Annotated in this window: 53 protein-coding genes, 1 tRNA gene and 1 pseudogene (2 of these 55 cut by a window edge); 33 read left to right on the top strand and 22 right to left on the bottom strand. The window is 59.7% G+C overall.

Annotated elements, in window-relative coordinates; all coding sequences use genetic code 11:
- The 4 genes in view from GV819_RS11405 to GV819_RS11390 are tightly spaced (each overlapping or abutting the next) and all read right to left on the bottom strand, a layout consistent with a single transcriptional unit that may run on beyond the window.
- Positions 1-756 carry the 5' portion of a DUF4350 domain-containing protein gene (locus tag GV819_RS11405; protein ID WP_161756172.1) on the bottom strand. It extends 408 nt beyond the left edge of the window, so 756 of the gene's 1,164 nt are visible here — the first part of the coding sequence; the start codon lies at positions 754-756; its stop codon lies beyond the left edge, outside the window.
- Complete coding sequence (locus GV819_RS11400) at positions 753-2,303, bottom strand: DUF4129 domain-containing protein (protein WP_161756171.1); 1,551 nt, start codon at positions 2,301-2,303, stop codon at positions 753-755. Before GV819_RS11400 ends, GV819_RS11405 begins: the two co-directional genes overlap by 4 nt.
- Complete coding sequence (locus tag GV819_RS11395; RefSeq protein WP_161756170.1) at positions 2,290-3,270, bottom strand: stage II sporulation protein M; 981 nt, start codon at positions 3,268-3,270, stop codon at positions 2,290-2,292. Before GV819_RS11395 ends, GV819_RS11400 begins: the two co-directional genes overlap by 14 nt.
- Positions 3,267-3,992: an RDD family protein gene (locus GV819_RS11390; RefSeq protein WP_161756169.1), complete on the bottom strand. Its 726-nt coding sequence runs from the start codon at positions 3,990-3,992 to the stop codon at positions 3,267-3,269. Before GV819_RS11390 ends, GV819_RS11395 begins: the two co-directional genes overlap by 4 nt.
- Positions 3,993-4,177: 185 nt before the next feature.
- Here GV819_RS11390 and sbcB point away from each other — a divergent pair, with 185 nt between their 5' ends.
- Positions 4,178-5,605 (top strand): exodeoxyribonuclease I, encoded by a 1,428-nt coding sequence (gene sbcB / locus GV819_RS11385; RefSeq protein WP_161756168.1) that lies wholly within the window; start codon positions 4,178-4,180, stop codon positions 5,603-5,605.
- Positions 5,606-5,710: 105 nt separating this feature from the next.
- On the opposite strand, the gene mvaT is transcribed toward sbcB, so the two are convergent.
- Positions 5,711-6,085 (bottom strand): histone-like nucleoid-structuring protein MvaT, encoded by a 375-nt coding sequence (gene mvaT / locus GV819_RS11380; RefSeq protein ID WP_161756167.1) that lies wholly within the window; start codon positions 6,083-6,085, stop codon positions 5,711-5,713.
- A 347-nt stretch (positions 6,086-6,432) separates the two neighbouring features.
- On the opposite strand from mvaT, the gene purU reads away from it, so the two are divergent.
- A complete protein-coding gene (gene purU, locus GV819_RS11375; protein WP_161756166.1) occupies positions 6,433-7,281 on the top strand; it encodes a formyltetrahydrofolate deformylase in 849 nt (282 codons plus the stop codon).
- Between the two features lie 68 nt (positions 7,282-7,349).
- A complete protein-coding gene (locus GV819_RS32940; RefSeq protein ID WP_178125973.1) occupies positions 7,350-7,514 on the top strand; it encodes a hypothetical protein in 165 nt (54 codons plus the stop codon).
- A 94-nt stretch (positions 7,515-7,608) separates the two neighbouring features.
- On the opposite strand, the gene GV819_RS33735 is transcribed toward GV819_RS32940, so the two are convergent.
- Both GV819_RS33735 and GV819_RS33730 read right to left on the bottom strand, forming a co-directional pair.
- Positions 7,609-8,373, bottom strand: coding sequence for a methyl-accepting chemotaxis protein (locus tag GV819_RS33735; protein ID WP_372242086.1), 765 nt, complete (start codon positions 8,371-8,373; stop codon positions 7,609-7,611).
- Positions 8,374-8,466: 93 nt separating this feature from the next.
- Positions 8,467-9,498, bottom strand: a pseudogene (locus GV819_RS33730) (HAMP domain-containing protein); the annotation flags it as partial.
- Positions 9,499-9,692: 194 nt separating this feature from the next.
- Between GV819_RS33730 and GV819_RS11365 the strand changes: the two are divergent.
- The gene (locus GV819_RS11365) at positions 9,693-11,180 is read left to right on the top strand and encodes a helicase HerA-like domain-containing protein (RefSeq protein WP_161756164.1); all 1,488 of its coding nucleotides are present in this window, start codon (positions 9,693-9,695) and stop codon (positions 11,178-11,180) included.
- Positions 11,181-11,195: 15 nt separating this feature from the next.
- Here GV819_RS11365 and GV819_RS11360 read toward each other — a convergent pair whose 3' ends face one another.
- Entirely contained in the window at positions 11,196-11,651 is a 456-nt protein-coding gene (locus GV819_RS11360) for a DUF721 domain-containing protein (RefSeq protein ID WP_161756163.1), read from the bottom strand.
- 322 nt (positions 11,652-11,973) lie between these two features.
- Here GV819_RS11360 and secA point away from each other — a divergent pair, with 322 nt between their 5' ends.
- The 3 genes from secA to GV819_RS11345 all read left to right on the top strand — a co-directional run bounded on the left by secA (position 11,974) and on the right by GV819_RS11345 (position 17,114).
- Positions 11,974-14,715, top strand: a complete 2,742-nt coding sequence (secA, locus tag GV819_RS11355; protein ID WP_161756162.1) for a preprotein translocase subunit SecA — start codon at positions 11,974-11,976, stop codon at positions 14,713-14,715.
- A 120-nt stretch (positions 14,716-14,835) separates the two neighbouring features.
- Positions 14,836-16,053, top strand: coding sequence for a bifunctional glutamate N-acetyltransferase/amino-acid acetyltransferase ArgJ (argJ, locus tag GV819_RS11350; protein ID WP_161756161.1), 1,218 nt, complete (start codon positions 14,836-14,838; stop codon positions 16,051-16,053).
- A gap of 116 nt (positions 16,054-16,169) precedes the next feature.
- Positions 16,170-17,114 (top strand): Nudix family hydrolase, encoded by a 945-nt coding sequence (locus tag GV819_RS11345; RefSeq protein ID WP_161756160.1) that lies wholly within the window; start codon positions 16,170-16,172, stop codon positions 17,112-17,114.
- 109 nt (positions 17,115-17,223) lie between these two features.
- Here the strand turns inward: GV819_RS11345 and GV819_RS11340 are convergent, their stop codons facing one another.
- Genes GV819_RS11340 through GV819_RS11330 form a run of 3 tightly spaced genes read right to left on the bottom strand, consistent with a single transcriptional unit; the run spans position 17,224 to position 20,801 of the window.
- Complete coding sequence (locus GV819_RS11340) at positions 17,224-17,799, bottom strand: cob(I)yrinic acid a,c-diamide adenosyltransferase (protein ID WP_161756159.1); 576 nt, start codon at positions 17,797-17,799, stop codon at positions 17,224-17,226.
- Positions 17,800-17,801: 2 nt separating this feature from the next.
- Positions 17,802-19,838 carry a sensor histidine kinase gene (locus tag GV819_RS11335; RefSeq protein ID WP_161756158.1) on the bottom strand — a complete coding sequence of 679 codons (2,037 nt, stop codon included), beginning with the start codon at positions 19,836-19,838 and terminating at the stop codon, positions 17,802-17,804.
- Between the two features lie 45 nt (positions 19,839-19,883).
- Positions 19,884-20,801 carry a putative 2-dehydropantoate 2-reductase gene (locus GV819_RS11330; RefSeq protein WP_161756157.1) on the bottom strand — a complete coding sequence of 306 codons (918 nt, stop codon included), beginning with the start codon at positions 20,799-20,801 and terminating at the stop codon, positions 19,884-19,886.
- 143 nt (positions 20,802-20,944) lie between these two features.
- Here GV819_RS11330 and GV819_RS11325 point away from each other — a divergent pair, with 143 nt between their 5' ends.
- A complete protein-coding gene (locus GV819_RS11325) occupies positions 20,945-21,430 on the top strand; it encodes a YajQ family cyclic di-GMP-binding protein (protein WP_161756156.1) in 486 nt (161 codons plus the stop codon).
- Positions 21,431-21,566: 136 nt separating this feature from the next.
- Entirely contained in the window at positions 21,567-22,409 is an 843-nt protein-coding gene (locus tag GV819_RS11320; protein WP_161756155.1) for a mechanosensitive ion channel family protein, read from the top strand.
- Between the two features lie 274 nt (positions 22,410-22,683).
- Here the strand turns inward: GV819_RS11320 and GV819_RS11315 are convergent, their stop codons facing one another.
- Entirely contained in the window at positions 22,684-23,997 is a 1,314-nt protein-coding gene (locus tag GV819_RS11315) for an OprD family porin (RefSeq protein WP_161756154.1), read from the bottom strand.
- A gap of 924 nt (positions 23,998-24,921) precedes the next feature.
- Between GV819_RS11315 and GV819_RS11310 the strand changes: the two genes are divergently transcribed.
- Together GV819_RS11310 and GV819_RS11305 are read left to right on the top strand one after the other, a co-directional pair.
- Positions 24,922-25,347, top strand: a complete 426-nt coding sequence (locus GV819_RS11310) for an HIT domain-containing protein (protein ID WP_161756153.1) — start codon at positions 24,922-24,924, stop codon at positions 25,345-25,347.
- A 3-nt stretch (positions 25,348-25,350) separates the two neighbouring features.
- Entirely contained in the window at positions 25,351-25,557 is a 207-nt protein-coding gene (locus GV819_RS11305) for a SlyX family protein (RefSeq protein WP_161756152.1), read from the top strand.
- A gap of 70 nt (positions 25,558-25,627) precedes the next feature.
- Here the strand turns inward: GV819_RS11305 and GV819_RS33465 are convergent, their stop codons facing one another.
- On the bottom strand, positions 25,628-26,233 hold the full coding sequence (locus tag GV819_RS33465) for a cold-shock protein (protein ID WP_161756151.1): 606 nt from the start codon (positions 26,231-26,233) through the stop codon (positions 25,628-25,630).
- 466 nt (positions 26,234-26,699) lie between these two features.
- On the opposite strand from GV819_RS33465, the gene GV819_RS11295 reads away from it, so the two are divergent.
- The 22 genes from GV819_RS11295 to nadA all read left to right on the top strand — a co-directional run bounded on the left by GV819_RS11295 (position 26,700) and on the right by nadA (position 45,234).
- Positions 26,700-27,173 (top strand): Dps family protein, encoded by a 474-nt coding sequence (locus GV819_RS11295; protein ID WP_161756150.1) that lies wholly within the window; start codon positions 26,700-26,702, stop codon positions 27,171-27,173.
- A 252-nt stretch (positions 27,174-27,425) separates the two neighbouring features.
- Entirely contained in the window at positions 27,426-27,647 is a 222-nt protein-coding gene (locus tag GV819_RS11290) for an FmdB family zinc ribbon protein (RefSeq protein ID WP_010457489.1), read from the top strand.
- A gap of 97 nt (positions 27,648-27,744) precedes the next feature.
- Positions 27,745-29,520 carry an aspartate--tRNA ligase gene (gene aspS / locus GV819_RS11285; protein ID WP_161756149.1) on the top strand — a complete coding sequence of 592 codons (1,776 nt, stop codon included), beginning with the start codon at positions 27,745-27,747 and terminating at the stop codon, positions 29,518-29,520.
- Between the two features lie 116 nt (positions 29,521-29,636).
- Positions 29,637-30,383 (top strand): YebC/PmpR family DNA-binding transcriptional regulator, encoded by a 747-nt coding sequence (locus tag GV819_RS11280; RefSeq protein ID WP_161756148.1) that lies wholly within the window; start codon positions 29,637-29,639, stop codon positions 30,381-30,383.
- Positions 30,384-30,512: 129 nt separating this feature from the next.
- On the top strand, positions 30,513-31,037 hold the full coding sequence (ruvC, locus tag GV819_RS11275) for a crossover junction endodeoxyribonuclease RuvC (RefSeq protein WP_161756147.1): 525 nt from the start codon (positions 30,513-30,515) through the stop codon (positions 31,035-31,037).
- Positions 31,038-31,152: 115 nt separating this feature from the next.
- Positions 31,153-31,761 carry a Holliday junction branch migration protein RuvA gene (gene ruvA / locus GV819_RS11270; RefSeq protein WP_161756146.1) on the top strand — a complete coding sequence of 203 codons (609 nt, stop codon included), beginning with the start codon at positions 31,153-31,155 and terminating at the stop codon, positions 31,759-31,761.
- On the top strand, positions 31,762-32,820 hold the full coding sequence (gene ruvB / locus GV819_RS11265) for a Holliday junction branch migration DNA helicase RuvB (protein ID WP_161756145.1): 1,059 nt from the start codon (positions 31,762-31,764) through the stop codon (positions 32,818-32,820).
- Positions 32,821-32,958: 138 nt separating this feature from the next.
- Entirely contained in the window at positions 32,959-33,426 is a 468-nt protein-coding gene (gene ybgC, locus GV819_RS11260; protein ID WP_161756144.1) for a tol-pal system-associated acyl-CoA thioesterase, read from the top strand.
- Positions 33,416-34,111 carry a protein TolQ gene (gene tolQ, locus GV819_RS11255; protein WP_161756143.1) on the top strand — a complete coding sequence of 232 codons (696 nt, stop codon included), beginning with the start codon at positions 33,416-33,418 and terminating at the stop codon, positions 34,109-34,111. The genes ybgC and tolQ overlap by 11 nt, the downstream gene beginning before the upstream one ends.
- A gap of 13 nt (positions 34,112-34,124) precedes the next feature.
- Complete coding sequence (tolR, locus tag GV819_RS11250; RefSeq protein ID WP_161756142.1) at positions 34,125-34,577, top strand: protein TolR; 453 nt, start codon at positions 34,125-34,127, stop codon at positions 34,575-34,577.
- A complete protein-coding gene (gene tolA / locus GV819_RS11245) occupies positions 34,577-35,638 on the top strand; it encodes a cell envelope integrity protein TolA (protein WP_161756141.1) in 1,062 nt (353 codons plus the stop codon). Before tolR ends, tolA begins: the two co-directional genes overlap by 1 nt.
- Before the next feature lie 17 nt (positions 35,639-35,655).
- A complete protein-coding gene (gene tolB, locus GV819_RS11240; protein ID WP_178124822.1) occupies positions 35,656-36,936 on the top strand; it encodes a Tol-Pal system beta propeller repeat protein TolB in 1,281 nt (426 codons plus the stop codon).
- Positions 36,937-36,989: 53 nt separating this feature from the next.
- Positions 36,990-37,487, top strand: a complete 498-nt coding sequence (pal, locus tag GV819_RS11235) for a peptidoglycan-associated lipoprotein Pal (RefSeq protein ID WP_003227510.1) — start codon at positions 36,990-36,992, stop codon at positions 37,485-37,487.
- Between the two features lie 6 nt (positions 37,488-37,493).
- Positions 37,494-38,318, top strand: coding sequence for a tol-pal system protein YbgF (gene ybgF / locus GV819_RS11230; protein ID WP_161756139.1), 825 nt, complete (start codon positions 37,494-37,496; stop codon positions 38,316-38,318).
- Positions 38,319-38,484: 166 nt separating this feature from the next.
- Positions 38,485-39,132: a 7-carboxy-7-deazaguanine synthase QueE gene (queE, locus tag GV819_RS11225; RefSeq protein ID WP_161756138.1), complete on the top strand. Its 648-nt coding sequence runs from the start codon at positions 38,485-38,487 to the stop codon at positions 39,130-39,132.
- Position 39,133: 1 nt separating this feature from the next.
- On the top strand, positions 39,134-39,835 hold the full coding sequence (queC, locus tag GV819_RS11220; protein ID WP_161756137.1) for a 7-cyano-7-deazaguanine synthase QueC: 702 nt from the start codon (positions 39,134-39,136) through the stop codon (positions 39,833-39,835).
- Positions 39,836-39,898: 63 nt separating this feature from the next.
- Positions 39,899-39,974: transfer RNA gene (locus GV819_RS11215), tRNA-Lys, on the top strand.
- A 661-nt stretch (positions 39,975-40,635) separates the two neighbouring features.
- Entirely contained in the window at positions 40,636-41,403 is a 768-nt protein-coding gene (locus tag GV819_RS11210; protein ID WP_161756136.1) for a COG4705 family protein, read from the top strand.
- A gap of 28 nt (positions 41,404-41,431) precedes the next feature.
- Positions 41,432-41,866: a hypothetical protein gene (locus GV819_RS11205; protein WP_161756135.1), complete on the top strand. Its 435-nt coding sequence runs from the start codon at positions 41,432-41,434 to the stop codon at positions 41,864-41,866.
- A gap of 126 nt (positions 41,867-41,992) precedes the next feature.
- Entirely contained in the window at positions 41,993-42,658 is a 666-nt protein-coding gene (locus GV819_RS11200) for a response regulator (protein ID WP_161756134.1), read from the top strand.
- Positions 42,634-44,004, top strand: a complete 1,371-nt coding sequence (locus GV819_RS11195) for an ATP-binding protein (RefSeq protein WP_161756133.1) — start codon at positions 42,634-42,636, stop codon at positions 44,002-44,004. Before GV819_RS11200 ends, GV819_RS11195 begins: the two co-directional genes overlap by 25 nt.
- 171 nt (positions 44,005-44,175) lie before the next feature.
- A complete protein-coding gene (nadA, locus tag GV819_RS11190; protein ID WP_161756132.1) occupies positions 44,176-45,234 on the top strand; it encodes a quinolinate synthase NadA in 1,059 nt (352 codons plus the stop codon).
- Between the two features lie 62 nt (positions 45,235-45,296).
- Here nadA and GV819_RS11185 read toward each other — a convergent pair whose 3' ends face one another.
- The 9 genes from GV819_RS11185 to arcC all read right to left on the bottom strand — a co-directional run.
- Positions 45,297-45,785, bottom strand: coding sequence for an RDD family protein (locus GV819_RS11185; protein ID WP_161756131.1), 489 nt, complete (start codon positions 45,783-45,785; stop codon positions 45,297-45,299).
- Positions 45,786-45,881: 96 nt separating this feature from the next.
- Positions 45,882-46,094, bottom strand: a complete 213-nt coding sequence (locus GV819_RS11180) for a cold-shock protein (protein WP_007977299.1) — start codon at positions 46,092-46,094, stop codon at positions 45,882-45,884.
- A 392-nt stretch (positions 46,095-46,486) separates the two neighbouring features.
- Positions 46,487-47,611 (bottom strand): glycine cleavage system aminomethyltransferase GcvT, encoded by a 1,125-nt coding sequence (gene gcvT / locus GV819_RS11175; protein ID WP_161756130.1) that lies wholly within the window; start codon positions 47,609-47,611, stop codon positions 46,487-46,489.
- A gap of 40 nt (positions 47,612-47,651) precedes the next feature.
- Complete coding sequence (locus GV819_RS11170) at positions 47,652-49,028, bottom strand: L-serine ammonia-lyase (protein WP_161756129.1); 1,377 nt, start codon at positions 49,026-49,028, stop codon at positions 47,652-47,654.
- Between the two features lie 180 nt (positions 49,029-49,208).
- Positions 49,209-52,064 carry an aminomethyl-transferring glycine dehydrogenase gene (gcvP, locus tag GV819_RS11165; protein WP_161756128.1) on the bottom strand — a complete coding sequence of 952 codons (2,856 nt, stop codon included), beginning with the start codon at positions 52,062-52,064 and terminating at the stop codon, positions 49,209-49,211.
- 10 nt (positions 52,065-52,074) lie between these two features.
- Positions 52,075-52,458, bottom strand: a complete 384-nt coding sequence (gene gcvH / locus GV819_RS11160; RefSeq protein ID WP_161756127.1) for a glycine cleavage system protein GcvH — start codon at positions 52,456-52,458, stop codon at positions 52,075-52,077.
- A 430-nt stretch (positions 52,459-52,888) separates the two neighbouring features.
- Complete coding sequence (locus GV819_RS11155) at positions 52,889-54,397, bottom strand: sigma-54-dependent transcriptional regulator (RefSeq protein WP_161756126.1); 1,509 nt, start codon at positions 54,395-54,397, stop codon at positions 52,889-52,891.
- Between the two features lie 173 nt (positions 54,398-54,570).
- Positions 54,571-54,930, bottom strand: a complete 360-nt coding sequence (locus tag GV819_RS11150) for a DUF5064 family protein (RefSeq protein WP_161756125.1) — start codon at positions 54,928-54,930, stop codon at positions 54,571-54,573.
- Between the two features lie 72 nt (positions 54,931-55,002).
- On the bottom strand, positions 55,003-55,790 hold the 3' portion of the coding sequence (gene arcC, locus GV819_RS11145) for a carbamate kinase (RefSeq protein WP_161756124.1). 142 nt of this gene lie beyond the right edge of the window; only the last 788 of its 930 coding nucleotides appear in the window; its start codon lies beyond the right edge, outside the window; the stop codon is at positions 55,003-55,005.

Here is a 55,790-nt window from a genome sequence, read left to right as displayed (position 1 = left end):
TTGCCAGAGGCTTGGGTGCTCAGTATTGAACAGCAGCGTCACGGCGCTATCGGTGTTCAGGTACCACAGCAGCCAGGCGTTGTCGTAGAGACCAATAGCGGGGGCTTTCCAGATATCGGCATCGGTCAGCACGGTGACCGAGCCCTTGCCATAGTCCAGCTGGATCATGTGGGTGGCGACGCCACTGTTGGCCCAGGACTGGGCAAGGTCGTCCGGGTCGTCCAGGTGGAAGGCGGTATCAAAGCCGATGTAGGCCGGTGCCTGTTCGTCTTCCAGGTAGACCTTGGTCAGTTTTGGATAGGCGTCGTCGGGCTGCTGTTCCGGCGGCTGCTCAAGGTCCTTGCTCAGTTGCTGGTGGATCTGCACCCGGTCCAGCAGCAGGTCGCCGCTTTGTTCGCTGTCTTCGTCCCACAGGGCCTCGGCGACAAACACCAGGCGGCCGCCGGCACGGGCCCACTCCAGCACTTGATCGACCTGGCCAGGGCTCATGTTCGAGCGCTCCCCGAGCATCAGCAGGCTGTTGCCGGCAGGTTTCAAGCTGGCGAGCACCTCCAGGCCGTTGGCGTGGTCGACCTTGAGACCGCGCTCGCGTAGAAACATTTCGGCGGCCAGGTAGGGGTTGGCCCGGGCTTGCGGAGAAGGGCCGTGGTCGACCAGTTCCTGATAAGGCGTGGCGTGGCGATACAGGTAGTAACCGCTGGCGCTAAGTATCAGGACCAGCAGCAGAGCCAGGCCACCCCACAGGTAGCGCTTCATGATTGCGCTCCAGGGCCGAACAGGCTGCGCCAGCCGTTACACAGCTGCGGTTGCAGGTCTGCGCCGGGTATCTGATGACCGTAGGCCATGTTCTGCCAGTGCCGGGTCAGGCTGATACTGAACGCTTCCAGTTGCGGCTGCTGCAGGTCCTTGATCCGCTCCAGGACCTGGCCTTCGGTATCGGCTACGCCCAGGGGCAGATGAAAATCTTCCAGCAAGCGACTGAGCAGCGCCCGGTACAACAGCCCCAAGGCTTCCCTGGGCTGGCTGGACCACAGTTCTTCGGCGCGGGCCGCGACATCTGCAGGCAGGGTTTCGCTGCTGACCTCCAGGCCGAACAGTTGCTGGGGTGTCGCTGCCGGGCGCTTTTTGCGCGGCAGCGGGCGGCGGCTGACAAACGCCCGCAGCCAGTCGCGGTAACGCCAGATCAGCCAACCCAGGCCCCCTAGCAGCAAGCCCCAGAGGAGGATTTCCAGGCTTTTGGCGAGGCTGCCGAAGCTGTCCTTGCCGAGACTCTCCAGCAGGCTCTTGAGCCAGCCCGGCGGCGTGCTGTTGGAGTCTTTTTTCTGGGTCTGTTCATCGCCGAAGCGGTAGCGGGTGACCGACTCCTGATTCTTGAACGGCGGTTTTTCCAGGATGCCCTGGATACTGTCCTTCGAGGCCTTGCTGGTCAGGGGTTGCTGCAGCAGGCGCGGACTCTCGGGGCCGGCTGCGGAACTGCTGGGGGGCGCAGCCCAGAGTGACTGGGTCGGCGCCAGCAGGATCAGCCCCACCATCAGCAGCAGTGCCGTGACTCCCGCCAATCGCTGGCGCAGTCGGCGAAACACCAGTTCGATGTCCCAGGCTTCCAGCTCGGTGCGTCGGTTGAGGTAGAGGCTGAAGCCGCAGGCCACGTAGATCGGTTCCCAGATGACCAGGACCAGGGCGTAGAAGGCATTGGTCAGGTGCTCCAGCCACAACCAGTCCTGCTGGGCGGCAATGATCAGCGTCTGCCAGTTCCAGTCCAGCTCTATCTGTTGTGGCAGCAACAGGTAGAACAACACCATCAGGCCGATCCACAGGGCGCCTTCCAGGTGCATGCCAATCAGGGTCAGCCAGCGCGCAGCGCCGGCATTGCGCTGCAACAGCACCGCCAGGCGCATTTGCCGGGCGTCACCGCTCAAGCCTTCGAGTTGGACCACGGGCATGACAAAGCTGCGGCTCATGCTGAAACGGCGCCAGGTCAGGCTGGCCAGTAACTGCGGCTTGAGCAGGCGTGGCCATTGCCTCAGGGCCTGTCCGAGGGTCGGAGTTTCGCCAAACAGGGCCTTGGACAGGATGAACAGCGGCAGGCGCTCGAAAGCCGGCTTCAGCCACCAGAACAGCAGCACCGCCAGGGACGGGGTTTCCCACAGCAGCAGGGTCAGCAAGGCAAACACCGGCAGGCTGACGAGGGCCCAACTGCTCATCAGCAGGCCTCGGTGCTGCTGGCTCAGGAGTACACCCAGGTCCATGGCTTCCCAGGCGTTACGCGGGCGGATCACCACACTGGCGTCACTCAGGCGCATGGGATTCACGTCCGGCCAAGCTCAGGTACGCCAGCACCAGGCTCCAGAGTGCGGCACCGACGCTGTATTTGATCCAGGCGGCGGGCCAGGTCATGGAGGACCAATAGGCTTCGACAAAGGCGGCAATCAGCAGAAATGCAATCACTCCGTAGATCAACTGCACGCTGATTCGCGCCGCCTGCAACAGGGCTTCGCCGCGAGGCAGGCGACCGGGGGCGATCAGCGCCCAACCCAGCTTCAGCCCGGCGGCACCGGACAGGGCAATGGCCGTGAGTTCAAAGGCGCCATGACCAATGACGAAGGGCCAGAAGGTCTGGCCGAAGCCGATCTGGGTCAGATGGCCGGCGATGGCACCGATGATCAGGCCGTTGAAAAACAGGAAGAACACGCTGCCCAGGCCGAACAACAGGCCGCTGGCAAAGGTCTGAAAGGCGATGCCGATGTTGTGCATGATGTAGTAGCCGAACATCACCCAGTCTTCACTGGAGGCCCGTTCGGCGGCCCGTCCCAGGCGCCCGGCAGCCGGGTCGTACATGCCCTGCATTTCCGTCACTTGCTGTGGGCTGACCACGCTGTAGATCAGCTCGGGAAACAGATACACCAGCAGGCCGATGCCCAGCAGGCTGCCGAAGAACAGCAGGCTGGCGATCAACACCAGGCGCCACTCCTGGCGCACCAGGCGGGGAAAGCCGGCCAGTATGAAGCCCAGAATATTGGCACTGATGGCGGTACGTTGGCGGTACAACTGCTGATGGCCACGTAGCGCCAGTTGCTGCAGCGGGTCGATCAGATAGCTGCTGTAGCCGCGTTCCTGAGCCAGGGCCAGGTGTTGGCACAGGCGACGATAGTCCTGGACAAAGGTCTGGCAATCCGCATTTTTGGCCCGGCCTCGTTCCAGCTGTTCAAGCTGTTGCTCGAAGTGCTGCCATTGCGGCTGGTGACGGCTTTCAAAAAGGCTTTGTTTCATGTCGCTCCCAGGAAGCCGCGGGCAATGCCATTGAGTTCGGCAGTGGCCTGGGCGGTGGGCACATGCAGCGGTTGGGCGAGGATGGCCGCCAGCTCCCCAGTCCGCTCGGTCGACAGCTGGCCTTGGCGCTCGGCAAAGCCGAGGATCGCACGTTGCTCATCCAGGCTCAGGGCGAAGGGCACGGAACGGGGCTCGGCGGTTGGCAGCTCTGGGCGCTTGACCGACTGCTCGCGGTAGATCACCAGAGTGCCGGCGGCCAGGTCGCCGAGGCGCTTGAAGGTGGGGTGTTGCAGGCAACTGATGGCGCCGAGGAAATAGCCGAACGGCAGCATGTCGGCGAAGCGCAGCAGATTGCGGGTCAGGGAGGCACTCCAGCCAATAGGTGTACCGTCGTCCTGCACTACTCGCAGGCCCATCAGCAGCTTGCCTGGAGAACGGCCCTGGTTCAGGACCTCAAACAGCACCATGTACCACCAACTGATCAGGAACAGCAGGATCGAACCGAGACCGATGCCGATTTCGCCGAAGAAGCCAAGGACGATGAACAGCAGGCCCATGACCAGGCCGCGGATGCCCAGGTCGAGGGCGAAAGCCAGGGAGCGGACCAGCAACCCCGCGGGTCGCAGTGGCAGATCGATGCCCTCGGGGGTTTCGACCTGATACCGCGTATCCAGTGGCGGGTGCAGCGATGCGTTCCTTGGCGTTGCTGTGGTCTCAAGCATGGGTAACTTGTCGACTGGCCTGATAGAGAAAAAATCCAGCGCCGATGCTAGCAGTGTCTGAGGGGCAAACGACATCATTAACTATCAATTAAGCAACCTGGTCTGAGCGTTGCCGGTACGTGCGGCTGGCCCTGGCGGCGCTCAAACGCCTAGACTGCGGCGGTCTTTCAGTTCAGGAACAGGCCGTGACTTCCATCTTTTGGTACGACTACGAAACCACCGGCATCAGTCCGCGCAGTGATCGCCCGTTGCAAGTGGCCGGTATTCGTACCGACCTGGCGCTCAATGAAATCGACGAGCCGGTCAACCTCTACTGCCAGCCCAGCGACGATATCCTGCCGCACCCGGCGGCGTGCATGATCACCGGCATCACCCCGAGCCGCCTGGCCGAGCAGGGCTTGAGCGAAGCCGATTTCATGACCCGGATACACACGCAACTGGCGCGTCCCGGAACCTGTGGCGCCGGCTACAACACCCTGCGCTTCGACGATGAGATGACTCGCTACAGCCTGTACCGCAACTTCTTCGATCCCTATGCCCGGGAGTGGCAGGGCGGCAACAGCCGCTGGGACCTGATCGATGTGGTGCGTACCGCTTACGCGCTACGTCCCCAGGGCATTGTCTGGCCCGAGGAGCAGGGGCAGGTGACGCTGAAGCTGGAGCGCCTGACTGCCGCCAACGGCATCGATCATGGGCAGGCGCACGATGCGCTGTCCGATGTCCGTGCGACCATCGCCCTGGCGCGATTGATTCGTCAGAAGCAACCTAAACTCTATGACTGGCTGTTCCAGTTGCGCAGCAAACAACGGGTGATGGATCAGATCCGCCTGCTGCAACCCATGGTGCACATTTCCGGACGTTTCTCCGCCGCGCGGCACTACGTGGGTGTGGTCTTGCCTCTGGCCTGGCATCCACGCAACCGCAATGCGCTGATTGTCTGTGACCTGCACCTGGATCCGCAGGGCCTGCTGGACCTCGACGCCGAGGCGCTGCGCCAGCGTCTCTATACCCGCCGTGAGGATCTGGCCGAAGGCGAGTTGCCGGTGCCGCTGAAACTCATCCATATCAACCGCTGCCCGGTAGTGGCGCCGTTGAGTGTGTTGCGTAGCGACGATCAACAACGCCTGCACTTGGACATGCAGGAATATCAGCGACGTGCGTTGGTTTTGACTGAGGCTCAGGAAGTTTGGCAGGATAAACTTTCGGTAATTTATGGTCCCGATGAGTTCGCTGCCAGTGAGGACCCGGAGCAACAGTTGTACGACGGTTTTATTGGCGATCGCGACCGGCGTTTGTGTGAACAAGTACGGCAGGCTGATCCGCTGCACTTGGCGCAGCAACAATGGCCATTCGATGATGCGCGCTTGCCGGAACTACTTTTTCGCTACCGTGCCCGTAACTTTACAGAAACATTGAATAGCGCCGAGCAAGAGCGTTGGCGGGGGTTCTGCCAGCAGCGTTTGCTTGATCCGCAATTTGGCGCGCCCAATACCTTGGAAAGTTTTCGGCAGGAGCTTGAAAAGTGCCTGTTAAATGCCGACCCGATGCAACGTCGGGTCTTGGAAGAGTGGCAGGAGTATGTTCGGGCGTTAGCTCTGCGGCTGGCTCTTTGAGAGGTTGCCCTGGCCCTCGAACAGAACGTCGGGGCATAAAAAAACGCCAGCAAGCTGGCGTTTTTTCAGTTGGCCTGCAAAGGCCCGGGCACTCGGCTGTAATGCTTAGCCCAGCAGGGTTGCCCAGCCTTCAACGACATCGCCGCCCCACTTGGCTTTCCACTCTTTCAGAGTCTTGTGGTTGCCGCCTTTGGTTTCGATGACTTCACCGTTGTGCGGGTTTTTGTACTGTTTAACTTTACGTGCACGCTTGGTGCCGGTGGTTTTTGCCGCGGCGCGAGGTGCTTTAACTTTCGAGTCCGGATCCAGCAGGGCGATGATGTCGCGCAGGGACTTGGAGTACTCGCCCATCAGGCTGCGCAATTTGCCTTCGAACTCCAGTTCGGCTTTCAGTTTGTCGTCTTGGGACAGGTTCTTCAAACGTGCTTGCAGTTCTTTGATGGCTTCTTCTGTAGCACGGTATTCGTTGATCAGGGACATGAGGACTACCTTGTTGGGCGCTGAGTGGCGGGGTGACATTGGCGCAATAATAGTCACGGAGTTTGTGCAAGTAAACATAATAACGATGTTTTGTTGGTCTCTCTTAGTGTGTTTAGGCGTAAACACCATTTCGCTATTTAATAGATCGATGCATGCGGCTGCGATAGTCAAAAATTAGTTGCGCACTATTTGCCGGATTCTGCATCAGCGTCGCGAGCCCACTCGATAAGCTGGATCAAGGTGCTGTTGCTGATCTAGTCCGGGGGCGTGCGGCGCAATGAATACTGCAGTTTTTTCGCGTAATGGCTAGAATGGCGACCTTTGCGAAGTTCTGGAGTTTCCCCCTCATGCGCACCTTTCGGTTGGTGATTTCTTGCCCTGACCGCGTTGGCATCGTTGCCAAAGTCAGTAACTTTCTGGCCTCCCACAACGGTTGGATCACCGAAGCGAGCCACCACTCGGACAACCTCAGTGGCTGGTTCTTCATGCGTCACGAGATTCGTGCCGATTCGCTGCCTTTTGGTCTGGAGGCATTCCGTGAGGCTTTTGCGCCGATCGCCGAAGAGTTCTCGATGGACTGGCGGATTACCGACACCGCCGAGAAAAAGCGCGTGGTGTTGATGGCCAGCCGTGAGTCCCATTGCCTGGCCGACTTGCTGCACCGTTGGCACAGCGACGAGCTGGATTGCCAGATCGCTTGTGTGATTTCCAACCACGATGACTTGCGCAGCATGGTCGAGTGGCACGGCATTCCTTATCACCACGTGCCGGTCAATCCTCAGGACAAGGAGCCGGCGTTCGCCGAAGTGTCGCGGCTGGTCAAGCAACACGATGCTGAAGTGGTGGTGCTGGCGCGCTACATGCAAATCCTGCCGCCGGAACTGTGCAGCGAATATGCGCACAAGGTGATCAACATCCACCACAGCTTCTTGCCATCCTTCGTCGGTGCCAAGCCTTACCACCAGGCTTCCCTGCGGGGTGTGAAGCTGATCGGCGCGACGTGCCACTACGTTACCGAAGAGCTGGATGCCGGTCCGATCATCGAGCAGGACGTGGTGCGGGTCAGCCACAGCGACAGCATTGAGGACATGGTGCGTTTCGGCCGCGATGTGGAGAAGATGGTACTGGCCCGTGGCTTGCGTTATCACCTGGAAGACCGGGTGCTGGTGCACGGCAATAAGACCGTGGTGTTCTGATTGAAAAAAAACCAGGAACGGGAGTTCAATAGCCCGGTCCTGGTTATTCAAATCACGAGGTCAGCCCGATGACCGATCCCCTGGATAAAGCCACCTCCCAAGCCCCAGCCACCCTCGGCGAGGGGTGTCTGAGTCGTTACGATCCTGATGATCTCGATGCCGAAGATGGCACTGAGTTTCCTGGTGCCGCTGAGCTCTGGGAGCAACTACAGCCGCCACCGGATCCGCAGTGAGTGCTTCGCCGGCAAGCTGGTTGCTGCGCTAACGGCAGGTAATCGGCTCCTGATGCAGGAGCCGGTTTGTCGGTGCCAATCCCTCAGCGCTCACTCAAATCCTGAAACTGCCCACCAGTTGCTTCAAGCGCGCCGCCTGCTGTTCCAGATCGGAACAGGCTCGCAGGGTCGCCTGCAGGTTTTCCACACCTTCTTGGTTGAGCGTGTTGATCTCGGTGATGTCCATATTGATGGACTCCACCACCGAGGTCTGCTCTTCCGTCGCCGTCGCCACCGACTGGTTCATGCCGTCGATTTCGCCGATGCGCTGGGTCACGCTGTTCAGCCGCTCCCCGGCCTGGTTGGCAATTTCCACACTGTCCTGGCTGTGACGCTGGCTGTTGCTCATGGTGCTCACCGACTCTCGGGCGCCGACTTGCAGTTCTTCGATCATGGTCTGCACTTGTTGCGCCGACTCCTGGGTACGGTGCGCCAGATTGCGCACTTCATCGGCGACCACGGCGAAACCGCGTCCAGCTTCACCGGCCCGGGCTGCTTCGATGGCGGCGTTGAGGGCCAGCAGGTTGGTTTGCTGGGAAATGCTGGTGATGACTTCGAGAATCTGCCCGATGTTCACCGTCTTGCTGTTGAGGGTCTCGATGTTGCTGCTGGAGGCACTGATCATGTCAGACAGTTGGTTCATTGCCTGGATGCTGCGGTCCACCACTTGCTGACCGTCTTCGGCCAGGTTGCGCGCATCGCTGGCTTGCTGCGAGGCCTGGGCGGCGTTGCGGGCGATTTCCTGGGCCGCAGCCCCCAGCTGATTAATGGCCGCGGCGACACTGTTGGTGCGGCTGGCCTGTTCGTCGGAGTTGAGCATCGACGAGTTGGAGGCGCTGACCACTCGCAAGGCCACTTCGTTGACGTGTGCGGTGGCTGAGGACACTTCGCGGATCGAGCCGTGGATGCGTTCGACGAAACGGTTGAAGGCGGTGCCGAGGATGCCGAATTCGTCTTGGTTATGGATGTTCAGGCGGCGGGTCAGGTCGCCTTCGCCTTCGGCAATGTCCTGCATGGCCCGGGTCATCACATGCAAGGGTTGCATCAGCAGGCGGATCAGCAGGCCCAGCAGGGCTATGGTCAGGGCCACGGCAGTCAGGGTGGCAATGATCGCCGAGGTACGGAATTCGCTGAGCATCGCGAAAGCCTTGTCCTTGTCCACCGACAGGCCGATGTACCAGTTCACCGAAGACAAGCCCTTGATCGGAGTGAAGGTAATGATCCGTGGTTTGCCGTCAACGTTGATCTCGCTGAGTTCACTGCTGATCCTTGGGGTGTCCTGGGGGTAGACGTCCTTGAGAGTCTTCATCACCTGGTTCTTGTCCGGGTGCACCAGGATCTTGCCATCGGCGCTGACCAGGAAGGCGTAGCCCATGCCACCGAAGTCCAGGGCGTTGATACTGTCGGCGATCACTTGCAGGCTCAGGTCACCGCCCACTACGCCGATCCGCTGGCCAGCCTTGAGCACGCTGTCGACGATGGAAATCACCAACTGTCCGGAAGCCAGGTCGATATAGGGTTCGGTCAGGGCCGAGCCGTTGCTGTTCTCGGCACTCTTGTACCAGGGGCGTGCACGTGGGTCGTAGCCGTCCGGCATCTTGCTGTCCGGGCGGATGATGAAGGTGCCGTCCTTGTTCCCCAGGTACGCGCCCATGAAGGTCGCGCTCACCGACTTCTGTTCCAGCAGGTTGCTGACATTGGCCGGATCGGGATTGAGGGCCACTGACTGTGAGATGTTTTCGATCAGCAAGGCTCGTCCGGCGAGCCAGGTCTGAATATTTTTTGCAGTAACGTCGCCCATTTCCTGGAGATAGTTGTCCAGATCCTTGCGAATGGCGTTGCGTTGCAGGTAATCGTTGTAGAGCGTGAATAGTGCAAAGGCGACTATGACGATCAGCGAGGCGGCAAGCAGGATCTTGTGGCTGAAGCGCAGATTTTTGTTCATGGCTTGGGGGGTCCGCTAAGGTCTTCGAGTGCAGGGCATCGGGTTGGAAAAGCGCACAAAATGGGCGCTGTTATAAGTAAGCTGGTATCTCCATCTATGCCAAAGGAATTACCTGACCTTTATTTCAGATATTTCTGATACATCATTTATTCATATCGACCGTGCAAGGCCAAAGATTAACCAGGGGTGACAAAATGCCTGACTCATCGCAACTCGTCATCGGTGCCGGCCTCGACGGCCTGCCGATCGCCCAGGCCATGCGCCTGGCCAACCGCCACGGCCTGGTGGCGGGCGCCACCGGTACCGGCAAGACCGTCACCCTGCAGCGTCTGGCGGAGGCCTTCAGTGATGCCGGGGTGGCGGTGTTCGCCGCGGATATCAAAGGCGACCTGTGCGGTCTGGGGGCTGCGGGAAATCCCCAAGGCAAGGTTGCCGAGCGGATCGCCGGCATGCCCTGGCTTGAATACAAGCCGCAGGCGTATCCGGTGACGCTGTGGGATATCCATGGGCAATCCGGTCATCCCCTGCGCACCACTTTGAGTGAAATGGGGCCGTTGCTGCTGGGCAGTTTGCTGGAGCTCACCGACAGTCAGCAGTCGGCGCTGTATGCGGCGTTCAAGGTGGCGGACCGCGAGGGTTTGTTGTTGCTGGACCTGAAGGACCTCAAGGCGCTGCTCAATCACCTCAAGGACAATCCGCAACTGCTGGGGGATGACTCGGCGTTGATGACCACCGGTTCCAGTCAGGCCCTGTTGCGGCGCCTGGCGACCCTGGAGCAGCAAGGGGCCGAGGCATTGTTTGGTGAGCCGGCGCTGCAGTTGGAGGATATCCTGCAACCGGCTGCAGATGGCCGTGGGCGGATTCATCTACTGGATGCCAGCCGCTTGGTGCATGAGGCGCCGAAAGTCTACGCGACCTTCCTTTTATGGCTGCTGGCTGAACTGTTCGAGCAATTGCCGGAGCGCGGTGATGCGGACAAGCCTTTGCTGGCGCTGTTTTTCGATGAGGCGCACCTGCTGTTCGCCGGCACTCCAAAGGCCCTGCAGGATCGGTTGGAGCAAGTGGTGCGGCTGATTCGTTCCAAGGGTGTCGGGGTGTATTTCGTCACCCAGTCGCCGAGCGATCTGCCGGACGATGTGCTGGCGCAACTGGGGTTGCGTATCCAGCATGGCTTGCGGGCGTTTACCGCCAAGGAGCAGAAGTCCTTGCGCGCCGTAGCGGAGGGTTTCCGGCCCAACCCGGCTTTTGATGCGCTGTCGGTACTCACCGAATTGGGCATTGGCGAGGCACTGGTCGGCACCTTGCAGGACAAGGGCACGCCGGAGATGGTCCAGCGGGTACTGGTGGCGCCGCCGCAATCGCGGATCGGGCCGCTGACCGAAGCCGAGCGCCAGGCCCTGATCGCCAGTTCGCCGTTGCTGGGACGCTATGACAAACCTATCGATCGCGAGTCAGCCTACGAAGTGTTGATGGGGCGCAAGGAGCTGGCGCCGGAGGTTCAGTCAGCACCTGGCAAGCCGGTGGTTGAAGAACCGAGCCTGGCTGACCGGGCAGGTGAGTTCCTTGGTACCGCAGCCGGACAGGCACTGAAATCGGCGATGCGCCAGGCGGCCAATCAGTTGGGCCGGCAATTGGTGCGAGGCCTGATGGGCTCGTTGCTGGGGGGCAACAAGCGTCGCTGAAGCGTAGAGACCGAGTCAGCCCCGTGGTTTGGCGTGGCTGGCCAGGCGCTCCAGGGCTGCGCGCAGATTGGGATCGGTGATGCCGTCGGCGGTGGCCTGGATGGTTGCGGCGGCGTTGTTGGACAGATCCATGGTGTTTCCCACTACTCGGTGCTGGACCGTGGGTGGCTGGACCTTGAATAGAATGCGCGTCAGATTGCTGAACTCGTTGAACTCCTGCAATTGGCGTTGCAGGCGTTTTTGCTGATAGCGCAGGCGAGTGGCCCAATGGCCATCGGTGACGATCAGCAACAGGTTGCCTTCACGCCAGGAAGCGACGTGGCAATGTTCGCGAGCCGCCGGCTGCAACTGGCTCTCCAGCAAACGCTGCAGATGCGCCAGGCGCTGGGCGTGGCCGAAAATAGCTTTCAGGGGCTTGGCTTCGCGAAGAAGAACGGCGGGTGCACGTGCCGTAAGGGGGCGAAATGCCATGATCAGAAACCTGAAGTTACAGAGCCGCCATGGTAGCAGAAAGCGCCCGGGAGACCGGGCTCATCGCTTTTTCGTACTCTGACTAATTTCTGGCCCTTTGCTGATCGTAATCATTAACTTCTGTGGCGAATGGGCTTGAAGTTCAGCCAAAAGCCCTTATTTTAAGTGAGCCCCGTCACAGCGCTGTGCCAGCATCGTGGAATAACGCCACTTTCCTCACCATCGTTTCCGGGTAGAATGCTCGTTCGCATGCGGCCATGAGGGCTGCTCGGGCGAGTCACGGGGCCGCCCTCCAACCCTACGTGTGGAAGATCCTGCCGATATGTTTGCGCCTTTGTTAAAGAAACTTTTTGGAAGCAAGAACGAGCGTGAAGTCAAACGCATGCTCAAGACGGTACAGATCGTCAATGCCTTCGAAGAGCAAATGGTGGCCCTTTCGGACGATCAATTGCGTGCCAAGACCGCTGAGTTCAAGGCCCGCATCGCCAAGGGTGAAACCCTCGACAAACTGCTTCCCGAAGCCTTTGCGGTCGCCCGTGAAGCCGGCAAGCGCGTCATGGGGATGCGCCACTTCGACGTACAGTTGATCGGCGGCATGACCTTGCATGAAGGCAAGATCGCCGAGATGCGCACCGGTGAGGGCAAGACCCTGGTGGCAACCCTGGGCGTCTACCTCAACGCATTGTCCGGCAAGGGCGTGCACGTAGTGACAGTGAACGACTACCTCGCTCGTCGTGACGCCAACTGGATGCGTCCGCTCTATGAGTTCCTCGGCCTGAGCGTCGGCGTGGTCACGCCGTTCCAGCCGCCGGAAGAAAAGCGTGCAGCCTACGCCGCTGACATTACCTACGGCACCAACAACGAATTCGGTTTCGACTACCTGCGCGACAACATGGCTTTCAGCATGGAAGAGAAATTCCAGCGTGAGCTCAATTTCGCCGTGATCGACGAAGTCGACTCGATCCTCATCGACGAAGCCCGTACCCCGTTGATCATCTCCGGTCAGGCCGAGGACAGTTCCCGCCTGTACATTGAAGTCAACAAGCTGATCCCGCGTCTGGAACAGCACATCGAGGAAGTGGAAGGCCAGGTCACCAAGGCCGGTCACTTCACCGTCGACGAGAAGACCCGTCAGGTCGAACTCAACGAAGCCGGTCACCAGTTCATCGAAGAGATGCTGACCCAGGTCGGCCTGCTGGCGGAAGGCGAGAGCCTGTACTCGGCACACAACCTGGGCCTGCTGACCCACGTCTATGCCGGTCTGCGTGCGCACAAGCTGTTCCATCGCAACGTCGAATACATCGTCCAGGATGGCCAGGTGGTCCTGGTGGACGAACACACCGGTCGTACCATGCCCGGTCGTCGTCTGTCCGAGGGCCTGCACCAGGCCATCGAAGCCAAGGAAAACCTCAACATCCAGGCCGAGAGCCAGACCCTGGCGTCGACCACTTTCCAGAACTACTTCCGTCTCTACACCAAGCTGTCCGGCATGACCGGTACCGCTGATACCGAAGCCTTCGAGTTCCATCAGATCTACGGTCTGCAGGTGATGGTGATTCCACCGAACAAGCCGCTGGCTCGTAAGGACTACAACGACCTGGTGTTCCTGACCGCGGACGAGAAGTACGCTGCGATCATCAACGACATCAAGGAGTGCATGACCAAGGGGCGTCCGGTGCTGGTGGGTACCGCCACTATCGAAACCTCCGAGCACATGTCCAACCTGCTCAAACAGGAAGGCATCGAACACAAGGTCTTGAACGCCAAGTTCCACGAAAAAGAAGCGGAAATCATTGCCCAGGCTGGTCGTCCGGGCGCGCTGACCATCGCCACCAACATGGCGGGTCGTGGTACCGACATCCTGTTGGGCGGCAACTGGGAAGTGGAAGTCGCTTCCCTGGAAGACCCGACTCCAGAGCAGATCGCACAGATCAAGGCCGACTGGCAGAAGCGTCACCAGCAAGTGCTGGAGTCCGGTGGTCTGCAGGTGATCGCATCCGAGCGTCACGAATCGCGTCGTATCGACAACCAGCTGCGTGGCCGTGCCGGTCGCCAGGGCGATGCCGGCTCCAGCCGTTTCTATCTGTCCCTGGAAGACAGCCTGATGCGTATCTTTGCCTCCGACCGGGTGAAGAACTTCATGAAGGCCTTGGGCATGCAGTCTGGCGAAGCGATTGAGCACCGTATGGTGACCAACGCCATCGAGAAGGCCCAGCGCAAGGTTGAAGGCCGCAACTTCGACATCCGCAAGCAGTTGCTGGAGTTCGACGACGTCAACAACGAACAGCGTAAAGTGATCTATCACATGCGTAACACGTTGCTGGCCGCGGACAACATTGGCGAAACCATTGCCGACTTCCGCCTGGACGTGCTCAACGCCACTGTCAGTGCTCACATTCCACCCCAGTCGCTGCCTGAGCAGTGGGATGTGGCAGGTCTGGAAGCTGCAATCCAGAATGACTTTGGTGTGAGCCTGCCGATCCAGCAATGGCTCGATGAAGACGACCACCTGTACGAAGAGACTCTGCGTGAAAAGCTGCTCAACGAGCTGATCGCCGCCTACAACGAAAAAGAAGACCAGGCGGGTGCCGAGGCACTGCGCACCTTCGAGAAGCAGATCGTGTTGCGAGTGCTGGACGATCTGTGGAAAGACCACTTGGCGACCATGGACCATCTGCGCCACGGTATTCACCTGCGTGGTTATGCGCAGAAGAATCCGAAGCAGGAGTACAAGCGTGAGTCCTTCACACTGTTCTCCGAGTTGCTGGATTCGATCAAGCGCGACTCGATTCGTGTCTTGTCCCACGTTCAGGTGCGTCGTGAAGACCCGATCGAGGAAGAAGCGCGTCTGCGCCAGGAGGCCGAGGCACTGGCCCAGCGCATGCAGTTCGAACACCCTGAAGCTCCGGGCCTGGATCAGCCGGAAGCCTTGGAGGAGGGGGTTGATATGGATGTGGCCCTAGCTTCCGCGCCAGTGCGCAACGAGCAGAAACTGGGTCGCAACGAGCTGTGCTACTGCGGTTCGGGCAAGAAGTACAAACACTGTCACGGCCAGATCAACTAAGGTCCTCGCCGGACACTGAAACATCCGCGCCGTGACGGCATCAGCCGTCGCGGCGTTTTTCCATTTGCGACACCGTCTTTTGTGACGACGGTGCAGAGATCTGATAAGAGGAGCGCATTCATGGCTGTTGGTCTTGGTCCTTTGCCAACGTTGCACCCGGTTGCCGGTTTCGAACTCGGTATCGCTTCGGCCGGCATCAAGCGCCCGGGGCGCAAGGATGTGGTAGTCATGCGTTGTGCCGAGGGCTCAACGGTGGCGGGGGTATTCACCCTCAATGCGTTCTGCGCCGCACCGGTGATCCTGGCCAAGCAGCGTGTGCAGGGCCCAGTGCGTTATTTGCTGACCAACACCGGTAATGCCAATGCCGGCACCGGCGAGCCAGGCCTGGCCGCTGCGACCCGTACCTGCGCCAAACTGGCTGAGCTGACCGGGGTCGATGTCAACGCCGTGCTGCCGTATTCCACCGGGGTGATCGGCGAGCCGCTGCCGGTAGAGAAAATCGAAGGTGCCCTGCAAGCCGCGCTGGATGATTTGTCCGTCGACAACTGGGCCGCTGCCGCTACCGGGATCATGACCACCGACACCCTGCCCAAGGGCGCCAGCCGCCAGTTCCAGCATGAGGGTGTGACCATCACCGTGACGGGCATCAGCAAGGGCGCGGGGATGATCCGCCCGAACATGGCGACCATGCTCGGTTATATCGCCACGGACGCCAAAGTCTCCCGAGAGGTGCTGCAGAACCTGTTGCTGGACGGTGCCAACAAGTCCTTCAACCGCATCACCATCGACGGCGATACCTCGACCAACGACTGCTGCATGCTGATCGCCACCGGCCAGGCCAAGTTGCCGCAAATCACCGAGGCCAAGGGCCCGCTATTCAGTGCTCTGAAGCAGGCGGTGTTCGAGGTCTGCATGGAAGTGGCCCAGGCCATCGTCCGTGATGGTGAAGGCGCGACCAAGTTCGTCACCGTTGAAGTCAACGGCGGCGGCACTCACCAGGAGTGCCTGGATGTGGGCTACACCGTGGCCCACTCGCCGCTGATCAAGACCGCGCTGTTCGCTTCCGATCCGAACTGGGGCCGGATCCTGGCTGCGGTCGGCCGGGCCGGCGTGCCAGATCTGGATGTCAGCAAGATCGATGTGTTCCTCGGTGAAGTCTGCATCGCCAGCCGTGGCGCGCGAGCTGCCAGCTATACCGAAGCCCAGGGCGCGGCGGTGATGCAGCAGGAAGAAATCACCATCCGTATTGAGTTGGGTCGCGGTGCTTGCAGCGAAACCATCTGGACTACCGACCTGTCTCACGAATACGTGAAGATCAACGCCGAATACCGTACCTAATCAGGTGCCAGCAGGCCGGCTTCACAGCCCTTGTAGGAGTTGGCTTGCAGGCGAGGCGGTAGTCAATGGCGGGCCGGCAAGGCCCGGCTGAATTCTGGATCAAAGGAAGCAGTGCGGTGAAACGAGTACATGTGGCTGCGGCCGTTATCCGGGATGCCAGTGGCAAGATCCTGATTGCCCGGCGTGCCGATACCCAGCATCAAGGGGGCTTGTGGGAGTTTCCCGGAGGCAAGGTCGAGTCCGGGGAGACGGTGCAAGCCGCACTGGCCCGCGAGCTGCAGGAAGAGCTGGGGATTGTCGTGTTGACGGCGCGTCCGCTGATCAAGGTGCAGCACGATTATCCGGACAAGCAGGTATTGCTGGATGTCTGGGAGGTGTCGGCGTTCACTGGGGAGCCCCACGGCGTCGAAGGGCAGCCCTTGGCCTGGGTCAGCTCGCGTGAACTACCTGACTACCAATTCCCTGCGGCCAATCAGCCGATTGTCGCTGCGGCTTGTCTACCGGCCCACTATCTGATTACTCCCGAAGGTCTGGAAACACCGACCTTGCTGCGTGGCATGCAGAAGGCCATTGCCCAGGGCAGCAAGCTGATTCAGTTGCGTGCTCCCGGCGGCTACGATCCGCAATACCGCGACCTGGCGGTGGATGCCGTGGGGCTGTGTGCCGGCAAGGCACAACTGATGCTCAAGGGACCGTTCGAGTGGCTGGGGGATTTCCCTTCAGCGGGTTGGCACATTACCTCGTCGCAGTTGCGCAAGTACGCCAGTGCCGGGCGTCCCTTCGGCAAGGATCGCTGGTTGGCGGCCTCCTGTCATGACGCCGAGGAGTTGTCCCTGGCGCAGCAGATGGATGTCGACTTCGTGACCCTGTCCCCGGTGCAGCCGACCCAGACCCATCCCGATGCCCTGGCGTTGGGCTGGGAGCAGGCCGCACAGTTGATCAGCGGCTTCAACAAGCCGGTGTATCTACTGGGTGGCGTGGGTCCGGCCGAATGTCAGCAAGCCTGGGCCGCAGGTGCCCAGGGCGTGGCGGGAATCCGCGCCTTCTGGCCGCAGGACTGAAAGCCCCCTCTGTGTAGGCACCGGCTTGCCAGCGAAGGCGTCACCCAGGTGCACGCCAGGCTCAAGGGCCCTTTTGCTGGCAAGTCGGCTCCCTTGGTCGCAGGTACAGTCAAGGTTTGGCGGCAGCTTGCCAGAGGATTTCAGCAATCCCCTGGCGCTTGGCAATCAGGCGCGCCGCGACAAACAGCAAGTCCGACAGGCGATTGATGTAGGCCAGCCCGACGCCTTGCAACGGTTCGACGGCATTCAGGTGCTGGCAGCGACGTTCAGTACTGCGCGCCAGGCTGCGGCAGACATGGGCCTGGGCAATCAGTGCCGAACCACCGGGCAGAATGAAATTCTCCAGCGGCCCCAACTCCTCGTTCCACACATCGATGGCCGCCTCCAGGCGTTCCACCTCGGCGTTATTGAGTGCCTGGTACACCGGCATTGCCAGTTCGCCCCCCAGGTCGAACAGCCGATGTTGGCATGGCGCCAATACCTCGCTCACCTCCTTGAGCCCGGGGCAGGTTGCGCTCTGCTCGGCCAACCCGGCCAAGAGCAACCCCAGTTGGCTGTTCAGGCTATCGACCTCACCAATGGCCTCCACCCGCGGGTGATCCTTGGGCACTCGGCGGCCGTCTCCCAGCCCGGTTTCGCCTTTGTCGCCGGTTCGGGTGTAAATCTTCGACAAGCGAAAACCCATGCTTAGTTCTCCAGTGGTAGGGGTTCTTGAATCAGCGGCTGGCTGCTGGCCAGGGGCAGACGCAAGGTGAAGCAGGTGCCCTGGCCCCGGGTCGACTGCACTTCCATCTGCCCCTTGTGATTGTTGGTGATGATGAAATACGACACCGACAAGCCGAGCCCGGTGCCCTGGCCGATCTCCTTGGTGGTGAAGAAGGGTTCGAAGGTGCGTTTGCGCACGCTCTCGCTCATGCCGATGCCGTTGTCTTCCACCTGGATTTCCGCCCAGGGCGGATTTAGTTTGGTGCGCAGGATAATTCGTCCCGGTTCACTGTCGTCATCGCGCTGGTGGATCGCCTGGGCGGCGTTCTTCAGGAGGTTGAGCAGCACCTGTTCCAGTTCGTTGGCGGTGCCGGGAACCGGTCCCAGGTTCGGGTCGAATTGGCGGATGATCGCCTGGCCCTTGAAGTCGAAACCAATGGCCAGGTCGAAGTCGTTGCTGGCGATTTCCACGGCCTGGTCGATCAGTGCCGGCAGGTCGCAGGGGGCCATCTGCCGATTGCTGCGCCGGCTGAAGCTGAGCATATGGGTGACAATCTTCGCCGCCCGGGCGCCGGCTTGTTGAATGCCGTCCAGCAACAGGGGGACCTCACGGCTTTCCAGGTAACGATTGACGGTTTGCAGCTCGACGCCGATCTGTTGCGCGTGTTCGAGGTTCTTCGGCAGTTCGGGGGACAGCCGTCGGCGAATGTTCTGCACGTTGTGCAGGATCGCTCCCAGCGGGTTGTTGATCTCGTGGGCCATGCCCGCTGCGAGGCCACCGACCGAGAGCATTTTCTCCGACTGCACCATCATTTCCTCCAGGGACAGGCGCTGGGTGATGTCGTCGATACGGATCACCACCCCGCGTCCGGCGCCGCCCATCAATGGGTAGAAGGTCAGGGCGTAGTGCTTGGGCTCCTCATCCTTGAACCAGGTGACCCGCTCGACCTTGGTCACCGTGTGCTGCTCGACGGTTTCCTTGAGTTGCGGCAGGAACGGCTTGAGCGGTTCGAAAGCGAGGAAGATCGGCTGGTTCAGGGCTTCGTCGAGCCGGGTGCCGGACAGGGCGCTGGCTTCCTGGTTCCACTGAGTGACATACAGTTGCTCATCCAGGGCGATCAGCGCCGAGGGCATGGAGTCGATGATGCTGTTGAGGTAGTTCTGGAAACCGGTGAGCTTCTTCTCGATCTTGCTGCGCACCTGGACTTCCAGTTCCAGCTTGCGGTTGGTGTGACGGGTCTCCTCCGCCAATCCCTGGGCCTGGTCGTAGGCTGCCTGGGAGTCATCCCGGGCGCGCTTGAGCTGTTGCTCCCGGGCTTCGATGCGCGACAGCATGGTGTTGAAGGCCTCCGCCAGGCTGCCGATTTCATCGTGGTTGCCGCGGGCCGCGCGCAGGGAGTAGTTCTCCTCGCGGGTTACCTGGCGTGAGAGTTCTTCGAGTTGATGAATCGGTTGGGTGATCAGGCGCTTGATCTGCCGGGCAATGACCAGCCACAGCAGCACGCTGAAAATCAGGATTCCGAGGCTCGCGGTGAGGGTGCCGGTATAGAACGCCATTGGCAGTTCGCTGGTGGCCACCAGCAGCAGGTGCCCCGGTGCCTGGTCTGGGCGGGGCAGGGAGATCACCTGGTTGCTGCGAAACTCGGTCAGTTGCCAGGCTTCGATGTGCCGGTAGCGCTCCGGCAGCTTGAGATGTTCACCGTGCTGCAGTTGAGCCAGGCGCATGCCTTTGCCGTCATAGACAGCTGCTGCTCGCAAGGGCGAATAGCTGTCGAGCTCATGGAGCAGCTTTTCTGCATCTTCGGGGGAGTCCAGGGCCTGCAGCGCCAGGGTCGGGTTGGATACCAGTCGGCCAATAGTCTGCAGGGCCTGGGGCGCCATGCTTTCCTGGGAGATCCAGTAGGCAGCGCTGATAAACGTCAGGTTGGCGACCAGCAGCACGGTAGTCAGCAGGACAAGCAGGGCAGCCAGGAGCTTTTGGCCCACGGGCAGGTTTTCGAGGCGCTGGCGCAATGGCATCGGCTGTATCGCAGGAAATGAGCAAGTGGGCAGCGTAGCCGCTGCTCAGTCGCTGGGCAATCCACGCAGTTGCAGTAGGCTCACCAGCCGCTGTTGCAATTGTTGCAGATGGGGCAGTTGCAGTCGGTGGCGGGCAGCGGCTTCACAGGCATAACCCAACAGATAGCTGATTTCGGTTCGTCGCTGACTGGCCACGTCCTGGTGCATCGAGGAGTAGTTGGCGGCAGTGGCCTGGATCACTCGTTCGACTTCCTGTTGCAGGTTCTGCGCTGCGGCAGGTTGTCCGCAGCATTGCAGCAGTTCGCTCAACTCAGAGCACAAGGTGGCCACTTCACACGGGTGCTGCTGCAAGCCGCCATTGCGGCAGTCGTGCAAGACCGTCAGTGGATTGATTGCACAGTTGAGCGCCAGCTTGCGCCAGAGTCGGGTGAGGATCTGGGTGCTCCATTCATGGGGGATGCCGCTGGCACTCAGCTCATCCAGCCAGATCGGTGCGGTCGGGTGGCCGGTGTCGCCCAGCCAGGTGTAGCCGTGACCGGCGAAGACCACGCGCCAGTCGCCGTCGCGAAATGCCCCTTCGGTACTGGAGGCGGCAATGCAGCGTGCCTGGGGCACTTTGGCAGCCACCGCATCCTGGCTGCCGAGGCCGTTCTGCAACAGGATCAGTTCGGCTCCAGGGGTCAGGCGTGCAGCGATACTGGCCACGGCCGCTTCTGCATCGTAGGCCTTGCATGCCAGCAGCAGGCGGCTGATGGGGGCCGTGCTGTCGCAGGTTTCACCGGGGATCGCTTGCAGGCTGCTCTGGCCCTGTTCTACCAGGGTCAGGCCGCCGGCTGTCCGATATGCGTGCAGGCGGGCCTGGTCCCGCAGGATCAGGCGTACCGGCAAGCCGGCGCGGGCCAGGCGGGAGGCCCACAAGGTGCCGAGGCTACCGGCGCCGAGAACATGCCAGGTGGTGGACATCAAGTTTTCGCTCTGTTTGGCAGGCCCGCAGAGGGCGCGCGGTGAAGGAGGGGAAAGACCCGTTATAATGAGCGCGGATTTTAACCGCAAGCCGGGCGTGTTCGATGTTTTGAACAGCGCCCCTTTTTATTTGGAGAGATTACATGCCGTCGTTTGACGTGGTATCCGAACTGGACAAGCACGAAGTCACCAACGCGGTGGAAAACGCCGTCAAGGAACTGGACCGTCGTTATGACTTGAAGGGCAAGGGCAGCTTCGAGTTCAAGGACAAGGACCTGACGGTCAACCTGACCGCCGAAGCCGAATTCCAGCTGGAAGCAATGATCGAGATCCTCAAGCTGGCCTTGGTCAAGCGCAAGATCGACGTGCAGTGCCTGGAAGTCAAAGATGCATATGCCTCGGGCAAGGTGATGAAGCAGGAAGCGGTGCTCAAGGAAGGTATCGATAAAGAGCTGGCGAAGAAGATCGTCGCTCATATCAAGGACGCCAAGTTGAAGGTACAGGCCTCGATTCAAGGTGAGCAGGTACGGGTCACTGGCAAGAAACGTGACGACCTGCAAGAGGCCATCGCCGCGCTGCGTGCACACGAGTTCGGCATGCCCCTGCAGTTCAACAACTTCCGCGATTGATCAGCTTCTCCGGGAACCTCTAGAGCTTATTGGCGTCCGAGGCCGGAGGAATGGCAGAAACGATTGAGCCCCAATGGAGCCGGTCGTTCTGCCTGTCAGTCATGTACGCCGCAACCCCGGGAATCTGGAGAAATAGATGGATTTGAACGCTGAAGTAGACAACCTGGTCCGAGCTTCCCAAGCCTGGATTCCAATGATCATGGAATACGGCAGCCGGGTGCTGCTGGCAGTGATCACCTTGGCCATCGGCTGGTGGCTGATCAACAGGCTGACCCACAAGGTGGGCAAGTTGCTGGCGTTGCGCAATGCCGACATGGCGCTGCAAGGCTTTATCAGCAACCTGGCCAACGTCATTCTCAAAGTGCTGTTGATCGTCAGCGTAGCCTCGATGATCGGTGTTGAAACCACCTCTTTCGTGGCTGCGATCGGTGCTGCAGGCTTGGCGATCGGCCTGGCGCTGCAAGGCAGCCTGGCAAATTTCGCGGGTGGGGTATTGATCCTGTTGTTTCGCCCCTTTCGTATTGGTGACTTTATTGAAGCCCAAGGCATCAGCGGCACCGTGGACAGTATTCAGATCTTCCACACCGTGCTGCGTACCGGTGACAACAAGACGGTGATTGTGCCTAACGGTAACCTGTCCAACGGCATCATCACCAACTACAACCGTCAACCGACCCGCAGGGTGGTGTTCGACGTCGGTGTGAATTACGACGCGGACCTGCAGAAGGCCCGCGAGGTGCTGCTGGAGTTGGCCAAGGATGAACGCGTGCTGGCCGATCCTGCGCCGGTAGCGGTGGTGTCCACCCTGGGTGACAGTGCAATTACTCTTTCGCTGCGAGTCTGGGTCAAGACTGCGGACTACTGGGATGTGATGTTCCATTTCAACGAGCTGTCTCGCGACCATCTGAAGGCTGCAGGGATTGATATTCCATTTCCGCAACGGGTGATTCGAGTCGTTCAGGAATCTGCCGTGCAATAAGTCAGTTTCATGACTTGGCCGTTCGGTCAGATAATGTTGTTCAAGACAAGGGGCTATCAGCCCCTTGTCTGTTTTAAGTCCAGCCATTGGTAACTAGCAAGGCCTGCCTGGAGCCATTGATATCTACTAACAATAGCTGTTTACTTAGTTAGCTTGCTATTTGGTTTTGGGTTTCTTTCTGAAACTTCAAAGAGGCATAAAAAAACCGCCACCCTGAATCAGGATGGCGGTTCTTATTAGAGCTGCGTGTTAGCGCATTCAGCTGAGCACTGAATTACAAGATGCTCAGTGGGTACTCTACGATGATACGAACGTCGTTGTTGTCTGCGGTGTAGTCCTTGTTGTAAGCACCGTTTGCACGATACACAGCGCTACGCAGGCGGAACGACAGGTCTTTGGCTGGACCTTCTTGCATCACGTACTTGGTTTCGAAGTTGAACTCGTTTTCCTTGCCTTCGGTGTTCGACGAAGTGGTGATGTTGTCACCCTTCACGTAACGGGCCATGAAGCTCAGGCCAGGAACACCCAGGGTCGCCATGTTCAGGTCGTAGCGAGCCTGCCAGGAACGCTCGTCTTCACCGATGAAGTCGGAGATCTGGATGGAGTTGGCGACGAAGATGGTGCCGTTGCCGTCAACACCGTACAGGTAGTTGGTGTCGCCGGTGGAGCGCTGGTGAGCGATGGTGAACTTGTTCGGGCCGATGCTGTAAGCAGCTGCCAAGCTCCACAGTTTGTTGTCCAGCTTGCCGTACAGTTTCTTGCCGTCGTCTTCGGTGCGGTAGCCGTTGAAGTCGAGGTTCAGCGACTGGTTGTCAGCGATCGGGAAGGTGTAGTTCAGGTTGATGTACTGCTTCTTGAAGTAGTCATCGACCTTGGACGCAGCGATGCCGCCGACGAAGTTGTCGGTGAACTGGTAGGTGGCACCAGCGAAGTCAGCGGCAGTCAGACCTGGTTTTTTCAGGCCGTCAGCGCCACGACCGTTGATGCTGTCGTTGTACTGGCCGGTCTGCGAGCGCAGTGCGGTGAAGTGACCAGCGTTCAGCTCCAGGCCCTTGATCTCTTTGCTGGTGATCATGGTACCGGTAGCGACTTCAGGCAGCAGGCGGCTGTCGTCGGTGGAGAATACTGGGCTGGCAACCATCTGGTCGCCGTATTTCAGTACGGTGTCAGAGATCCGGAACTTGACCGCGCCGCCTACAGCTGACGAGTCTTTTTCTGGCTCGCCCAGGCTGTTGTTGGCTGCCAGGCCGTTACCGGAGCGACCAGCGCCACCGTCCAGCTTGATCACGCCCATGGCGAAAGCGTCAACACCGACACCTACGGTGCCTTGAGTGAAGCCGGAGTTGTACTGCAGCAGTTCACTCAGGCCGGTATCTTGGCGATAGCCGCTTTTGAAAGTGCCGTCGGCACGTTCGTGGTTACCTGCGCCGTTCTTGAAGTCACGGTTCATGTACTCAAGACGGGTTTTGGCGGTCAGGGTGCTATCTTCGATAAAGCCCTTTGCGTCGTCCTGAGAGGACGCGATTGCGAACTGCGAGGTGCCTGCTGATACAGCCAGGGCGATCATGCTCCACTTCATCACGCGCATCGTGATTTGCTCCTTTGGTTTTTAGAAGAGTACTGCCGTCCCACCTATTTTTTTATCTGGGCGGCTCTTTCTTTTTGTGTCGGCGCAAACTTATATCACGCTGACAATATTGGCGATACTTGCCTATCTATCCTTTCAGCTTCTTTACGACCCTGTCGCAAATTGCTTGATCTGTGTCGTAATTTTGCAGTCGGAGTGTATCCAGACTGACAACTTTAACAGTGTGCTTCGAGCGCTTTTGAGGAGGAAATTAAGCCCTCATGCCAAAACTTTCAAAGTACTGCGGGGCAACCCTGCCACTATTATTATGAGTCTGCAGGGCCTCACTTCCGATGAGCCAATGCAGACGATGTCAGGTTGAATGCAACAAGCGTGCACAAACTGAGTCTGCTCGGTAACTTTTCTTCAAACCCGCATGTGACCCTGTAAAAACCGCATAAAACCGCTCTCTCAGACGTCCTTTTGTTTGGCTTGACGCGGCAGTCTTCATAGTGCAGGGCTGTGCAATAAGTTGCACAGTCAGGCAAAACGTTACCGCGACACACCGCAAAGTGAGTAAACGGCGGATGCTTGGGGTACTGAGCGTAGACCGTCTGTACGGGGTTGCTGCAAAACTTTGGTAACTCTGCGCAAAGTTCATGCAGTCATGTGCGAGAAAGATCAGCAGCGTTACTGGTCAGGTGGGTCACCTTCCGAACGTTCTGGCTGCTCTGTGCGCAAATGGTGCGGCGCGCGGGAAAGTGTTCTGCAGTGGGGCGCATTGCTTGCATTGAAGTCGGCTCCTTGCCGGGGCTTGAGTGGAGGCGCATGGGTTCATTGGTCATGAAGCGCGAGGCGTTCACAGGTATGCTGCGCGTCTGTTGCCTGGTGCGTGTCAGTCATACTGGACGCCAGGTTGGAATGAGCTGAGCGGGAGTAAACGCGGTGTTCACTTTAGATTCACGGCTGCAACAAGACACACTGCCGATCGGGGATTTCCCCCTTTGTCGGTTGCTGCTGTCCAATGACGCCAACTATCCCTGGTTCATCCTGGTGCCGCGTCGCGAGGATATCAGCGAGTTGTTTCAACTGGATGTCACCGATCAGCTTCAGTTGTGGCAGGAAACCACCGCACTGGCAGAGGTGCTCAAGGACTCCTTTGATGCCGATAAGTTGAATGTGGCGACCCTGGGCAATGTGGTGAGTCAACTGCACATGCATGTAATCGTGCGTAAACGCGACGATGCCGCATGGCCGGCTCCGGTGTGGGGCAAGCACCCGGCCAAGCCTTACAGTGCTGAGCAGGTTGCGCAGATCCGTGACCGGCTGCGGGTAGTATTGGCTGATGATTTCCAGTTTTTGGAGGGTTGAGTCATGAGCCTGGAAGATCGTGTAACCGACCTGGAAAGCCGACTGGCGTTCCAGGATGACACTATTCAGACTTTGAACGACGTGCTGGTGGCGCAGCAGAAAGTGCTGGAGCGCCTGCAGTTGCAGATGGCTGCGCTGCTCAAGCGTCAGGAAGAAATGGTCGGGCAGTTCGACTCTTTTGAAGAGGAAGCGCCGCCGCCTCATTACTGAGGGGCGCTAGGTACTGAGTTGCCAGAGCAAAAAAAAACCGCGCCTAGGCGCGGTTTTTTGTGGGCATGGATCAGCGACGCGGTAGTGCAGCAATCACGTCTTCAGCTTGCAGGCCCTTGTCGCGGTTCATCACCGAGAACTCCACACGCTGGCCTTCGACCAGAACGCGATGACCTTCTCCGCGAATGGCGCGAAAGTGCACAAAAATATCATCGCCAGAATCCCGGGAAATAAAGCCGAACCCCTTGGAGGTGTTGAACCACTTCACAGTGCCGGTATCGCGGTTGCTCATGTCGTAAGACGGCGCAGAGGATGCCGCAGGCGATGACTTGTAAAAGCTGACGGCTAGATGCAGGGCCACTGCAATCAGTGCAGTCAACAGGCTGACCAGAACTGCGGGTTGACCACCGATCACTGGCATGGGGGCCAGCAGGGTGAGGGTTTGCAGTACGACAACCAATACCAGCAGAGCGCTGACGAGATTTTGTAGGTGATGACGAGGGCCTCGGTTCCAGTAAGGGATCGCTGGAGCCAGGATCAGGTTGAGCAGGCCGAACAGGGCCAGGTAAAGAGCATCGGGTTGTTGCAGGTAGGGAACTGCGTCAGATCTTAGACTCGGAAGCAAGGACAGCAGCAGAGCTGCGACGCCTGTCAGTAGGTGGACGATTTTCAACATTTTGATTAACTCACGTTAAGAAGCAAGCACAAGGAAGAGCTGATCACGCACGGTTCGCTTCTGAATAAATAGGTGAGGCGGCAGGTACGTACGCGGTGTCAGCCTATGCGCGCTGGCCGAAGAAATAGGCAACAGCGACACGGGCTCTATTTAACAGTAAAGCCCAGGCCTTCTCAAATCAGCAGCGGTGCCCGGTGTGATGGCTGGAACGCCAGGGGGGATGTCGTGAATTCGGACAATCGGGCAAAAAGGCTTGTTCTAGACGGGTGGCTGTGGATTTTTCGGGGAACGTCGATTTTTCCCTGTTGTCGGATATTTCTTGAGCTCAGGGCGAAAAAATCTTGCCCGGTCCACGGGGCAATCCACCGCAGGCTGATTGACGATCCGTGGCGGCGGGGGAGCAGTACTCTTGCTAGAGTGGTCCGGCAGCTGATTGTGTGAATCCATCCCGTTAACGGAGAGAAACATGGCAATTGATATCGGTATCAGTGAAGAAGATCGTAAATCCATTGTCGACGGTCTTTCCCGTCTGCTTTCGGACACCTACGTGTTGTACCTGAAAACCCATAACTTCCATTGGAACGTCACTGGCCCGCAATTTCGCACCCTGCATCTGATGTTTGAAGAGCAGTACAACGAACTGGCCCTGGCGGTCGATCTGATTGCCGAGCGTATTCGCGCCTTGGGTTTCCCGGCTCCGGGTGCCTATTCCATTTATGCTCGGCTGTCCTCGATCAAGGAGGAGGAAGGGGTGCCGGCGGCTGAAGAAATGATCAAGCAACTGGTCAGCGGTCAGGAAGCGGTGACTCGGACCGCGCGTGGCATCTTCCCGTTGCTGGACAAGGTCAGCGACGAACCGACGGCAGATCTGCTGACCCAGCGCATGCAAGTGCATGAGAAAACCGCATGGATGCTGCGCTCGTTGCTGGAAAATCGTTAAGTCCGCTATTACGAATGGCGCCTCGCTGCGTCATTCGTCCCCTCTATAAGGTCGCTGCTCCTCCAGACTTGAGTCCGGCACTGATCGAATCGCTGGCACCTGTCCGACAATCAGCAACTCCCGCTAATAGGGTCATACGGCTGCACAGGGCCGATTTAATGGATATAATCCCGCTCTTTGCTACGTAGCCCGAGCTTTGGCGTGGGCTCTGGCTGTAATTCAAGCAGTAATCTGGATTGCCGAGACGCCCCCATGCCCATGTACGACTACCAATGCGCTTCCTGTGGTCATCAGTTGGAAGCCATTCAAAAGATCAGCGCCGCGCCGCTGGTCGATTGCCCTGCCTGCCAGGCACCTGAACTGAAAAAGATGCTGTCCATGCCCGGTTTCCGCCTCAGTGGCACCGGCTGGTATGAAACCGACTTCAAGACCGGCTCCAAGAAGAACCTGGCCGGTGGCGACAAAGCTGACTAAGTTGAACGACACGCGCGAGTTCTTGCACTATCCGGCACCTTGAGAGGTGCGCAAGGCCTCCATCGAATTTTGAATTACGAGAAGTGAAACCACTACCATGATGCGCAGCCATTATTGCGGCCAACTGAACGAAAGCCTGGAAGGTCAGGAAGTAACCCTTTGCGGATGGGTCCACCGTCGCCGTGACCACGGCGGGGTGATTTTCCTCGATATCCGTGATCGTGAAGGTCTGGCCCAGGTAGTGTTCGACCCGGACCGTGCTGAAACCTTCGCCGCCGCCGACCGCGTGCGCAGCGAATACGTGGTCAAGGTCACCGGTAAGGTGCGCCTGCGTCCGGCCGGCGCCGGCAATGCCAACATGGCTTCGGGCATGATCGAAGTCCTGGGCTATGAGCTGGAAGTGCTGAACGAAGCGGAAACCCCGCCATTCCCGCTCAACGAATACTCCGACGTGGGTGAAGAAACCCGTCTGCGCTATCGCTTCATTGACCTGCGCCGTCCGGAAATGGCCGAGAAACTGCGTCTGCGCTCGCGCATGACCACCAGCATCCGTCGCTACCTGGACGAGAACGGCTTCCTCGACGTGGAAACGCCGATCCTGACCCGCGCCACCCCTGAAGGTGCCCGCGACTACCTGGTGCCGAGCCGTACCCACGCGGGCAGCTTCTTTGCCTTGCCGCAATCGCCGCAGCTGTTCAAGCAGTTGCTGATGGTGGCCGGCTTCGACCGCTACTACCAGATCGCCAAGTGCTTCCGCGACGAAGACCTGCGTGCCGACCGTCAGCCTGAGTTCACTCAGATCGACATCGAAACCAGCTTCCTCGATGAAAAAGACATCATGGGCCTGACCGAAGGCATGATCCGCAACCTGTTCAAGGAAGTGCTGGATCTGGAGTTCGGCGAATTCCCGCACATGACCTTTGAAGAAGCCATGCGCCGCTACGGCTCCGACAAGCCGGACCTGCGCAACCCGCTGGAACTGGTGGACGTTGCCGATCAGCTCAAGGAAGTGGACTTCAAGGTCTTCAGTGGTCCGGCCAATGATCCAAAATGCCGTATCGCCGCCTTGCGCGTGCCAGGCGGGGCGAGCATGCCGCGCAAGCAGATCGACGACTACACCAAGTTTGTCGGTATCTACGGTGCCAAGGGCCTGGCGTACATCAAGGTCAACGAGCGCGCCAAGGGCGTTGAAGGCCTGCAGTCGCCGATCGTCAAGAATATCCCAGAGGCCAACCTGAACGTGATCCTCGATCGCGTTGGTGCGGTTGATGGCGACATCGTGTTCTTCGGCGCCGACAAGGCCAAGATCGTCAGCGAAGCTTTGGGCGCGCTGCGCATCAAGCTCGGTCATGACCTGAGCCTGCTGACCTGCGAGTGGGCGCCTATGTGGGTCGTCGACTTCCCGATGTTCGAAGAGAACGACGACGGTAGCTTCAGCGCGCTGCACCACCCGTTCACCGCGCCGAAGTGCTCGCCACAAGAGCTGGAGGCCAACCCGGCCACCGCATTGTCCCGTGCCTACGACATGGTGCTCAACGGCACCGAGTTGGGTGGCGGTTCGATCCGTATCCATCGCAAGGAAATGCAGCAAGCGGTATTCCGCCTGTTGGGTATCAGCGAAGAGGAACAGGAAGAGAAATTCGGCTTCCTGCTCGACGCCCTCAAGTATGGCGCGCCGCCACACGGTGGTTTGGCCTTCGGTCTGGATCGCCTGGTGATGCTGATGACCGGCGCCCAGTCGATCCGCGAAGTGATCGCTTTCCCGAAAACCCAGAGCGCAGCCTGTGTCATGACTCAGGCGCCGGGTCTGGTGGATGCCAAGGCTCTGCGCGAGCTGCACATCCGCCTGCGCGAACAGCCTAAGGCTGAATAAGCCGGCCCGATAAGGCGCACCTTCGGGTGCGCTTTTTCTATGGGGTCGAGTTTTTGTTGCTCGCATGCCGCAAAGGCGACGCGGGCAATGTTTCAAAGAAAATTTTGGAGCAATTTATGGCAGGTCATTCCAAGTGGGCGAACATCAAGCACCGCAAAGAGCGTCAGGATGCCAAGAAAGGCAAGATTTTCACCAAGTGGATTCGTGAACTGACCGTCGCTGCCCGTCAGGGTGGCGGTGATCCTGGTTCCAACCCGCGCCTGCGTCTGGCGTTGGACAAGGCGCTGAGCGCCAACATGAGCCGGGACATTATCGATCGTGCGGTGGCCCGGGGCGCTGGTGCAGCCGATACCGATGACATGGTCGAGCTGACCTACGAAGGTTATGGTCCGGGCGGCGTGGCGGTGATGGTCGAATGCATGACCGATAACCGTAACCGCACTGCGGCGGCCGTGCGGCATGCGTTTAGCAAGTGTGGTGGCAACCTGGGCACCGATGGTTCGGTGGCCTACCTGTTCGAGCGCAAGGGGCAGATTTCCTTCGCGCCGGGTATCGACGAAGATTCGCTGATCGAAGCCGCGATGGAAGCGGACGCCGATGACGTGGTGAGCAACGACGACGGTTCGATTGACGTCTTCACCTCGTTCGCCGGTTTCTATGCCGTGCGTAATGCCCTGGAAGCGGCGGGGTTCAAGGCCGATGACGCGGAAATCGTCATGCTGCCGACCACCAGTGCCGAGCTGGACCTGGAAGGTGCCGAGAAGGTCCTCAAGCTGATCGACATGCTGGAAGATCTGGATGACGTACAGAACGTCTACTCCAACGCGGACATTCCGGAGTCGGTTGCCGAGCAACTCGGCTGATTCAATTGCACTGCCCTTGAAGCCGGATGTACAACGCCGCGATTATTGTGCGGCAGAGTGCTTCCGGCTTCTGCTTTTTCGCTGTTCCGCTCATGGCCGACAGGCCTCTTCATTCAAGCAGCAGGCGTTATGACTCTTATTCTTGGCATCGACCCCGGTTCGCGCATCACCGGTTATGGCGTGGTTCGAGATACCGGACGCGGCTGCGTGTATGTGGCCTCCGGTTGTATTCGTACCGGTGCCGGCGAGTTGCCGGAGCGGTTGCAGATCGTCTATCGCGGGGTCCGCGAGGTAATTCAGACCTACGGTCCGGTGACCATGGGCATCGAGAAGGTGTTCATGGCACGTAATGCCGACTCGGCCTTGAAGCTTGGGCAGGCGCGGGGTGCGGCTATCGTTGCGGGTGCCGAGGAGGGCCTGGAGATTGCCGAGTACACCGCTACCCAGGTCAAGCAGGCCGTGGCCGGGACCGGTGCCGCAAATAAGGAGCAGGTGCAGATGATGGTCATGCATTTGCTCAAGTTGACCAGCAAGCCGCAGATCGACGCCTCGGACGCCCTGGCTATTGCCATCTGTCACGCTCATACCCGCTCCAGCTTGTTGCCCCATGGGCTGGGAACGGCACGCAGTCGTGGCGGTCGCCTGCGTCTCTGATAGCATCAGCGCAGTCATTTTTAGGAGTGGAGCGTTGCGCGCCTGTGTTGCCGGCCCGGACGCTTGCTCAGTGAGCCGCCAGTCCCGTACTGGCCATCGTCTAAGGATTTGAAACGTGATTGGACGCTTGCGCGGCACTCTGGCTGAGAAACAGCCGCCGCACCTGATTCTTGATGTAAACGGGCTGGGGTACGAAGTCGAAGTGCCCATGACCACCCTTTATCGCCTGCCGTCGGTCGGCGAACCCCTGACCTTGCACACCCATCTGGTTGTCCGCGAGGACGCGCAGTTACTCTACGGCTTTGCCAGCAAGCGTGAGCGAGACTTTTTTCGCGAGTTGATCCGTCTCAATGGTGTTGGTCCGAAATTGGCCCTGGCGCTGATGTCCAGTCTTGAGGTGGATGAGCTGGTGCGTTGCGTGCAAGCCCAGGACACCTCGGCCCTGACCAAGGTACCTGGGGTTGGCAAGAAGACCGCCGAGCGTCTGCTGGTGGAACTCAAGGACCGCTTCAAGGCCTGGGAAGCGGTACCGAGCATGTTCGCCCTGGTGCCAAACCAGCCGGACGCGCCGATGCCGGTCGCCAGCGCCGAGTCGGATGCAGTCAGTGCGTTGATCTCTCTGGGCTACAAGCCGCAGGAAGCCAGCAAGGCGGTGTCCGCGATCAAAGACAAAGGCTTGAGCAGTGAAGACATGATCCGCCGAGCGCTGAAGGGAATGATTTAAGTGATTGAAGCTGACCGTCTGATCGCCGCCACGGGACCCCGTGAGCGCGAAGAAGTCCAGGACCGGGCGATTCGTCCGGTCAGCCTGGCCGACTACATTGGCCAGCCCAGCGTGCGCGAGCAGATGGAGCTGTTCATCCAGGCGGCCCGTGGGCGCAATGAGTCCCTGGACCACACCCTGATCTTCGGCCCTCCCGGATTGGGCAAGACCACCTTGGCCAACATCATCGCCGAGGAAATGGGCGTATCGATCAAGAGTACATCCGGCCCTGTGCTGGAGCGCCCTGGCGATTTGGCGGCGCTGCTGACCAACCTCGAGCCGCATGATGTGCTGTTCATCGACGAGATCCATCGACTGTCGCCGATCGTTGAAGAAGTGCTGTACCCGGCCATGGAAGATTTCCAGCTCGACATCATGATCGGCGAGGGCCCAGCGGCGCGCTCGATCAAGCTGGACCTGCCGCCGTTTACCCTGGTTGGGGCGACGACCCGTGCGGGGATGTTGACCAACCCGCTGCGGGACCGGTTCGGTATCGTGCAGCGGTTGGAGTTCTATAGCACTGCGGACCTGGCGACCATTGTCAGTCGTTCTGCGAGCATTCTCGGCTTGCCCCTGGATCCGGAAGGCGCCTTCGAGGTGGCTCGCCGTGCAAGGGGCACGCCGCGGATTGCCAACCGTCTGTTGCGCCGGGTACGCGACTTTGCCGAAGTGCGGGCCAAGGGACACATCACCAAGCCGATCGCCGACCTGGCCTTGAACCTGCTGGACGTCGATGAGCGTGGCTTCGATCACCAGGACCGACGTCTGTTGCTGACCATGATCGAGAAATTCGACGGTGGGCCAGTGGGCGTCGACAGCCTGGCAGCGGCGATCAGTGAAGAACGCCATACCATCGAGGATGTGTTGGAGCCGTACCTGATCCAGCAGGGCTACATCATGCGTACCCCGCGTGGCCGGGTGGTGACCCGGCATGCTTACCTGCACTTCGGTTTAAACATTCCGTCACGAATGGGGGACATGCCTGTGGTAGACGAATTCCTCGATGCCGTGGACGATTAATAACCCGCTTTTTGTCGATTTATTTGGGGTTTGTGCTGTCCTAGGGGCTGGCATCGTTAAAACTTCAGCAAAAGTCGTTCAAGAATGAAAAAACAGTTGCCTGGCCGGATTGGCAACCCGAGGAGTAAGCACTAGAGTATGCGCGCGCAAAACGGGCTTGGGTCGTTCGCACATCGTTGTCGCGTTTATTACGAGGACACCGATGCCGGCGGCATCGTGTATTACGTTAATTACCTTAAGTTTATGGAGCGGGCTCGAACCGAGCGGCTACGACACTTGGGCTTTGCCCAATCGCAGCTGGCAGGGGAGAACCTGTTATTTGTCGTGCATTCCAGCGAAGCGCGTTACCACGCGCCGGCGCGACTGGACGATGAGCTTCTGGTCAGTGCCCAGGTCACCGAATTGAACCGGGTCAGCCTGCGCTTCACTCAGCAGGTCAGGCGTTCCACGGACAATGTGCTGCTCTGTGAAGGGCAGTTTTTGGTGGCTTGTGTGCGCGCCGACAATTTCAAACCCCGCGCTATTCCAGATGCTCTGCGTACGGCCTTTGCCGACGAGAGCAGCGCGGGTACACACTCAGAGCAGGAGATAAAGCGTGGAAGCTAACGTCGTCGACCATTCCTCCATGTGGAGCCTGGTCAGCAATGCCAGCGTTGTAGTGCAGTTGGTAATGCTGATCCTGGTTGCCGCATCGGTGACTTCATGGATCATGATCTTTCAGCGCAGCAACCTGCTGCGCGCCGGTCGACGTGCCCTGGAGAGCTTCGAGGAGCGCTTCTGGTCCGGTATCGACCTGTCCAAACTCTACCGTCAGGCGGGTAGCAACCCAGACCCGGATTCCGGCGTCGAGCAGATCTTTCGTGCCGGTTTCAAGGAATTCTCCCGCCTGCGCCAGCAACCGGGGGTTGATCCGGAAGCGGTCATGGAAGGTGTGGCCCGTGCGATGCGCGTAGCCATTTCCCGTGAAGAAGAGAAGCTCGAGCAGAGCCTGCCCTTCCTCGCCACCGTAGGTTCGGTAAGCCCGTACATCGGCCTGTTCGGTACTGTATGGGGGATCATGAACTCCTTCCGTGGCTTGGCCCAGGCCCAGCAAGCGACCTTGGCCACTGTGGCCCCGGGTATCGCCGAAGCCCTGATCGCCACGGCCATCGGCCTGTTCGCGGCCATCCCGGCGGTGATCGCCTACAACCGCTTCGCCGCTCGTGGCGAGACCCTGATCAGCCGTTACTACACCTTCGCCGACGAGTTCCAGGCGATCCTGCACCGCAAAGTGCACACCAGCGAAGAGTGAGCAGGTAAATCCAATGGCCCGAGTTCGCCACAAACGCAAGCCGGTTGCCGAGATGAACGTGGTGCCCTACATCGACGTGATGTTGGTACTGCTGGTTATCTTCATGGTGACCGCGCCGATGCTCAACCAGGGCGTGAAAGTTGACCTGCCCAAGGTTTCCAGCGAAGCCTTGCCCCAGGACAACAACACCCAGGTGCTGACTATCTCGATCAAGTCTGACAAGACCTATTACTGGAACCTTGGCAGTGAAGTCGACACCGAGAAGCAACAGGACAAGGCGATGACCTTGCCGCAGATGACGGACGCGGTGACCAAGATCATCCGTGCCGGCAATGAAGGCGGCAAACGCACCCAGGTGTTCATTCGCGGTGATAAAACCGTCGACTATGGCTCCGTGATGGGTGCCATGGGGGGGCTGCAGAAAGCCGGAGTCGGTAACGTTGGCTTGATTACCGAGGCGCCCTGATGCACCAACAGCGAGAGCCGTCCGCCTCGGAAAGCTACTTCTGGCCTAGTGTCTGGGCGGTTGCCCTGCACGTGCTGGTGTTTGGCATGCTGTTTGTCAGCTTTGCCATGACCCCGGAGTTGCCGCCGGCCAAGCCGATCGTCCAGGCGACCCTGTATCAGCTGAAGTCGAAGAGTCCGGCCACTACCCAGACCAATCACAAGATTGCGGGTGAGGCGAAGAAATCCGCCGCGCGCCAGACCGAAGCTGAGCAGTTGGAACAGAAGAAGGTCGAGCAGGAAGAGATCAAGGCTGCGGAACAAAAGAAAGAAGAGGCCGCTCAAAAAGCCGACGAAGCTAAAAAGGCCGATGAGGCCAAGAAAGCCGACGAGGCCAAGAAGGCTGATGAAGCCAAGAAAACCGCGGAAGCAAAAAAGGCTGAAGAGAAACAATTGGCTGATATAGCCAAGAAGAAGTCTGAAGAAGAAGCCAAGAAAGCCGTGGAAGAAGAGGCCAAGAAAAAGGCCGCTGAAGAAGCGAAGAAGAAAGTCGTCGAAGACGCGAAGAAAAAAGCTGCGGAAGACGCGAAGAAGAAATCTGAAGCTGACGAAGCGAAGAAAAAGGTCGCCGAGGACGCGAAGAAGAAAGCTGCCGCCGACGCCGCGAAGAAAAAGGCCCAGGAAGCAGCGCGTAAATCTGCCGAAGAGAAAAAGGCCCAGGCCTTGGCCGATTTGCTTTCCGATAAGCCGGAGCGTGAGGCCACGAAGTCGGATGAGGTGGGTGACAGTGTCGCGGGCAGTTTCGATGACCTGATTCGTATTCGTGCGGCGGAAGGCTGGGCTCGTCCTCCTTCGGCGCGCAAGGGCATGACGGTGGAGCTGCGAATCGGCATGTTGCCTGATGGCACGGTGACCACGGTCAGCGTGATCAAGTCCAGTGGTGATGGGCCGTTCGACGCTTCGGCGGTGGCGGCAGTCAAGAACATTGGGCGTTTGACAGAAATGCAGGGGTTGAGTCCGAAGGATTTTGCTCCCTATCGTTCATTCAAGATGACATTCACACCTGAGGATCTAGCCTTGTGAGAAACCTTCTTCGAGGAATGCTTGTCGTTATTTGCTGTATGGCAGGGATAGCGGCAGCGGATGAAAAGAACATTCTGGTCACCAGTGGCACTGACCGGGCAACGCCTATCGCGGTAGTACCGTTCGGTTGGCAGGGTGGCAGCGTGCTGCCGGACGACATGGCACAGATCATCGGTGATGACCTGCGCAACTCGGGCTATTACTCGCCTATTCCTAAGCAGAACATGATCAGCTTGCCGACCCAGGCCAGTGAAGTCATTTTCCGCGACTGGAAAGCCTTGGGCGCCCAGTACGTGATGGTCGGCAACATTGTTCCCGCTGGCGGTCGCCTGCAGGTGCAGTACACCCTGTTCAACGTCGCTACCGAGCAGCAAGTGCTGACCGGCAGCGTCTCGGGCAGCGTCGATCAATTGCGGGACATGTCGCACTACATTTCCGACCAGTCCTTTGAAAAGCTCACCGGCATCAAGGGGGCTTTCTCGACGCGCCTGTTGTACGTGACGGCCGAGCGCTTCTCGGTGAACAACACGCGTTACACTTTGCAACGCTCCGACTATGACGGCGCTCGTGCAGTGACGCTGTTGCAGTCCCGCGAACCTATCCTGTCGCCGCGTTTCGCACCCGATGGCAAGCGCATTGCCTATGTGTCGTTCGAGCAGAAGCGTCCGCGCATCTTCGTTCAGCACATTGATACCGGGCGTCGTGAGCAGATCACCAACTTCGAAGGCCTCAATGGTGCGCCAGCCTGGTCGCCCGATGGCAGTCGCCTGGCGTTCGTGCTGTCCAAGGATGGCAACCCGGATATCTACGTGATGAACATGGCCTCGCGCCAGTTGAGTCGTGTCACCAGTGGTCCTGGCATCAATACCGAGCCGTTCTGGGGCAAGGATGGTTCCACCATCTACTTCACCTCCGACCGGGGCGGCAAGCCACAAGTCTATAAAAGCAATGTCAACGGCGGTGGCGCTGAGCGTGTGACCTTTATTGGTAACTACAACGCCAACCCGAAACTTTCTGCTGACGAAAAGACCCTGGTGATGATCCACCGCCAGGATGGCTTCACCAACTTCCGGGTGGCGGCTCAGGATTTGCAGCGCGGTAGCGTAAAAATCCTCACAGACACCAACCTTGATGAGTCAGCTACTGTTGCGCCCAACGGCACCATGGTAATCTACGCCACCCGCCAGCAGGGCCGGGGAGTCTTGATGCTCGTGTCCATTAATGGACGTGTGAGGCTCCCGCTTCCTACCGCTCAAGGCGAAGTCAGAGAACCGTCCTGGTCCCCTTACCTGAACTGACGCGGCGCTACAATGTTTCACTTAACACACTGGGGTTCATTAGGAGTTTCACGATGGAAATGTTGAAGTTTGGTAAGTTTGCTGCGCTGGCTCTGGCCATGGCTGTAGCTGTAGGTTGCTCCTCCAAAGGTGGCGACAACGCCGGTGAAGGCGCTGTTGATCCAAACGCTGGTTACGGCGCTAACACTGGTGCTGTTGATGGCTCCCTGAGCGAAGAAGCTGCTCTGCGCGCAATCACCACCTTCTACTTCGAATACGACAGCTCGGACCTGAAGCCAGAAGCCATGCGCGCTCTGGATGTTCACGCCAAAGACCTGAAAGCAAACGGCGCTCGCGTTGTTCTGGAAGGCAACACCGACGAACGTGGTACTCGTGAGTACAACATGGCACTGGGCGAGCGTCGTGCGAAAGCCGTTCAACGCTACCTGGTTCTGCAAGGCGTTTCCCCAGCTCAGCTGGAGCTGGTTTCCTACGGTAAAGAGCGTCCAGTTGCTACTGGCCACGACGAGCAGTCCTGGGCTCAAAACCGTCGCGTCGAACTGCGTAAGTAATTCGTCATGCGAACGTGCCGTCGTGCTGTAACTATTTTGGCTCTCAGTCTCACGCCGCTTGCGGCGTGGTCTGCGGTTCCTGTGGTTGATAACAACTCTGGCTATAACAATAGCGGGAGCAGTTATCCGCCAGCGGGTTATGGCACGAACGGCGCCTATGCCGGGGGAGGGGTTTCGACCCCTGTCTCGGCACAGGGCGAGCTGTTCCAGCAACTGCAGCAAATGCAGGAACAGATTGCACGCCAACAGGGTGTGATCGAAGTTCTGCAAAATGATGTAGCGCGGATGAAGCAAGAAAGCCTGGAGCGTTACCAGGATCTTGATCGACGCATAGGAAGCGGTGCAGCACCTGCCGCGACTCCTGAGAATTCTTCTGCCGGTGGCAACATGAATGCCGCCGGTGCCGCAGCCGGGGCTGCTGCTCAAGCGCCTGCCGCCAGCAGCGAACCCGCTGATCCGGCCAAGGAAAAGCTTTATTACGATGCTGCCTTCGACCTGATCAAAGCCAAGGATTTTGACAAGGCCAGCCAGGCCTTCTCGGCATTCCTGCGCAAGTATCCCAACAGCCAGTACGCCGGCAATGCCCAGTACTGGTTGGGTGAAGTGAACCTGGCCAAGGGTGATCTGCAAGGTGCAGGTCAGGCTTTCGCCAAGGTTTCCCAGCTGTATCCCAAGCACGCCAAAGTGCCGGATTCGCTGTACAAGCTGGCTGACGTAGAGCGCCGCCTGGGTCACGCCGACCGGGTCAAGGGCATTCTGCAGCAGGTGGTTGCCCAGTATCCGGGGACTTCAGCTGCTCAACTGGCACAACGGGATCTGCAGCGCATGTAAGCGCGCAGGTAGCTGTTACAAGAAACCCGCGCTTGTCGCGGGTTTTTTCGTTAGAATCCATGCCCTTTTTCTGAAACACGCTTCCTGGGATCTGCGCGATTGCGGGGTTTCTTGAAGTGCCTGACGGAGGCGGACAGCCTGTTTAGCTGTTACGCCCGTGGCGATTATGCAAGACACATTGAGAATTACCGAAGTTTTCTACTCGTTGCAGGGTGAAACTCGGACTGCCGGGCTGCCCACGGTTTTTGTGCGCCTGACTGGTTGTCCGCTGCGTTGTCAGTACTGCGACAGTGCCTACGCCTTCAGCGGTGGTACCCAGCGTACCCTCGACAGCCTGCTGGAGCAGGTTGCCGGTTTCCGTCCGCGCTATGTCTGTGTCACCGGCGGTGAGCCGCTGGCGCAACCCAATGCCATTCCTTTGCTCAAGCAACTGTGCGATGCCGGTTATGAGGTTTCGCTGGAAACCAGTGGCGCCCTGGACATCTCGGCGGTAGACCCGCGAGTCAGTCGGATTCTCGACCTGAAGACTCCAGGTTCCGAGGAGGTTCAGCGCAATCGCTACGAAAACATCCAACTGCTGACCGCCAACGATCAGGTGAAGTTTGTCATCTGCTCTCGCGAGGACTATGACTGGGCGGTGTCCAAGCTGATCCAGTACGGCCTTGAGCGGCGTGCCGGTGAAGTGCTGTTCTCGCCGAGCCACCATGACCTGAATGCGCGGGATCTGGCCGACTGGATCGTTGCTGACAACTTGCCGGTGCGCCTGCAACTGCAATTGCATAAATACCTTTGGAATGATGAGCCGGGGCGCTGAAATGACTGAACAAGCACAGACCCAAGTTTCCACTGGAAAGCGCGCAGTGATTTTGCTGTCCGGCGGCCTGGACTCGGCCACCGTCGTGGCCATGGCCCGCGCTGAAGGCTATAGCTGCTACACCATGAGCTTCGATTACGGCCAGCGTCATCGTGCAGAGCTGCATGCAGCTGAGCGCGTGGCCCGGGACCTGGGAGTGGTCGAGCACAAGGTCATCGGTCTCAACCTCAACGGCATTGGCGGCTCCGCGCTGACCGACAGCTCCATCGATGTTCCGGAAACGCCGGGTGAAGGCATCCCTGTCACTTATGTGCCTGCGCGCAACACGGTATTCCTGTCCCTGGCCCTAGGCTGGGCAGAAGTCCTTGAAGCGCGGGACATCTTCATTGGTGTCAATGCCGTGGATTACTCCGGTTATCCGGATTGCCGTCCCGAATTTGTAGAGGCCTTTGAGCGCATGGCCAATCTGGCGACCAAGGCTGGCGTCGAAGGGCAGGGCTTTCGTATCCAGGCGCCATTGCAGAACCTTAGCAAGGCCGAGATCATCAAGGCCGGTGTACATCTGGGAGTCGATTACGGGCTGACGGTTTCTTGCTATCAGGCGGACGACAAGGGGCGTGCATGCAGTAAATGCGACAGCTGCCGCTTGCGTGCAGAAGGCTTTGGCGCGGCTGGTATTAGCGACCCAACACTTTATTTTTGATTTTTTTCACTTAGGGTGTTGAATTACCGTTAGAAATCAGTATTATACGCGCCACCACACAGCGGGTCGTTAGCTCAGTTGGTAGAGCAGTTGGCTTTTAACCAATTGGTCGTAGGTTCGAATCCCACACGACCCACCATATTTGGCGGTTTAGAAAATCCGGAAGGCCCACGAAAGTGAGGATTTCCGGGTTTTTTTTTGTCCTCCGAAAGGTGCCTGCATCGCTCCGCAAGCGAGTGACGGCATCATCTCCTACAGGCAGTGTCGACTCTATTGCCGAGCCCTTTACATCAAGGGTTCAGCCCGCTGACTGGCTCATTGCTTCGCTGTGCCGTGGCCTCTCCTTTGAACAATATCCATCGTGGCGATTGTGCTCGATCAATCGACGGCCATGTCCGCACGATCTCGTCAGTGAATGGGTGGATGCGCCTTGAGAGTGGCCGTGGATAGTTTCTGAGGGGCAGGTGCTATGAGCCGCACCTGAACACTCTCTGGCCTTTACAGCAGCCCAGAGCCCTGCATTGATTCGTTTGCTCGGCCTTTATGTGACTTTGGTCGTGAAGAAAGGGGGGGCTGCGACGGATTTGCTTCCAGTACAGCAAGTAGCCTTTGATTTCGCCCGTCCAAGAGTCGAAAGTCCATCGACCTGGTGTACCTGGCGGCCCCTCGATCCCGCGGCGTCGACGCTGCGCACGTAGCGAGTTGATACGGCGGCTTCAAGGCTTGCTCAGTTCCAGCTAAGTTTTCTCTCGTAGCCTCTCCCTCGCGCCAATACATGCGCCGTTATGGAGAGGCACCCAATGAAGCCGCTGAGCAAGAACGATTGGCTGAATAAGGTTCCGGAGGTGACGCTGTCCTTCTGGATCATCAAGATCATGTCCACCACCGTGGGCGAAACCTGTGCCGACTATCTGGCTGTCGATGCTGGGCTGGGGCAGGCGGTGACCAGTATCGGTATGGCCCTGCTGTTGGCGTTGGCGCTGTTCGGCCAGCTTCGTTCCCGCGCCTATACACCTTGGATCTATTGGTTGAGCGTGGTGCTGGTGAGCATTGTCGGCACGCAGATCACCGATGTGCTCACGGATAAGTTGGGCATCAGCCTGTATGTCAGTACGGCAGTGTTTGCAGGGTTGTTGGCGATCAACTTTGCCGTCTGGTATGCGATTGAGCGCAACCTGTCGATCCGTCAGATCGTCACTCCGCGCCGCGAACTGTTTTACTGGGCGACCGTGCTTTGTACCTTTGCCCTGGGTACTGCTGCCGGAGACCTGGCCACCGAAGCCCTGGGGCTCGGCTTTACCCTGGGGGCGGGAATCTTTGCGGTGTTGATCGCCGTGACCTTGGCTATCTGGCGTCTGGGGGGCAATGCGGTACTGACCTTCTGGGTCGCCTACATTCTCACGCGGCCCTTTGGCGCGGCGTTGGGCGATCTGCTGACCCAAGCCAAAACCTATGGTGGCCTGGGCTTGGGTGCGACCTGGACCAGCGCAATCTTCCTCTGCGTCATTCTCTTGCTGGTGATCGGCGCGCAGATTAGCGTCGGCAATCGCCAGCGCCTTACCTACTGATTATTCGACTCTTATTCAGGGACTCATCATGGCCTTTATTCACGTTGTTACTCGCAACGCCGCGACTCTTTCCGTCATTGTTCTACTGGGACTGGCAGCGGGCTGTTCAAAACCTGACGAAGGGGCCAAGACTGGAGCGCTGGCCGCGTCCGAGATCTCTCAGCCAGCGGCATCCAAGTTGGGCAACCTGTCCGAGTTCCAGGGCATTGCCAGTGAGGTCGCTGCGCTGGTGGACAAGCAGGACCTGGCGGGAGCGAAAAGCCATATCAAGGACCTGGAAGTTGCCTGGGACTCCGCCGAAGCTGGATTGAAGCCCCGCGCCGCAGCCGACTGGCATTTGCTCGATAAGGGCATCGATCGTGCACTCGACGCCTTGCGTGCCAGCACCCCGCAATTGGCCCAGTGCAAGGCGGCAATGGATGATCTGCTGGCAACCTTCAATTCACTGCAGGGCAAAAAATGACACCTGATCCGAGCCATTGGTTTTTTCTCGGCAGATGACGGGCTGAGTGATTACCCTTGGAGTTGACTTGATCCGGGCCCGGTACTCCTCTGGCGAGTGCTGGGCCTGCTTCATTGCGGAGGCACGATGCGGATTTTGCTGGTGGAAGACGACGTCATGATTGGCGAGGCGATACAGGGTGCGCTCAAGGATGCGGGGTACGCCGCTGATTGGGTCACCAATGGTTTGACCGCCTTGGCTGCCTTGGACAGCCAGCACTATGACCAGGTATTGCTGGACCTCGGGCTGCCTGGCAAGGACGGGCTTCAGGTGCTCGACAGCATACGCAAGGGCAACAACCCGGTGCCCCTGTTGATCATCACCGCGCGTGACAGTCTCGATGATCGCCTGCGCGGTCTTGACGGTGGAGCAGATGACTACCTGTTGAAACCTTTTGCAATGGCCGAGTTGTTAGCGCGCATGCGCGCAGTCATGCGCCGTAAAACCGGGAGTGCAACACCGTTGCTGAGTAATGGCGTGGTTTCGCTGGACCCGGTATCGAAACGAGCGAGCACTGCGGGGCAGTCTGATGTGCAGCTGTCCAACCGAGAGTTCACCCTGTTGCAAACCTTGTTGATCCGGCCCGGAGCGATTCTCTCGCGCAGTGAGCTCGAGGATCGTATCTACGGTTGGGGAGATGAAGTGGAGAGCAATGCCGTGGAGTTTCTGATCCACGCCTTGCGCCGCAAGCTGGGAAGCCAGGTGATCAAGAACGTCAGGGGAATGGGATGGATGGTTTCAAAAAGCGTCTGAGCGAGTCGGTCCAGCTCAGGCTGTCCATTGCCTTGTCGGCGGCGGTGCTGATCGTCGCCCTTCTCGCTGGCGTCTTTGCCTATGTCTCGGCCTTCGATGAGGCCCTGGAGATGCAGGACAATACCCTGCGCCAGGTGGCCGCCTTGTTCGAGCGTCAGCAGATGACCCTGGGCTACCCTGCGCCTGACCAGGTCGTTGCCGACGACAATGAAGAGTCCAGGGTGGTCATTCAGTACCTTGCCGACGGCGCCAAGGCTGCGACAGACAGCGATGCCGATACGCCGCTGCCATTGCCAACCAGCCTGGTCGATGGCCTGTCGACCTTGATGGTCGGGGGTGAGCCGTTTCGCGTACTGGTCAAGACCACAAACCGCGGTGAGCGCATCGCCGTGGCCCAGGAAACCGGTGCCCGCGACAAGGACGCGCGCGAGAGTGCCTGGCGTGGCCTGTTGCCGTTTTTGATCCTGTTTCCCGTGCTATTGCTGGTACTCGCTGATCTGGTGCGCAAGCTGTTTCGTCCCATCGCAGTATTGGCCGCAGAGATCGATCTGCGTGACGAGCAGGAACTGCACCCGATCGACGAGCGACACCTGCCGACCGAGGTCCGGCCTTTTGTATTGGCAATCAATCGTCTGCTGGCGCGAGTTACTCAGTCCATGACGGCGCAGCGACGTTTTGTGGCCGATGCTGCCCACGAGTTGCGATCGCCGATGGCAGCCCTGTCCCTGCAAGCCGAGCGCCTGGCATCTGCTGAAATGTCGAGCGTTGCCCAAGAGCGTCTGCGGTTGTTGCGGCGAGGTATTGAGCGGGGCAGAAAACTGATCGACCAATTGCTCAGGCTGGCGTCTGTGCAGTCCGGCACCAGCGCGCGTATTTCACGGGTTTCGGTGCATGGTGTGTATCGCCAGGTGCTGGAGGACTTGTTGCCCCTGGCAGAAGACAAAGCGATCGATATCGGCGTGGAGGGCGGTGAGGACGAACAGGTGTTGATCTCTGAGGAGGACCTGCTGACCCTGGTGAAGAACCTAGTGGACAATGCCATTCGCTATACGCCGCAGGGCGGCAGGGTGGATCTGTCGGTGGCCCGGGTGCAAGGCAAGGTTTTGTTGAGGGTCAGTGATTCAGGGCCGGGTATCGCGCAGGCCGAGCGGGAGCGGGTATTTGATCCCTTCCATCGCTGCCTGGGCACTGAGAAGGTGGGCTCCGGGCTTGGCTTGTCCATCGTCAAGGCCATCGCGGATCGACACGCTGCCCGAGTGTGGCTCGATTACACCGACGAGCAAGCGAGGAGTGGGCTATGCGTATCGGTGGCTTTTGCATCGGTGGAGGTGCTGCAGGAGGGGTAGGTCGCAGTGTGGGGCAGAATAAACTTTTGAATGGCGGGGATATTCTGTAGCCTTGCGCGGCTCCAATGTTGTCCGTGCCTGATGAACTCACTCTCCCGGCGGGGCCTTAAGTGGTCCGGAGCCGGTGGTATACTCGACTTTCGCGCCCAAGCGCCTGCAGGTCTTGCGAACATGACGCAAATTTCCGAACGCCTTCTGGTTCAAGCTCACCTCGACGCCAAGCAGCCCAAACCTTTGAGCGCTGCGCAAGAGGCTCATTTTCGTGCCGCCATCGCCGCTGAGCTCAAGGCTCAAGACGCGGTACTGGTTGCGCATTTCTACTGTGATCCGGTGATTCAGGCCCTGGCCGAAGAAACCGGTGGTTGTGTGTCCGACTCCCTGGAAATGGCCCGCTTTGGCAATGCCCATCCGGCCAAGACTGTGGTGGTGGCGGGTGTGCGCTTCATGGGCGAGACGGCGAAGATTCTCAATCCAGAAAAGCGCGTGCTGATGCCGACGCTGGAAGCCACCTGCTCCCTCGACCTGGGCTGCCCGGTGGATGAATTCTCGGCCTTCTGCGATCAGCACCCCGAGCGTACCGTGGTGGTGTATGCCAACACTTCTGCGGCGGTCAAGGCTCGTGCCGATTGGGTGGTGACCTCTAGCTGCGCCCTGGAAATCGTTGAAAGCCTGATGGACAACGGCGAGAAGATCATCTGGGGTCCGGACAAGCATCTGGGTACCTATATCCAGCGCCAGACCGGTGCCGACATGCTGCTTTGGGACGGTGCCTGCATCGTTCATGAAGAGTTCAAGTCCAAGCAGTTGGAAGACATGAAGGCGTTGTATCCGGACGCAGCGATCCTGGTGCATCCGGAGTCCCCCAGCTCGGTGATCGACCTGGCTGACGCGGTAGGCTCCACCAGTCAACTGATCGCCGCTGCGCAGCGTCTGCCGAACAAGACCTTCATCGTCGCTACCGACCGTGGGATCTTCTACAAGATGCAGCAGCTGTGCCCGGACAAGGTGTTTATCGAAGCACCTACGGCTGGTAACGGTGCGGCGTGCCGCAGTTGCGCCCATTGCCCGTGGATGGCGATGAACACCCTGGAGCGCACGCTGCAGTGCCTGCAGGATGGCAGCAATGAGATCAATGTTGATCCCGCGTTGATTCCCAATGCGCTTCGTCCTCTCAAGCGCATGCTGGACTTCACCCAGGCTGCGCGCATGCGGCTTGCAGGCAACGCCTGATCGGTTTATCCCAGCCATAAAAAAACGCCCCGATCTGTCGGGGCGTTTTTGTCTGTGGCGTATTACTTCTTCTGCTTGGGAATGCGCACCAGTTGGGTGTTGGAATAAATGTCGTGCCAACTGCGTTTCTGCTTGTCCACCAGCACCCAGAAGAAGCCCAGGCCGGCGCACAGCCAGGATGCGATAGACACCATGAAGCGCAGCAGTGCCTGCCACAGGCTGATGCGGCTGCCGTCGGCGTTCTGTACGCGGATGCCCCAGACCTGCATGCCCAGGGTCTGTCCGGTATGGGTCCAGAATTTGGCGAAGAAGCCGAACAGGACGAACAGCAGGATCGTGGAGTACAGCGGATCGCCGTCCAGAGCGCCGGACTCGGTCAGGGTGCGCATCCGTGCTTCGCCGATGATCTGCATCTGGATCAGCTTGTAGATGCCTCCCGTGACGATCAGCAGGGCGACGCAGAGTAGAAAATCATAGAACATCGCTGCCAGGCGACGACCCAGGCCGACGGCGGGAAAATCGCCTTGTGGGCTTAGCAGATGTTTCGACATGACAGGCTCTCGACTGAAAAAAGAAGCCATTTTACGGAATTGCGCGCACAAAAAAGCCCCTGATGTCAGCATCAGGGGCTTTTTCGTTACAGGCGATTAAGCTTCTGCTTGTACTTCGTCAGCCTGCATGCCTTTCTGGCCTTGCACAGCGATGAAGGTCACTTTCTGGCCTTCTTTCAGGCTTTTGAAGCCGTTGCCCTGAATGGCGCGGAAGTGTACGAACAGATCCGGACCGCTTTCTGGAGTGATAAAACCAAAACCTTTCTCGTCGTTAAACCACTTGACGGTACCGCTCTGACGTTGGGACATTTCTTATTTCCTTTGACGCTAAAAAATTAATGACAGTCTCTTTCTCGTGAAAGAGTACTGGGCTGGGTTGCAGGAAAGTAAGAGACGTCGAACGGGTTGTAGCAAACTTGTTAGCTACTGCCCAGGTCACGATTCCAAGCGACCCATGCAAACACAGTGGAGAAACTCTACGCCAACTACGGGAGAAAAAACAAGCCCCGCGAACCCCCGGTTTTGCTCAGCTTGCCAAGGTTTGGTGGAACTAGCGTGCGGGGCTTATTCGATAGAGTTATTCAATTGTTTTCGGGCGTTCTAAGTAAAGTTCAGTATCGAAAATATGCACTGTTTTATGGCGGTTGCGTTACAGATTAGTGCACTTTTAACGCAACCGCGTTACTTATGGAAACAGTCCTTTAGCCGCGGTAATAGCGCTGTGGCACGAATGGCATTTTGCTTACAAGCATTGGTACCTTTTTCCCACGAACTATCGCTGCAACTGGTGTATCGAGCGCCGTGTGTTGGATGTCGAGGTAGCCCATGGCCAACGGACTGCCCAGGGTCGGGCCGAAGCCGCCACTGCAGACGTTGCCGATGATGTTTCCTTCGGCGTCGACAATCTCCGCGCCTTCACGTACCGGTGTACGTTCCAGGGGCAACAGGCCGACGCGTTTGCGACTGACGCCGTCTTTCTGCTGGGTAAAGATCACCTCCGCCCCGGGGAAGCCGCCAGCACGAGCGCCGTCGGCTCGACGGACCTTGGAAATAGCCCAGAGCAGGCTGGCCTGGATCGGTGTGGTATCGCTGTTCATGTCGTGGCCATAGAGGCACAGACCAGCCTCCAGACGCAGGGAGTCACGGGCACCCAGACCGATGGCCGCCACTTCCGGTTCGGCCAGCAGGGCACGGGCGAGTTTTTCCGCGTGGGCCGCCGGCACTGAAATTTCGAAACCGTCTTCCCCGGTGTAACCCGAACGGCTGATAAAGCAGTCCACACCCAGCACCGACACTGGCTTGAACTGCATAAAGGTCATCTTCGCCACCTCCGGCGCCAGGCGCGCCAGTACGGTGACGGCCGCCGGGCCTTGCAGTGCCAGCAGGGCACGCTCTTCGAACAGCGGCTGAATCTCGCATTGCTTGCCGATGTGCTGGCGCAGGTGGGCCAGGTCCTGGTCCTTGCAGGCCGCGTTGACCACCAGGAACAGTTGGTTGTCACCCAGGTTGGCGACCATCAGGTCGTCGAGGATGCCACCGTGTTCGTTGGTGAACATGGCGTAGCGCTGCATGCCCACTGGTAGGTCGATGATGTCCACTGGCACCAGGCTTTCCAGGGCTTTGGCGGCATTGGCGCCGCTCAGGCGGATTTGCCCCATGTGGGACACGTCGAACAGGCCGGCCTGCTCGCGGGTATGTTGGTGCTCCTTCATCACCCCCAGCGGGTATTGCACCGGCATGTCGTAGCCGGCAAACGGCACCATGCGGGCACCCAGTTCCAGGTGCAGGCTGTGCAGTGGGGTTTTCAACAGTGATTCGGTGGACATGGGCAACTCCTGAAAAATGTACGCAAACGCAATTCGCGTATCAGCACTCGATAATGTTCACGGCCAAACCGCCACGGGCGGTTTCCTTGTATTTGCTTTTCATGTCGGCGCCGGTCTGGCGCATGGTGCGGATCACCTTGTCGAGGGAGACGAAATGTTGCCCGTCCCCTCGCAGCGCCATGCGCACCGCGTTGATGGCTTTAACTGAGCCCATGGCGTTGCGTTCGATACAGGGCACTTGCACCAGGCCGCCAATCGGGTCGCAGGTCAGTCCGAGGTTATGTTCCATGCCGATTTCCGCGGCGTTCTCCACCTGTTGCACGCTGCCACCCAGGACCTCGCATAACGCCCCGGCCGCCATCGAGCAGGCCACGCCCACCTCACCCTGGCATCCGACTTCGGCACCGGAGATCGAGGCGTTTTCCTTGTACAGAATGCCGATGGCGGCTGCGGTCAGGAGGAAGCGCACCACCCCGTCTTCAGTGGCTCCGGGAATGAAGCGCATGTAGTAGTGCAGTACTGCCGGAATGATCCCGGCCGCACCGTTGGTGGGGGCCGTGACCACTCTGCCACCATTGGCGTTTTCCTCATTGACCGCGAGGGCATAGAGGTTGACCCAATCCAGCACCGACAGCGCATCACGCAGCGCCGCCTCCGGGTGCTTGCACAGTTGCCGGTGCAGGGCAGCGGCGCGGCGCTTGACCTTGAGCCCGCCCGGCAGAATCCCTTCGTTGCGGCAGCCCGCATCCACGCAGTCCTGCATCACTTGCCAGATCTTCAGCAGGCCGGCACGGGTTTCCGCTTCCGGGCGCCAGGCACTTTCATTGGTCAGCATCACCTGGCTGATGGACAGGCCGTAGGTACTGCAGTGCTGCAGCAGTTCCTTGGCGTTCCTGAAGGGAAAGGTCAGCGGGGTGGTGTCTTCGACAATGCGGTCGGCACCGGCGGCGTCTTCATCGACCACGAAGCCGCCGCCGACCGAGTAGTACTCGCGGCTGCGGATTTGCAGGCCGGCGCTATCGAAGGCACGAAAGATCATGCCGTTGGGGTGATACGCCAGGGGTTTGCGGATCATCACCAAGTGTTCTTTCTCGTTGAACGCAATGCGCTGTTCACCGAGCAGGTTGAGGTGCGCGCTGCTGCGTATTTCCTGCAGGCGAGCGGCGATGTTTTCGGTATTCACGGTGTCCGGGTGTTCGCCTTCCAGGCCCAGCAAAACCGCCTTGTCGCTGCCGTGACCTTTACCTGTGGCGCCCAGCGAGCCGTACAACTCGACCTTGACGCGGGTGGTGCTTGCCAGCAGGTGTTCGCGACGCAGCCCTTCGACGAAACGCGCAGCCGCGCGCATCGGGCCAACGGTGTGGGAGCTGGAGGGACCGATACCAATCTTGAACAGGTCGAACACGCTCAGGGACATGTTGGTTCTCCGGTTTCTTATTGTAGTGATCGGCAGGCAGGCACTTGTAGGAGTGGGCTTGCCCGCGATCCAGGCGCCGCAGTTCTACTCGATTGATGCGTTGTCGTTCATCGCCGGCGAGCCGGCTCCTACAGGTATACGCGGTATCTGTAGGGGCACGGCTCTCCAGTGATGGACGGCTCAGGCGTCCTGGTAGCTTTCGATCGACGGGCAGGCACACACCAGGTTGCGGTCGCCAAACACGTTGTCGACCCGGCCCACTGGCGGCCAGTACTTGCCATCAACCAGCGACGCCACCGGGTACACCGCCTGTTCGCGGCTGTACGGGTGGGACCATTCCCCCACCAGCTCGGCCGCAGTGTGCGGGGCGTTTTTCAGTGGGTTGTCGTCCTTGTCCAGCAGGCCGCTTTCCACCGCACGGATTTCCTCGCGGATGCGGATCATCGCGTCACAGAAGCGGTCCAGCTCTTGCCTGGATTCACTTTCGGTGGGCTCGATCATCAGCGTGCCGGCCACCGGGAACGACATGGTCGGGGCGTGGAAACCAAAGTCGATCAGGCGCTTGGCCACGTCATCGACACTGATACCGCTGCTGTCTTTCAGCGGGCGCAGGTCGAGGATGCATTCGTGGGCCACCAGGCCGTTGCTGCCGGTGTAGAGCACCGGGTAATGCTCTTCCAGGCGCCGCGAGATGTAGTTGGCATTGAGGATCGCCAATTGCGAGGCGCGCTTGAGGCCGGCGCCACCCATCATGCGGATGTACATCCAGGTGATCGGCAGGATGCTGGCGCTGCCGAACGGTGCGGCACAGACCGCGCCCTTCTTGTTTTCCAGCGCCGCGTGGCCGGGCAGGAACGGCGCCAGGTGCGACTTGACGCCGATCGGGCCGACGCCCGGGCCGCCACCGCCGTGGGGAATGCAGAAGGTCTTGTGCAGGTTCAGGTGCGACACGTCGCCGCCGAACTTGCCCGGGGCGCAGAGGCCGACCATCGCATTCATGTTCGCGCCGTCGATGTACACCTGGCCGCCGTGGTCATGGATGATCCCGCAGATTTCGCGGATGCCTTCCTCGAACACGCCGTGGGTCGAGGGGTAGGTGATCATCAGCGCGGCGAGGTGTTCGCGGTGCTCGATGGCCTTGGCCCGCAGGTCCTCGATATCGACGTTGCCGCGGGCGTCGCAGGCGGTGACCACCACGCGCATGCCGGCCATGTTGGCGGTGGCCGGGTTGGTGCCGTGGGCCGAGGATGGAATCAGGCAGATATCGCGACGGTCGTCGCCACGGCTCTGGTGATAGGCACGAATGGCCAGCAGGCCGGCGTACTCGCCCTGGGAACCGGCGTTGGGCTGCAGCGACACCGCGTCGTAGCCGGTGGCGGCGCAGAGCATGGCTTCCAGCTCAGTGGTCAGTTGCTGGTAGCCGACGCTTTGCTCGGCCGGGGCGAACGGATGCAGCGCACCGAACTCGGCCCAGGTGATCGGGATCATTTCGCTGGCGGCGTTGAGCTTCATGGTGCAGGAGCCCAGCGGGATCATGGTGCGATCCAGGGCCAGGTCCTTGTCCGCCAGCTTGCGCAGGTAGCGCATCAGCTCGGTTTCCGAGTGATAGCGGTTGAACACCGGGTGGCTGAGGATCGCCGACTGGCGTACCAGGGCTGCGGGGATGCTGCTGGTGACCGAAGCCGCGAGCGCGGTGAAGTCTGGCGCGGGCTTGCCGTCGGCCAGCAGGCTCCACAGGCCTTCAACATCGGCCTGGGTGGTGGTTTCGTCCAGGGACAGACCCAGGCGCTCGGCGTCGATCACCCGCAGGTTGATGCCTTGGGCGCGGGCCTTGTCGTGCAGTGCGGCGGTGCGGCCGGCGGTGTGCAGGCTCAGGGTGTCGAAGAAGTTCTGCTGCTCCACGACCAGACCCAGCTGGCCCAGGCCCTTGGCCAGGATCGCGGTCAGCTGGTGGATGCGCTGGGCAATCTGGATCAGGCCCTTGGGACCGTGGTACACGGCGTACATGCTGGCGATGTTGGCCAGCAGCACCTGGGCGGTGCAGATGTTGCTGGTGGCCTTCTCGCGGCGAATGTGCTGCTCGCGGGTCTGCATCGCCAGGCGCAGGGCCGGCTTGCCGAAACGGTCCACCGAGACACCCACCAGGCGGCCGGGCATGTCGCGCTTGAAGGCATCGCGAGTGGCGAAGTAAGCCGCGTGCGGGCCACCGAAGCCCAGCGGTACACCGAAGCGCTGGGCGCTGCCGATGGCCACGTCGGCGCCGAACTCACCGGGCGGGGTCAGCAGGGTCAGGGCCAGCAGGTCAGCGGCCACCGCCACCAGTGCGTTGGCGGCGTGGAAGCGCTCGGTCAGTTCGCGGTAGTCGAACAGGTCGCCGTTGCTCGCCGGGTATTGCAGCAGCGCGCCGAAGAACGGGCTGAGGTCAGTCAGCTGGCGCTCATCACCCACCACCACATCGATCCCCAGGGGCTCGGCCCGGGTGCGTAGCACGTCGAGGGTTTGCGGGTGGCAATGCACCGAGGCGAAGAACGCGTGGCTGCCCTTGTTCTTGCTCAGGCGCTGGCAGAAGGTCATGGCTTCGGCGGCGGCGGTGCCTTCATCGAGCAGCGAGGCGTTGGCGATCGGCAGGCCGCTGAGATCGCTGATCAAGGTCTGGAAATTCAGCAGCGCTTCCAGCCGACCCTGGGAGATTTCCGGTTGGTACGGGGTGTAGGCGGTGTACCAGGCCGGGTTTTCCAGGAGGTTGCGCAGGATTGGCGATGGCGTGTGGCAGCTGTAGTAACCCTGGCCGATGTAGGTCTTGAACAGCTGGTTGTTGGCGGCGATGGCCTTGATCGAGGCCAGGGCCTCGGCTTCGCTCTGGCCGTGGCCCAGGTCCAGCACGCTGGTGCCCTTGATGCTCTCGGGGATCACGCTGGCGCTCAGGGCTTCCAGGGAATCGAAACCGAGGCTGTTGAGCATGGCTTGCTCATCGCCCGGGCGCGGGCCGATGTGGCGCGCGATGAATTCGTTGGCGGTAGTCAGGTTGACGGTCATGACGGGGTCCTCAGGCTTCGGCGCTGGCTTTGATCAGGCGGTCGTAGGCGGCCTGGTCAAGCAGTTGGCCAACGGCAGCGGCATCGGCAGGGATGAAGCGGAAGAACCAGCCTTCGCCCAGCGGGTCTTCGTTGACCAGTTCCGGGCTGTCTTCCAGGGCCGGGTTGGTGGCGACCACTTCACCGTCCAGAGGCATGTACACGCCGCTGGCGGCCTTTACCGATTCCACGGTGGCGGCTTCGGCGCCCTTGTCGTAGCTCTGCAGTTCAGGCAGTTGCACAAACACCACATCACCCAAGGCGTTCTGGGCAAAAGCCGTGATGCCGACGGTGACACTGCCATCCGCTTCGGTACGCAGCCATTCGTGATCTTCAGTAAAACGCAACTCGCTCATGGAAACTCCTCAGGGGCCAGACTCGTCTGGTGGACGCGATTGAATGCTCGTGCAGGGCCGAGCCGAATGGCAATGTCCATAGCAAGAACACGGCCAATATTTATTTAGTCCTTTAATATCAACGGTTTGAGAGTTTTTTTGAAAAGTCTGGAGGGCTTGGGTGTAGCGAAATCGCTACATCTGGCCCCGCAGCCAAAAAGGCTTTGAGGATCAAAGCCTTGCACGGCAGCGATTACAAGGCCTTGTAGCGAAATCGTTCCGCTGTAGCGCTTTCAGTACAGTTGCAGGTCGCTTCCAGACCTGTATCGGCGGCCGGCGCTGATGGGGGCTGGCGTAGGAGCTGGCTTGCCAGCGAAGGCGCCCTTAAGAGCGACACAGGGCTTGAGGGCCTCTTCGCCGGCGAGCCGGCTCCTACGGATGAGGCGGCAGGTCAGGCCTTGCCGGGAATGCCGTACTTGCGCAGGCGGTGGGCGATGGCGGTGTGGGACGTCTGCAGGCGGTTGGCCAGTTGTCGGGTCGAGGGGTAATTGGCGTAGAGGTTTTCCAGCAGCTCTTTCTCGAAGGCTTCCACGGCCTGTTCCAGGCTTTCAACCTCGGCATCGCTCTGCCGTGCGACCGAGGTGCCGGCGATGTCCAGGTCGCCGATATCCACCAGGTTGCTTTCGCAGATCGCTGCGGCGCGAAAGATCACGTTCTGCAATTGCCGCACGTTACCCGGCCAACGGTTACCCAGTAGGGCCGGGTAGGTGCCCGGGGTCAGGCGACATATCGGGCGCTGGATCTGCGCGCAGGCCTGCTGCATGAAGTAGCGGGCCAGCAGCAGGATGTCCTGGCCGCGTTCGCGCAGCGGCGGTACTTCAACATTCAGCACGTTGAGGCGATAGAACAGGTCTTCGCGGAAGCTGCCTTCGCCGACCATCTTTTCCAGGTCGCGATGGGTAGCGCTGAGGATGCGCACATTGACCTTGATCTCGCGGTCGCCACCCACCCGGCGAAAGCTGCCGTCATTGAGAAAACGCAGGAGCTTGGCCTGCAGATAGGGCGACATCTCGCCGATTTCATCGAGAAACACCGTGCCCTGGTTGGCCAGTTCCATCAGCCCCGGCTTGCCGCCGCGCTGGGCCCCGGTAAAGGCCCCGGGGGCGTAGCCGAACAGCTCGCTCTCGGCGAGGTTTTCCGGTAACGCCGCGCAGTTCAGGGCCAGGAACGGTGCATTGTGTCGGGCACTGATGGCGTGGCAGGCCCGGGCCACCAGTTCCTTGCCGGTGCCGGTTTCACCCTGGATCAGCAGCGGCGCATCCAGCGCTGCGACCCGTTGCGCCCGGGCTTTGAGGGTGCGGATCGCCGGTGATTCGCCGAGCAGGGCGTCGAAGCCCTCGGCGTGATCGTGGTGCAGGGCCGAGAGTCGTTCGCCGATGCGGTTGGGCGGGTACAGGGTCAGCAGGGCACCGGCATCGGTGATGGGGGTGGCGTCCAGCAACAAGGTCTGGCCATTGACCGTGATCTCCCGCAGCGGCAGGCGAAAGCCGTGCTCCAGCAGGGACTCCAGCAAGGCCGGGTCGGCAAACAGCTCGGCGACACTTTCTCCCGCCGGCTCGCGGCCATAGAGGGCAATCAAGGCCGGGTTGGCCAGCAACACCTTGCCGGCACTGTCCAGGGCCAGCACCGGATCGGTCATAGCGGCCAGCAAGGCATCCAACTGCAAATGACGACGCTGGCCGGGCAGGATGTCGACCACCGTTACCGCCTGCACGCCATGCACGTTGAACAGTGCATCGCGTAGCTCCTCCAGTACCTGGGGGCTCAGGGTCGGGGCGTCGATGTATACGTTGGGCGGCACCATTTCCACCGCATCCAGATTGAGGTTGCGTCCGCCCAGCAGGGCCAGGACTTCCTGGGTGATGCCGACGCGGTCGATGAAGCTGACGTGGATACGCATGGGGTGGCTGACGGTTCTGCAAAGCGGAGGGTGGCCAGTATGCCTTGGGGCGGGGGCTTAGTCGAAATCGTCACCCATGCCGTAGGAGCCGGCTTGCCGGCGAAGGCGGACCTGGTACCTGTGCCGGGCGTTGGGCAGTTCGCCGGCAAGCCGGCTCCTACAGAAGATGGGGGTTATGCCAGGTGTTCGGGTTTCACCGGGTCGCCGGGCTTTACATTGAGTTGCTTGCGTACGTCTTCGAACATTTCGTCGTAGTACTTGTGCATCGAGGCAATGCTGGCGCTTTTGGGCAGGCCGTGCTGCTGAGCAATGCGGGTGGCGTGTCGGGCGAAGTCGAAGGCCAGGTCCTTGGCAAGGAAGAACTGCTCCTTCAAGGGTTTGTCTTCAATGGTGCCGTGCAGGGTGAACAGCATACCCTTGCCCTCTTTGGGGTCCTGGGATACTTCATAGTCGATGCACAGGTTGTAGCTGAAGTCGTCCTTGTTCAGTGCATGGCGCTCGATATGCAGGTGACCGGGCTCAAACTTGGCCATAGGCTTCTCTCCTCCAAGGCTTTGAAATAAGGGCAGGCGCCGGGCCTGCCCCGAGTTCTTACGACAAGCGTCCTACAGGTAGCTGATGCCGGGTTTCGCTGTGCTGATGCGGGTGCCGGCCTTACCCTGGACGATCGCTTCGATGTCCGAGAGTGAACCGATCACCGCGACTTTGCCAGTGCGGCGGGCAAAGTCGCAGGCGGCCTGGACCTTCGGCCCCATGGAACCGGCGGCAAAGCCGAGCTTCTCCATTTCATCCGGATGGGCGTGGGCGATGGCTTTCTGGGTGGGCTTGCCGAAGTCGATGAATGCTGCGTTGACGTCGGTGGCAATCACCAGCAGATCGGCCTCCAGCTGTTCGGCCAGCAGCGCCGAGCACAGGTCCTTGTCGATGACCGCCTCAATGCCCTTGAGCTTGCCATCCTCGCCGTACATGGTCGGGATACCGCCACCGCCGGCGCAGATCACGATGCTGCTTTTTTCCAGCAGCCACTTGATCGGGCGAATCTCGAAGATGCGCTTGGGTTTCGGGCTGGCCACCACACGGCGGTACTTGTCGCCATCCGGGGCGATGGCCCAGCCTTTTTCCTTGGCCAGCTTCTCGGCTTCTTCCTTGCTGTAGACCGGGCCGATGGGTTTGGTCGGGTTCTTGAACGCCGGGTCCTTGGCGTCCACTTCCACCTGGGTCAGCAAGGTGGCGAAAGGAACCTCGAAATCCAGCAGGTTGCCCAGTTCCTGTTCGATGATGTAGCCGATCATGCCTTCGGTCTCGGCGCCCAGCACGTCCAGCGGATAAGGCGAAACCTGAGTATAGGCCGCCGCCTGCAGGGACAGCAGGCCTACCTGCGGACCATTGCCGT

Origin of the sequence: Pseudomonas sp. Fl5BN2 (assembly GCF_009908205.1) — a bacterium.
In the GTDB taxonomy this organism is placed as follows: domain Bacteria; phylum Pseudomonadota; class Gammaproteobacteria; order Pseudomonadales; family Pseudomonadaceae; genus Aquipseudomonas.
Note: the sequence above shows the minus strand (reverse complement) of the source record. Positions and strands in the feature narration are given on the sequence as shown.

What these genes read in the sequence shown, in the direction of transcription:
- GV819_RS11390 (WP_161756169.1), bottom strand. Translation starts at nt 3,992, where the DNA reads ATGCTTGAGACCACAGCAACGCCAAGGAACGCATCGCTGCACCCGCCA.
- aspS (WP_161756149.1), top strand. Translation starts at nt 27,745, where the DNA reads ATGATGCGCAGCCATTATTGCGGCCAACTGAACGAAAGCCTGGAAGGT.
- GV819_RS11180 (WP_007977299.1), bottom strand. Translation starts at nt 46,094, where the DNA reads ATGTCCCAACGTCAGAGCGGTACCGTCAAGTGGTTTAACGACGAGAAA.
- gcvP (WP_161756128.1), bottom strand. Translation starts at nt 52,064, where the DNA reads ATGACCGTCAACCTGACTACCGCCAACGAATTCATCGCGCGCCACATC.
- GV819_RS11290 (WP_010457489.1), top strand. Translation starts at nt 27,426, where the DNA reads ATGCCCATGTACGACTACCAATGCGCTTCCTGTGGTCATCAGTTGGAA.
- GV819_RS11325 (WP_161756156.1), top strand. Translation starts at nt 20,945, where the DNA reads ATGCCGTCGTTTGACGTGGTATCCGAACTGGACAAGCACGAAGTCACC.
- GV819_RS11400 (WP_161756171.1), bottom strand. Translation starts at nt 2,303, where the DNA reads ATGCGCCTGAGTGACGCCAGTGTGGTGATCCGCCCGCGTAACGCCTGG.
- GV819_RS11200 (WP_161756134.1), top strand. Translation starts at nt 41,993, where the DNA reads ATGCGGATTTTGCTGGTGGAAGACGACGTCATGATTGGCGAGGCGATA.
- GV819_RS32940 (WP_178125973.1), top strand. Translation starts at nt 7,350, where the DNA reads ATGACCGATCCCCTGGATAAAGCCACCTCCCAAGCCCCAGCCACCCTC.
- GV819_RS11330 (WP_161756157.1), bottom strand. Translation starts at nt 20,801, where the DNA reads ATGTCCACCACCTGGCATGTTCTCGGCGCCGGTAGCCTCGGCACCTTG.
- mvaT (WP_161756167.1), bottom strand. Translation starts at nt 6,085, where the DNA reads ATGTCCCTGATCAACGAATACCGTGCTACAGAAGAAGCCATCAAAGAA.
- tolA (WP_161756141.1), top strand. Translation starts at nt 34,577, where the DNA reads ATGCACCAACAGCGAGAGCCGTCCGCCTCGGAAAGCTACTTCTGGCCT.
- GV819_RS33465 (WP_161756151.1), bottom strand. Translation starts at nt 26,233, where the DNA reads ATGTTGAAAATCGTCCACCTACTGACAGGCGTCGCAGCTCTGCTGCTG.
- GV819_RS11335 (WP_161756158.1), bottom strand. Translation starts at nt 19,838, where the DNA reads ATGCCATTGCGCCAGCGCCTCGAAAACCTGCCCGTGGGCCAAAAGCTC.
- GV819_RS11395 (WP_161756170.1), bottom strand. Translation starts at nt 3,270, where the DNA reads ATGAAACAAAGCCTTTTTGAAAGCCGTCACCAGCCGCAATGGCAGCAC.
- ruvC (WP_161756147.1), top strand. Translation starts at nt 30,513, where the DNA reads ATGACTCTTATTCTTGGCATCGACCCCGGTTCGCGCATCACCGGTTAT.
- GV819_RS33735 (WP_372242086.1), bottom strand. Translation starts at nt 8,373, where the DNA reads ATGCTCAACTCCGACGAACAGGCCAGCCGCACCAACAGTGTCGCCGCG.
- GV819_RS11320 (WP_161756155.1), top strand. Translation starts at nt 21,567, where the DNA reads ATGGATTTGAACGCTGAAGTAGACAACCTGGTCCGAGCTTCCCAAGCC.
- pal (WP_003227510.1), top strand. Translation starts at nt 36,990, where the DNA reads ATGGAAATGTTGAAGTTTGGTAAGTTTGCTGCGCTGGCTCTGGCCATG.
- argJ (WP_161756161.1), top strand. Translation starts at nt 14,836, where the DNA reads ATGGCTGTTGGTCTTGGTCCTTTGCCAACGTTGCACCCGGTTGCCGGT.
- GV819_RS11205 (WP_161756135.1), top strand. Translation starts at nt 41,432, where the DNA reads ATGGCCTTTATTCACGTTGTTACTCGCAACGCCGCGACTCTTTCCGTC.
- secA (WP_161756162.1), top strand. Translation starts at nt 11,974, where the DNA reads ATGTTTGCGCCTTTGTTAAAGAAACTTTTTGGAAGCAAGAACGAGCGT.
- GV819_RS11150 (WP_161756125.1), bottom strand. Translation starts at nt 54,930, where the DNA reads ATGGCCAAGTTTGAGCCCGGTCACCTGCATATCGAGCGCCATGCACTG.
- ybgF (WP_161756139.1), top strand. Translation starts at nt 37,494, where the DNA reads ATGCGAACGTGCCGTCGTGCTGTAACTATTTTGGCTCTCAGTCTCACG.
- queC (WP_161756137.1), top strand. Translation starts at nt 39,134, where the DNA reads ATGACTGAACAAGCACAGACCCAAGTTTCCACTGGAAAGCGCGCAGTG.
- GV819_RS11365 (WP_161756164.1), top strand. Translation starts at nt 9,693, where the DNA reads ATGCCTGACTCATCGCAACTCGTCATCGGTGCCGGCCTCGACGGCCTG.
- queE (WP_161756138.1), top strand. Translation starts at nt 38,485, where the DNA reads ATGCAAGACACATTGAGAATTACCGAAGTTTTCTACTCGTTGCAGGGT.
- GV819_RS11340 (WP_161756159.1), bottom strand. Translation starts at nt 17,799, where the DNA reads ATGGGTTTTCGCTTGTCGAAGATTTACACCCGAACCGGCGACAAAGGC.
- GV819_RS11155 (WP_161756126.1), bottom strand. Translation starts at nt 54,397, where the DNA reads ATGCGTATCCACGTCAGCTTCATCGACCGCGTCGGCATCACCCAGGAA.
- gcvT (WP_161756130.1), bottom strand. Translation starts at nt 47,611, where the DNA reads ATGTCCACCGAATCACTGTTGAAAACCCCACTGCACAGCCTGCACCTG.
- GV819_RS11195 (WP_161756133.1), top strand. Translation starts at nt 42,634, where the DNA reads ATGGATGGTTTCAAAAAGCGTCTGAGCGAGTCGGTCCAGCTCAGGCTG.
- tolR (WP_161756142.1), top strand. Translation starts at nt 34,125, where the DNA reads ATGGCCCGAGTTCGCCACAAACGCAAGCCGGTTGCCGAGATGAACGTG.
- purU (WP_161756166.1), top strand. Translation starts at nt 6,433, where the DNA reads ATGCGCACCTTTCGGTTGGTGATTTCTTGCCCTGACCGCGTTGGCATC.
- GV819_RS11185 (WP_161756131.1), bottom strand. Translation starts at nt 45,785, where the DNA reads ATGTCGAAACATCTGCTAAGCCCACAAGGCGATTTTCCCGCCGTCGGC.
- GV819_RS11305 (WP_161756152.1), top strand. Translation starts at nt 25,351, where the DNA reads ATGAGCCTGGAAGATCGTGTAACCGACCTGGAAAGCCGACTGGCGTTC.
- GV819_RS11315 (WP_161756154.1), bottom strand. Translation starts at nt 23,997, where the DNA reads ATGCGCGTGATGAAGTGGAGCATGATCGCCCTGGCTGTATCAGCAGGC.
- GV819_RS11210 (WP_161756136.1), top strand. Translation starts at nt 40,636, where the DNA reads ATGAAGCCGCTGAGCAAGAACGATTGGCTGAATAAGGTTCCGGAGGTG.
- GV819_RS11280 (WP_161756148.1), top strand. Translation starts at nt 29,637, where the DNA reads ATGGCAGGTCATTCCAAGTGGGCGAACATCAAGCACCGCAAAGAGCGT.
- GV819_RS11170 (WP_161756129.1), bottom strand. Translation starts at nt 49,028, where the DNA reads ATGTCCCTGAGCGTGTTCGACCTGTTCAAGATTGGTATCGGTCCCTCC.
- ybgC (WP_161756144.1), top strand. Translation starts at nt 32,959, where the DNA reads ATGCGCGCGCAAAACGGGCTTGGGTCGTTCGCACATCGTTGTCGCGTT.
- gcvH (WP_161756127.1), bottom strand. Translation starts at nt 52,458, where the DNA reads ATGAGCGAGTTGCGTTTTACTGAAGATCACGAATGGCTGCGTACCGAA.
- nadA (WP_161756132.1), top strand. Translation starts at nt 44,176, where the DNA reads ATGACGCAAATTTCCGAACGCCTTCTGGTTCAAGCTCACCTCGACGCC.
- GV819_RS11360 (WP_161756163.1), bottom strand. Translation starts at nt 11,651, where the DNA reads ATGGCATTTCGCCCCCTTACGGCACGTGCACCCGCCGTTCTTCTTCGC.
- tolB (WP_178124822.1), top strand. Translation starts at nt 35,656, where the DNA reads ATGCTTGTCGTTATTTGCTGTATGGCAGGGATAGCGGCAGCGGATGAA.
- GV819_RS11295 (WP_161756150.1), top strand. Translation starts at nt 26,700, where the DNA reads ATGGCAATTGATATCGGTATCAGTGAAGAAGATCGTAAATCCATTGTC.